The following is a 57671-nucleotide window of genomic DNA, read 5'->3' on the forward strand; positions in this document are numbered from 1 at the left end:
ATATCATTGGTCAGCACACCGCGTTCAAACTCAGCGACCTTCATTTGCCCGTCACGCACCGATTGAATGCGGAAGTGGCTCGAAAGGGCGTTCACAGCCTTCGTACCCACACCATTCAGACCAACCGACTTCTGGAAAGCCTTGCTGTCGTACTTACCACCGGTGTTGATCTTGCTCACGCAATCGATCACCTTACCCAGCGGAATACCGCGGCCATAGTCGCGCACCTGCACCTTGTGGTCTGAAATCTTAATGTCAATGGTCTTGCCGTAACCCATCACGTGTTCGTCGATGGAGTTGTCGATCACCTCTTTCACCAAAATGTAAATACCATCATCGGCCGAAGAACCGTCTCCCAGTTTACCGATGTACATACCGGGACGTAGCCTGATGTGTTCGCGGGGCTCCAGCGAGCGAATGCTGTCTTCGTTGTAATTATGCTCTAACTCTGCCATTCTGTAAGCGTAAGTGTATTTGATTTAGTGGAATCACTCGGAAATATAGAAAAATAAAAGAAATCAGACGCCACAAATAGTTCCGCCGCCTGATCGATTCATCTGTTAAAGAAGGCTATTGCTAATATTTTTAGTCAACAAATATAGCTAATTTTATCTGATTTATCAACTATATCTATACAACCAATCCCTATAGCTTACAGTTCACTAAAACTGCAGAAATACATAGTCGGGAAAAAGCTAATTTTTTTAGCATAAAAATATTTAGATTTAACTATACTTGCGCACTACTTTTGCTTAATTGAATGCGGTCAGAATAACCGTATACCTTATACATATACACCCTATGGAAATTAAATTACCCCAGTATTTTAAGTATGTCATCATCTTACTGGGCCTGTTTCTGGCAATCTGGGTATTGCAGAGCTTTAAAGCTGTTCTGATGCCACTGGTATTCGCTTTGCTATTTGCCCTGCTTCTTTTGCCGCTTACACGTGACCTTGAAAGATTCCGCTTCCCAAGAGCTTTAGCTATACTTATAAGTATTGTATTGGTGATTATTGTACTGGGGCTGGTTATCTGGTTTTTGTCTATGCAAGTTGTGAGCCTCACGTCGGAACTAGACACCATTGGCAAAAACTTTGATGCCCTGCTTATGAAAGTACAGGATTACCTGTACCACAATTTCGGAATACAGCCCGCCAATAAGAGTGAGCTATTCCGTAACATGATAGGCAGCCTGCAGGACCTTTCCACTACCTTTGTCGGCAGTACGATCTCGCTCACTACCGGTGCTCTCACTATGATCACCATCGTGCCCATTTTTGTCTTCTGCTTCCTGTACTACCGCGATCACCTGGAGCAGTTCATGTATAAGTTTGTATCCAAAGAGCGCCGAGGAGGATTCAACCACACGATTGACAACATACAGGTAGTAGCGCAGAGCTACATCTCAGGCTTAATGATCGTGATCGTGATCGTGGCCTTGCTCAACTCTGCAGGCTTGCTTCTGCTGGGCGTCAAGTATGCTATTTTCTTCGGTGTTTTTGCTTCCATTCTAACAGTTATACCTTACATCGGCATTCTGATCGGGGCCATGCTCCCGGCACTGTTCACGCTGGCCACTACGGGGCAGCTGTTCGACGCCGTGCTGGTGGTGCTGGTTTTTATGTTTGTGCAGTTTCTGGAAGGCAACTTCATTACGCCTTATGTCGTTGGTTCCAAGGTAAGTATAAACCCTTTTGCCGCTATCATAGCCTTGCTGATCGGTGGTGAAATATGGGGAGCTGCCGGTATGATCATTTCCATACCTATGATCGCGATCCTGAAAGTACTTTTTGACGCCTACGAACCACTCAGGCCATTTGGCTTTTTGCTGGCTGACATTGATGAAGTGAAGGAGAAGAAATCCGGTCGCTTCCGGAAGATGTTTGACAAGCTGCGTGAAAAAGCAAAAAGGGAGCGCTACGAAGATGATCGTGAGGCGGAGCATTAAGGGGTCTTTGCTAAATCTATTTGCATTAGGTAGGGCACAGGCGCGTTTTGAAACGTATTGCTAAGAATATTGGTTTACAAGATAACCCTTTGGAATAGACCAGGGATTGCTTCCATAAAAGCCTAAAATAGAATCAGCTTGTACGCCATCATAGACATTGAAACGACAGGTAGCCAACCTACACAGGACAGGATCACAGAGATTGCCATCTTCATACACGATGGCAAAGAGATTGTCGACAAGTATAGCACCCTGATCAATCCGCAGCGCCCTATACCTTATTACATATCCCAGCTCACCGGCATTACCGATGACATGGTACAGGACGCTCCCAAATTTTACGAAGTAGCTAAGGAAATCGTGCAGTTCACGGAAGGCATGGTATTCGTGGCCCACAATGTACGCTTCGACTATTCCTTTATCAAAAAAGAGTTCGCCGACCTGGGCTTCACTTTTCAACGCAAAACCCTTTGCACCGTCCGCCTGAGCCGTTCGCTTATACCTGGATTGCCTTCTTACTCATTGGGTAAGCTGTGTAAGAGCATTGACATTCCGCTGCAAATGCGCCATCGTGCCATTGGTGATGCGGAGGCCACGGCCAAACTGTTCGACAAGCTGATCAAGATCAATCGCCCGGTCATAGACGGGACTCACCATGTGGCGGACCCGGCTGAACAGCTTAAGAATGAGATCAAGGCTTCCCTCCTTCCTCCGGCTATCAGCAAAGAACAGGTTGACGCCTTGCCGACCGTTCCGGGCGTGTACTACTTCTATAACGAAGCGGGTGAAGTGATCTATGTAGGCAAGAGCATTAACATCAAGAAGCGCATCATCCAGCACTTCAACATCGACTACAAGAGCCGCAAATCCATCGAGTTCAAAAACCAGATCGCTGACATCACATACGAACTGATGGGCAACGAGCTGGTGGCTTTGCTGTTTGAGTCGGCAGAGATCAAGCGTATGAAGCCGCACTACAACCGGCAGCAACGGCGAAGCGTATTCAACACCGGTATTTTCACCTACGAAGACGAAAAAGGCTATAAACGTCTGACTTTCGGCAGCATTAACAAAGCCGATGATGTAAACATGACACCGATCATTGCGCTTTCTAATCAATTCAAGGCGAAAGGATTTCTATTCCATAAAGTGTCCAAATATAACCTGTGCCAGAAGCTTTGCGACCTGTATAAAACGCCGGGTGCTTGTTTCGATTATCAGGTACACATCTGTAAAGGTGCCTGTATTGGTGCGGAGACACCAGCGGAGTATAATGCACGAGTAGATGCTGCTATTGAGTCGTTCACTTACGAGCACAACAGCTTTGTGATTGTGGGCAAGGGCCGTGAGCTGGGCGAGAAGTCCATTGTCGTGGTGGAGCACGGCACCTACCTTGGCTTTGGCTTTGTCGATGAGTATTTCTCAGCCAACTCGTTGGAAGACTTTAAATCAGAAATACAGCGCTACAAAGACAACAAGGACATTCAGCAGATTATACGTGGCCATATGCGCGGCAAGAATAAAGACAAGGTGCTCGTCTTTGATTAGATTAGCCCGGTATAGACCTGCTTTTCTGAAGCTCCTGCCATCTATTTTCGGTTTAGAAATTTTTTATACTTAATTTCAAATCGAAATAAAACTTAAACATTCATGGAAAAACGTTTCAGATCAGGGGTTTTGTTCGGCGATGAAGTAACAGAGCTGTTCAAGTATGCCAATGAGAATAACTTTGCGCTGCCAGCCGTTAACGTGATTGGCACAAACTCTATCAACGCCGTGCTGGAAACAGCCAAGGCGCTTAACTCACCAGTAATTATTCAATTCTCGCATGGTGGTGCCACTTTCTTTGCTGGCAAAGGCCTTGAGAACGACAATCAGAAAGCTGCCATTGCAGGCGCTGTTTCCGGTGCTCAGCATGTGCACCTGATGGCCGAAGCATACGGCGTACCAGTAGTACTGCACACGGACCACGCCGCCAAGAAATTGCTTCCTTGGATCGACGGTCTTTTAGATGCCGGCGAAAAATACTACGAGCAACATGGCAAGCCGCTTTACAGCTCCCACATGCTCGACCTTTCTGAAGAAGAGATCAAAGAAAACATTGAGACTTGCGCCAGCTACCTGGAGCGCATGAACAAGATCGGCATGACCGTAGAGATCGAGCTGGGTGTAACCGGTGGCGAAGAAGACGGCGTGGACAATACCGGCGTGGACAGCTCTCGTCTGTATACGCAGCCAGATGAAGTAGCTTATGCTTACGAAGAATTGAAAAAGGTAAGTGACCGCTTCACGATTGCAGCAGCTTTCGGTAATGTACACGGCGTATACAAGCCGGGTAACGTAGAACTGCGTCCTGAGATCCTGAAAAACTCACAGGATTTTATCAAAGAGAAATTTGGAACAGGTGACAACCCGGTAAACTTCGTATTCCATGGTGGTTCAGGTTCTGAGAAAGCCAAGATCACGGAAGCGATCGGTTACGGTGCTATCAAAATGAACATCGACACCGACATGCAGTGGGCGTTCTGGGATGGCGTGAAAAACTATTACGAGTCAAAGAAAGAGTACCTGCAAGGCCAGCTTGGAAATCCGGATGGTGCAGACTCTCCGAACAAGAAGTACTACGACCCGCGCGTATGGCTGCGCAAAGGCGAAGAAAACTTCATTGCCAGACTGAAAGAGGCTTTTGAAGATTTGAATTGCGTGAATCGCAATGCTTAAATATCAGACTTGATGATAAAGGAAAGGGTGAGGCGAAAGCTTCACCCTTTTTTGTTTACTACTTATGCTCCATTAACCACTGGTAAATTTCCTCAGTATCCTCTTTGCGGCATAGCTCAGACCCCGGCGTCATGGTAGCGGCCGTGCCGGCAGCCACACCGTAGCGCACGACCTCCTCCAGTGGACAACCCCGTAGCAAACTCAGCACTATACCGGCAACCATGCTATCACCTGCGCCGACGGCGCTCTGTTGTTTTACTGTAGGCGGCACGACATAGTGTATACCTGTTTCTTTAGAGGCGAGCATGGCTCCGCGCGGGCCGAGCGACACAACCAGCACTTTGCATTTGCCTTCGTTTAGCACCTGCATGGCAAACTCCTCTTGTTCGAGCGCAGAGATGTGGTCTCTGCCGGCCAGTTTCGCCAGTTCACCCAGATTCGGTTTGATCAGGTATAGCCCCTCTCCTGCGGCCTTAACCAAAGCCTCACCGGACGTATCCACGATCAGTTTGAAATTGCGTTTGTGTGCAATGACGGCCATTTGGTAGTAAAAATCATCAGGCACGCCTGGGGCAAGGCTGCCACTGGCCACAACGTATTCAGGAACTTGCTCCAGCTTTTGGAGTCTATCGAGCACCTGTTGCCATTCTGATTCTCCAATATGCGGACCCGGCATGCCAAAGCGGAACTGGTCACCAGTACTATCCTCCATCACCATCAGATTTTCCCGGGTCCAGCTCTTGGTTTGGCCTGACCAATACTCAACACCTTCTTCTTTCAGCAGATCACAGAGCTTTTCACCAGCTGGTCCTCCAGAAAGCAACCAGGCACAGGAATTACCACCCAGTTTGCGAATGGCGCGGGAAACATTAACGCCACCGCCACCTGGTTCATATGTAGGTTCGTCGCAGCGGAGTTTCTTCTCGGGCAGCACCCGCTTCACGTGCGTGCTTTTATCTAGGGCAGGATTGATCGTGATGGTTAGTATTTTATGCATGCTTCTTCAGATTTAGTACCGACAGACTCCTGTATAGGTATAGGTATAGGTATAGGTATAGATTAAACTGAAAGTGATTTGATCACGGCTCAGCGGCGGATATCAAACTCTTTTTGGTCTCCCGTTCGGAAGGTATGGATCTCACCCCGCACACCGATTTTAACTTCTTTGGACCAGCCTCTGTCAAAAGTAATCATCATTTTATCAGCGGTGAGGTTTAGTTCTATCCAGTGACCACGATAGCGCAGCTGTAGGTTCAGACAGGGCATGTCTTCCGGGAGAACCGGATTGAGCCATAATACATCATCGCGAATCTCCAGCCCAGTATAGGCGCGCTGCACCAGGTCCACGGTGCCGGCCATCGCGCCCAGGTGTATACCTTCGGCTGTGGTGCCTCCCTGTATATCTTCGAGATCGCTCATCAAGGCCATTTCAAAATTTAACCAGGAACGTTTACGATCGGATCGGGCCAGCACCCAGGCATGTACGATTTTGCTTAAGGTAGATCCGTGCGACGTACGCTGTTCGTAGTAGGCTATGTTTTCAGGTATACTCTCAGGCTTGAAATCATAGTGCAGCTCTTTAAAAATGGAAAGCAGTTCCTCTGATGAAAACAGGTAAAACAACATCAATACGTCCGCCTGTTTGCTGGCTTTATACTTATTCACGTTGTCACCTTCACTCTCCAGAATGCGGTCGAGCCGCATGGCCTCCCCGTACTTGGCTTTGTACTTCTCCCAATCAAACTCCTGCAGTTTATCATAATCATCAAACTGCGCAATAATTTTAGTGTCTTCCAGAAAAGGAACATACATGCGCTTACTAATGTCCTCCCAGCGAGTCAGGTCGTCCGGGGTAATATGCAGTTTGACGAGCAATTCTTCGTAGCGGGAGTCGTCTATGACCTCTTTCAGGCCAAGAGCTCTTTGAATAACCCAAACCGCCAGTACATTGGTATAGGCATTGTTGTTCAAGCCTACTTCATTTGAATCCGGATATTCGGTGTGATACTCGTCCGGCCCCACCACGTGCAGGATTTCGTAGCGCCCTTTTTCCTGATTTAAAGTTGCGATCGTTGACCAAAACTGGGCTATATCCAGCAAAAGCTCCGCTCCATGGTAACTCAGAAAATCCATGTCTTCTGTGGCTTGATAATAATGCCAGACGTTATAAGCTACTGCTGAACTGATGTGCCGTTGCAGGTAAGTATTGTCAGGCAGCCAGCGACCGGACTGCGGGTTGAGGTGAATGACCTGACTTTCTTCACGTCCGTTGCTGCCACTTTGCCACGGGAACATAGCCCCCTTATATCCTGCCTCTTTTGCGGCACTGCGGGCTTCGTTAAGGCGGCGGTAACGGTACATTAGCAACTCGCGCGTGATGGCGGGCAAGTGCATGTTGAGGAAAGGAAAGATAAAAAGTTCATCCCAGAAGATGTGTCCTCTATAGGCTTCTCCGTGCCAGCCACGAGCCGGCACACCTACATCCAGGTCTACGGTATGCCCCGAAACAGTTTGGAGCAAATGAAAGATATGAAGTCGCAAAACGGATTGCACCTTCATGTTACACGCCGTATCAAGGTCGCAGCGATTCCAGAGTCGCTGCCATGCCCGCTTATGTTCTTCCAGGGCTTCTTCAAAAGTGCCCTGCCGGCCGCTGTTTTTGCAGGCATCCTGCAGGGGTTCCGAAGTAGCCCAGTCGCGGGAGGTATAGATCAGTACGCTTTTCTCAAGTCTTAAAGGCTGGCCTTCCGAAGCATGCAGCCTGAACTGGTGCTCCACATAACCTTCTTGTATCTTAGTTTGCGGCTGCATGCCACTTTCATCACCGTTCAGGTATAACTTTGTTCGGGCTACCTGCGCCATGCGGATCTTAGACTGTGTGGTTTGGACTACCAGGTAATTGGTTTCGTCGTCGTGCTGGCCTTGCTCCAGTGTTTCGAGGTGTTCACTGGCCAGATCACGGTAGCGGGCCACTCCGCTGTTGATGATGCGTCCGTCCAGTGCAGCCCGTACTTCAATTTCGCCTGACCAATTGACTGGCGTCAGCTTCCATTCCAATGCAGCCAGATGCGGGTTTGCCATGCTCACGAGGCGGCGGGTGTTCAGCATGGATTCGCGGCCTCTGCTGTCGCGGAAATAGACGTAGCGCAGCAGTAAACCATGTTGCAAGTCCAGTTCCTGCTTGAAGTCGAGCACATCGACACTACTCATGTGAAACCAGTCTTCATCCGGATGTCGGAAAGAGACGGGTAGCCAGTTGGGCCAGTTGACGAGGTCCTCGTTTTCGATCGGTTTTCCGGCTACTTCGGAAGTGAGTCGGTTGTAACCACCCGCCAGGTAGGTCCCTGGGTAATAAATATCTGCCTCCGCACGTGTTTCTTCAAAAGCGCCACGGGTAGCAATATAGCCATTGCCCAGGGTACAAAGTGCTTCACGCAGGGTTTGCTCTTTGGGCACCCATTTGTCGTAAATGATGCTCCATTCAACCATAATTTTGTTTCTTGATGGTTTCAGTCAGATCTTCCAGAAAAGTCCGCACTTCATCCACACTTTCCAAGGTATAGGTAGCAGCGGTTTTATCGTCGTGCTCGCCTACCAGTATACCTATGCCTTTGCCCTGCAGCTCTGCGAACGCATCTTCGTCTGTAATATCATCGCCAATGTAAAGCGGTATGTACTTGCCATTGTTCAAGCCAAGTTCTTCCATCAGCCACATGACCGCTTTGCCTTTGTGCCAATCCAGATTAGGTTTTAATTCATAGATCTTTTTGCCGTGCCCGATCTTTAGTTCAGGCATGGCATCCAGCACCTCATCAACCGCTTTGCGCACGTCCTCAACCTGATCATCGGCCACATTCCGGAAATGCACGGCTATCGCATAACGCTTACGCTCAACTAAACTTCCGTCAATAGACTTGAGTTTTTCCCGAAGTATGCTGTCAGCTTTCTCGAGCGCTGGCAAGGAATCTTTGGCCCCTCCCGGCTCAGAAGCCATGCCACCGGGACCTGTGATATCGAAACCGTGTGATCCGGCAAAGTACAGGTTGTCAAGTTTAACCAGTTGCTCCACATTCTGCCGGTCGCGCCCGCTCACTACGGCTACTTTGGTGACAGCAGCGAGTTCATGCAGGGCTTTCCGCATGTCATCCGAAAGTATAGCCATTTCGGGCTGTTTTACAATGGGTGTCAGGCAACCATCATAATCAAGGAAGATGGCGGGTGTTTTACCTTGAAACTGGGATTTGAGTTCATGGAGTTGGTCGAGGGCCGAAGGCAGATCATGGGCCTCACGTTTCTGTATCATAGTGTTGGTTTTGGGGTGTCGAGGATAGGAAGTTTATACCTTGGGAAATTCTTTGATCACTAGATCGGCGCCTCCTTCTTTGAGTGCTGCTTCATCGTGGGTGCGGTCTATACCTACCACCAGCCCAAAGCCGCCGGCCTTACCGGCCTGCACACCTTTGCGGGCGTCTTCGAAAACGGCGGTCTCCTGTGGCGCTATACCTAAACGGCGGGCAGCTTCCAGAAAAATATCCGGGGCGGGCTTCCCTTTCAGGCCGAGCTCTGAGGATTGCAAGCCATCCACATGATCTTCGAATAGCCGCTCTATACCTGCCGCATGCATCACATCTACACAGTTTTTACTCGCCGATATTACGGCTATGCGCATCCCATTTTTCTTTTGTGCCTTGAGCCAGGAAATAGTATCATCGTATACATCCACTCCCTCTTGCTTGAGTAATTCCTGAAAGTACATATTTTTAAGGTTACCGAGGCCACCAACCGTCTCATCGCTCAATTCATCCTCAGGTGTTCCTTCTGGCAAACTGATACCACGTGACTCCAGAAAATTGCGCACGCCATCATAGCGGGGGATCCCATCAATATGTTCCCGGTAATCGGTTTCAATGTCGAGCGGTTCGTAGCGCTTGCCCTCTTTCTCGCCCCGCTGCTGCAGGTATGCGTCAAACATACGCTTCCAAGCTTGCGCGTGAACCCGTGCGGTTTGCGTCACTACTCCGTCAAGGTCAAAAATAAGTGCTTTAATGTTTTTTTCTTGGAGGTTTTGCTGAAGGGAATTCATGTTTTCCATTTTTTTAAATCAGGATAGGGTCCAGCGCAAAGCCTGGAATAGCTGCCAGGCAAGCAACTGGAAATACCAGAGCTATGGGCCGGCTCAACTCATATTATCTAATATGCTTACGGAATGCCTTCGGTACGCTCATGTGGCGGCACGTCAGGACCTTGCTCCGGTCTGCTGGCAGGGTTTTCTCCTCCTGTAATATAATCGGTATGCGCTGGTGGCGTTCGTTTTCCGTCGTCTTCACGCAGTATACCTGTTTTTGGTTTATCTTTATTTTCTGATTGTTTTTTATCCTCTTTCATATATTGCTCTCTAAATTATGACATACTTGTATACTCAGACATACGCAAATAACTGTGACCATGAATGAAAGTATCCGATTTTAGACCTACGCAGCAGGCTGGTAAATGATACCCTTTGAGCACCCTCCTGAAAATACACTACCTTTACAGTCCGACAGAAGCATTGGCTTGCTTTAAATACCGATAACCCCGAACTTACTTTTTGAGTAATTTCTGCCAAAGACACATTCACAAAATAAAACATGCTACACACCGACAATCCGACCACAACCAACGCCTGGAATAAACTGGAAGATCATTTCTCTCAACTGAAAAACCAGCATCTGCGCGATCTGTTTAAAGCTGACCCGCAGCGCTTCAAAAAATTTTCGTTTGAGGTAGACGGCACGCTGTACGATTTCTCTAAAAATCGCATAACCGAAGAAACGCTGGACCTACTGGCTGCACTCGCCGAGGAGACCAACGTGCCTTCCGCCATCGACAGCATGCTGCGCGGTGAGAAGATCAACGCAACCGAAGGTCGTGCCGTGCTCCATACTGCTCTGCGCAACTTCACGGATCAGGAACTGATCGTAGACGGGGACAATGTGCTGGAAGAGGTACGGGATGTACAGCGCCAGATGAAGCAGTTCTGCGACCGCCTGCACAGTGGCGAGTGGACGGGCTACACCGGCAAAAAAGTGAAGCATGTTGTGAATATAGGTATAGGCGGCTCGCACTTAGGTCCGCAGATGGTAACCGAGGCACTCAAAAAATACCAGAAGCCGGACATCGAGGTACACTTCATATCCAACGTGGACGGCACCGACGCAGCCGAAGTGCTCCGCAAAGTAGATCCGGAGACAACACTCTTTATCATTGCTTCCAAGACTTTCACTACCAAAGAAACCATCACCAACGCCCATACGGCTCGCAGCTGGTTTTTGGAGACAGCCAAGGATGAAGCGCATGTGAGCAAGCACTTTGTAGCCCTTTCTACCAACACCGAGGCAGTTTCTAAGTTCGGTATCGCGCCTGAAAACACCTTCCGCTTCTGGGACTGGGTAGGCGGACGATTCTCACTCTGGTCGGCCATTGGTCTGTCAGTGGCCTGCGCCTTGGGCTACGACAAGTTTGAGGAGTTGCTGCGCGGCGCTGAAGCCATGGACAAACACCTCAAGAACACGCCCATGCGCCAGAACATACCGGTGCTGATGGCATTATTGAGTGTGTGGTATACAAACTTCTTTGAAGCACAATCACATGCCGTGCTGCCATACGATCAGTACCTGCGCCTGTTGCCGGAGTACCTGCAGCAATTGCAAATGGAAAGCAACGGCAAGACGGCCATGCGCAACGGCGAGTATGTCAACTACCAGACTCAACCAGTGATCTGGGGAGCGGCTGGCACGAACGGACAGCACTCTTTCTTCCAGTTGATCCACCAGGGTACTGTCCTTATTCCTTCTGATTTTCTGGCGCCGGTAAACAGCCACAACCCGATCGGCGAGCACCACCCCATGTTGCTTTCCAACTTCTTTGCGCAGACAGAGGCCTTGATGAAAGGCAAAACAGAAGCGGAAGTGCGGGCTGAACTGGAGAAGAAAGGGATGGCAGGCGAAGAGCTCGAGCAACTGGTGCCGCACAAAGTGTTTGAAGGCAACAAACCTTCCACCTCTATCATGTTTGACTTGCTCACACCTTATGCGCTGGGTAGCCTGATAGCGATGTACGAGCATAAAGTATTTGTGCAGGGGGTGATCTGGAACGTGTACAGCTTCGACCAGTGGGGTGTGGAACTCGGCAAGCAACTGGCCGGCACTATTGAAGAAGAATTGCTTAGCAATAAAGACACAGAACACGACAGCTCCACAGCCGGACTGATCAGCTACTACAGACAAAAACGCAAATAACGTAAACCTTGCAGGTTGTCTGCGTTTAAGGAGTGTATTTTCACCTTATGCAGCACCTGTACTACAGAACCGCGCTGCTGTTGGCACTTGTACTAGTGCTGGGCAGTTGCGCTAATGATAACTTTTACCAAAAAGACGCTCAAGTGCAGCCGGGCGAGTATGACCTCCCCCCGGCTGGCACTGACAGCGTGTGGGCCGTAGCCGGCAGGCATTACGAACGAGGCTGGCTGCATCGCTTGTTCTGGGGCCGCCATCACCGCGATAGCTGGAGCACGCCTGTTAAACTGCCTGTCTTTGACCTCTCCCACGTCAACGGAGGTATGGAAGTGGTGAAAAAAGGAGGCGGCTATCAGACCAGTAGTTTCCAACTCAAGGATAGCCTCGGCCGCATTTACGCCTTTCGTTCCATCGACAAAGACCCGGTGCTGGTGCTCGCTAAATTCTGGCGTCCAACCTTTGTAACCAACATACTGCGTGATCAAACTTCCTCGGCCAACCCCTATGGTGCCCTGGTCATACCTGACCTGGCCAAAGCCGCAGGTGTATACCACACCTCTCCCACCTTGTATTACGTGGCTGCCAATGACATGTCATTTGGAGAGCATGCCAAAGCCGTGCAAGGTAAGGTATACATGCTCGAAGAGAAGTTTGAAGGTATAGCCGACTCGCTGAGGATCTTCGGGGACGTGATAGGTTTTGAAGATTCAGAAGATGCCCTCCGCAAACGCTACGAGACCAATACCCACTATTTTAGTCAAAAGGATTTTGCAAGAGCCCGGCTCCTGGATGTGCTGGTAGGTGACTGGGACCGCCACAAAGGACAGTGGGATTGGGCCCAGTATAAAGTGGAGGGAGATATCAGGTATGAACCCATCCCGAAAGACCGGGACCAGGTGTTTTTGAAAATGAACGATGGCATTATACCTTTCATTGCCACCAGCAAACTGCTTGCACGCAAATTCAACTCCTTCGGGCCTAAAATTAAAGATGTAAAAGCACTGATGATCAATGCCCGATTCATTGACGAACGCCTGCTTCACGAATTAAGTCGAGAGGATTGGGTAAAAATTGCCAGGCAATTGCAAAGCAGTCTGACGGACCAGGTCATTGACAAGGCTGTCAGAAATTTGCCGCCTCCTATCTACGCTCTTAATGGAGAAAACATCGCGCAAAACCTGAAAAACCGTCGGGACCAATTGCCGAAAGTGGCTGAAGAGATGTATGAAATTATGGCTAAGGAAGTCACGGTAGCCGGCACTGATCAGGAAGACAAATTCCATGTGAGAAGACTCGATGATGAGCGCACTGAAGTGACACTAAGCCGTCCTGCCCAAAACGGTATACCTGAAAAAGTGCTGTACCAAAGAATATTCTTCAGAGAAGAAACTGAAAAGATCACGTTGCACGGACTCAGTGGAGACGATGAATTCCTGGTTGAAGGCACTGTTGCCAAAGGTATACTGGTAGAGGTATATGGCGGACTTGGAGAGGACGAAATCATTGACAGATCCTCCGTGAAAAGCTGGCGCAAAATGACCCACATCTACGACACCGAACGCGGCAACGAAATAGACTTCGGCTCCGAAGCCAAAGACCTCACCACCAGAGACGTGCGAGTGCATGCCTATGACCGGGAAGGAAACTGATTTAAGTTAGAAAGCTTGGAAGTTAGAAAGTGATTTCTCATTCAAGGATGACACTTTCTAACTTTTTAACTTTCTAAATTTCTAACTCTTAAGGCTTTTCTCGAGCATCTTCAGCACGAACGTTTCCATACTAGTAAGGTGTTTTGTTTTGGACTTGGTGGGGTCGTGCTTTTTGAGAAAGTTCATCAACTTGTCCTCCCGAAAGAGATTGACCACCTCGGGATGAATATAGTATTTGCTACAAACCGTTGGGGTGTTGCCCAGACCTTTAGCCACTTCTTTCACGGCTTCTTTTATACCTTTCTCTTTGTCCAGTTCCGGATCTTCGTCGATCACACGTTCCAGGCACTCCACCATGCGTACGGTGCCGCCCCAGGTCCTGAAATCTTTCGCGGTGAAATCATAGGCTGTCACATCCCGCAGATACTCGTTCACATCGCCTGATTCCAGTGTTTGCCGTTCACCATCTTCGTCATAGTACTGAAACAGGTCATAGCCCGGGATGTCCTTGCACTTCTTGACCAACTGCGCCAGACGTCGGTCTTTCAGGTCGATCTTCTGATCCACCCCCTTCTTGCCTACAAATGAAAACGTAACGGTGCTCCCATTAAAAGTAACGTGCCGGTCGCGCAGCGTAGTCAGTCCATACGATTTATTAGATTTGGCATAGTGCCGGTTTCCGATGCGGATGAGTGCATTATCCATGATCGAGACAACAAGCGCTGTTACTTTTCGCTTATCGAGCTTGCGGGATTGGATATCCTGCTGCACCCGCTCACGCAAAGCAGGGAGTGACTTTCCGAACGTAATCATACGTCCGAACTTGGTTAGATTGCGGGCATTTTGCCACTCCGGATGATAGATATACTGCTTCCGACCTTTCGCGTCGCGGCCAGTCGCCTGCAAATGTCCGCGGGCCGATTTGGAGATCCATACCTCAGTCCAGGCGGGTGGAATCACCATTTTACTGATGCGCTCGAGTGTTTTTTCGTCCGTTACTTTCTCTCCTTTATGGTTGAGGTAGTAAAAGCCTGTCCCCGCTTTCTTGCGGGTGATTCCCGGCTTTTCGTCGGAGGTATAAATCAACCCCGCCCACTCCGCTGAGAGAGCAGGGTCTTTGTATAGATTATGTAGTTCTTTCCTTGTCATTTGTTGAGGCATTAGGCGCCTCCTGCCAATAATACTTTAAACCGATGCAAAAGTTATTCACGCCACGGGCTATGCTCCTGCTTTTGGCTATACCTGCTCAACAATTACCCTTATATTTGTCTCCGAATAAAGACCTCCCCTATGACTATTCATAAACAGATTTCTTACCTCTATGCCTTCTTTGGTGTGTTCATGCTGGGTTGTGGCGCTGTAGCTGTAGACGTGGCTGGTGAGCAAGCCCGCACAGCACTTATTACAGGTATAGCCGGTGGTTTGCTAGCCCTGGTTGCCGGGCACTTTCTGAACCGCCGTCAGCGCTGGGGCTTTTTGCTGGGTACCGCTGAGGCCGGTCTGCTGACAGTCTTACTCGGCTGGCGATCGGGCACCTACTTCATCCGTCTGCTTGAGATGGTACAGGATGCGCCGGAGCCCAACTCGACCCAGACGGCAGGTATGGCGTTCTTGCTGACAACGGCTATGCTCGTCGTGGCACTTCTGACACTGGCAGTGTCCGTTATGTTTGCCAAACAAGTGTTTGCCGAGACAAAATAGGCGTTCGTCTATATTTTTCTATAGCATTAAACCTTTATGTGTTATATTGGTCCTAACACAAGACCAATCGTTCACCTAAAACAAATTAACATGCTACAGAAAATCGGTTTGAGTATCGTGCTCACGGCCAGTGTGGTCAGTGCAGCCGAGGCGCAGACAAAACTCGTGGAGAAAGTAACCAAGAAAAGCGATGAGCTGGTTATACCTTACGAAAAATACAAACTGGCCAATGGCCTCACCCTGATCGTACACGAGGATCACTCCGATCCGGTAGTGCATGTGGACGTGACCTATCACGTGGGCTCTGCCCGCGAAGAAGTAGGCAAGTCTGGTTTTGCGCACTTCTTTGAGCACATGATGTTTCAGGGCTCCGACAACGTAGCCGACGAAGAGCACTTCAAGATCGTGTCTGATGCAGGTGGTACCCTGAACGGTACTACTAACCGCGACCGCACCAACTATTTCGAAACCGTACCAAGTAACCAGTTGGAAACAGCCCTGTGGCTGGAAGCAGACCGCATGGGCTTTTTGCTGGACGCCGTAACCCAGAAGAAGTTTGAGGTACAGCGCGAAACCGTGAAAAACGAACGCGGCCAGAACTATGACAACCGTCCTTACGGGTTGGTGTACGAGAAAACATCACAGCACTTATATCCGCACGGTCACCCTTACTCCTGGACTACGATTGGTTATATCGAGGACCTGAACCGTGTGAACGTAGACGACCTCAAAAACTTTTTCCTGCGCTGGTACGGGCCTAACAACGCGACTGTAACAGTGGGTGGTGACGTTAATCCAGCTGAAGTGGTGAAGCTCGTGGAGAAATACTTCGGCTCTATACCTGTAGGCCCTGCCGTACAGGACATGAAGCCAATGCTGGCAAGGCTTACTTCAGACCGTTATATCTCTTATGAAGACAACATCCGTTTCCCGATGTTGCGCATGACCTATCCGGTGCCTGAAGCTGGTCACAAAGACGAGCACGCACTCGACGTACTGGCTGAAATCTTGGGACAAGGCCGTAACTCTATCTTCTACAAAAACTTTGTAAAAGAGCAGAAAGCCATGCAAGCCTCCGCCTTCAACTCTACTTCTGAGCTGGCCGGCGAATTTGGTATCACCATCATGGCATATCCAAACAGCACACTGGCTCAGATGGAAGAACTGCTTCGCAAATCAATCGCTGAGTTTGAAACCCGTGGTGTAACCGACGAAGACCTGCAGCGCTACAAAGCTTCTGCCGAGTCAAGCCTGATCAACCGCATGGCAAGCGTAAGCGGCAAAGTTTCACAGCTGGCTGCTTATGAAACCTTCCGCAACAACCCGAACTACCTGCAGGAGGAAATTCGCCGCATCAACGCCCTGACCAAGGCTGATGTGATGCGAGTGTACAACCAGTACATCAAAGGCAAGCATGCCGTTATCCTGAGCGTAGTGCCGAAAGGCAAGCCAGAGATGGTGGCCAAGGCTGATAACTATGCTGTTGACACGAATGTGTCGGTAGCACAGCCACAGGATTACAGCGGCCTGAGCTACACCAAGGCAGTTGACTCATTTGACCGCAGCAAGCGCCCGGTAGCGGGTCAGGCTAAAGCGGTAAGTGTACCGAACTTCTATACCGCTAAGTTTAAGAACGGCATGAAGGTGATCGGCACCAAGTCTGATGAGATCCCAACTGTTACCTTGCAACTGACTATACCTGGCGGACACCGTCTGTTAGCAAACAACCCAGGCAAAGCGGGTATCGCTTCCCTTACAGCGTCCCTTTTGAATGAGGACACTGAGAACTACACATCAGAAGCTTTCACCAACGAGCTCGACAAACTGGGTAGCTCTATCCGCATCGGCTCTGGCACAGATGACACGTATGTAACAGTACAATCACTGAAAAAGAACCTGGATAAAACACTTGTACTGCTCGAAGAGCGCCTGTTCCGTCCTAAGTTCGCTGCCGACGACTTTGAGCGCTTGAAGAAGCAGCAGCTGGAAGGTATAGCCAACCAGTCGACACAGCCAACAGCTATTGCCAGCAGCGTGTACAACAAACTGCTTTATGGCGAGAATCACATCATGGCTGTTCCTACATCAGGTACTACGGAGTCGGTTAGCAGCATCACCCTGGATGACGTGAAGCAGTTCTATGCTGCCAACTACACGCCTACCGGAGCTGAGTTGGTAATTGTGGGTGATATCGACGAAAAAGAGGTGATCGGTAAGCTGGGCTTCCTGAAAAACTGGAAAAAGAAAAACGTAACGATGCCTGCTGATGTGAAAGCGCCTGCCATTGCGTCTACTAAAATCTACTTCGTAGACAAGCCGGATGCTGCACAGTCAGAGATCAGAATTGGCTACGTGGCACAGCCATATGACGCAACCGGTGAGTACTACAGAACATCACTGATGAACTTTGTGCTGGGTGGTGCCTTTAACAGCCGCATCAACCTGAACCTGCGTGAAGACAAAGGCTATACTTACGGTGCCCGCTCCGGATTTGGTGGCAGCCGCTTCGCAGGTCCTTATACAGCTTCTGCCGGTGTTCGTGCTGATGCCACAGCTGCTTCGGTGGTTGAGTTCATGAAAGAGATCAACGATTACAGAACCAAAGGTATTACAGAAGAGGAACTGCAGTTCATGAAGAACTCTATCGGTCAGTCAGATGCCCGCCAGTATGAGACGCCTGGTCAAAAGGCGAACTTCCTGGGCCGCATCCTGCGCTACGACCTGAAGAAGGATTATGTAAGCAAGCAGACGCAGATTCTGAACAACATCACGAAGAAGGAGATCGATGCACTGGCAGCCAAGCACCTGCCAGCTGACAAGATGCACATCGTGGTAGTGGGTGACAAGAAAACAGTGTTGCCTGAACTACAGAAACTCAGCTATGACGTTGTGGAGCTGGATACCAACGGCAACCCCGTAGGTACCTCATCCGTAAAATAGACCATACTACACTTAGAAAAAGCCCCTGAATTTCAGGGGCTTTTTTATTTGTACTGTTTTCATCGTTCAGCTCCTAAGCCTGGCTTCCAACCAAGGCTAAAATTAATCCGTAAGCGCATACTAAAATCTAATTGCATAAGTTTTAAGCAAATCGCAGGATGCTGTTCATCAGCCTGGATCCTTGCATCGCTTTAACACATTTTTACCACTTTTAATCAAATGATGAAGCATATCAATAGTACCGCCCCTTGGTTGCTTGTCTTAGTCAGCGTATTTTTCATGAGTAGCTGCAAAGACAACGAAGGTGTGATTTTCTCTACTCAGGATGATATCCGACTGGGAGAACAAGTATCGCAGCAGGTAGACTCAACTTTCCGAGCACAAGGCAAACTGCTGGAGCGCACCTCATCGAATGCCAATGTCAGAAAAGCCTACACGCACCTTGACCGCATCGTGAACCGCGTGCTTAATTCTGGGGAGATCAAGTATAGAAATGAATTTGTCTGGTCAGTGAAAATCATCGATGACCGTGAAACGCTAAATGCCTTCGCAGCACCCGGAGGGCACATTTATGTGTATACCGGCCTGATGAAGTTTCTGGATGACGAAGACCACTTCGCCGGAGTACTGGCCCACGAGATTGCGCACGCCGACAAGCGCCACAGCGTACAACAGTTGCAGCGTGAATATGGCATCGCTATTCTCCTTTCGGTAGCGCTGGGTAACAATGCTGGCACACTGCAGCAGATCGCAGGTCAGCTGGCAGGTACGCTGGCTGGACTGCGCTTTAGCCGGGGAGCTGAAACGGAGGCCGATAACGCTTCGGTAGTCTACCTGGATGGTACTGATTACTATGCCTGCGATGGGGCAGCCGGATTCTTTGTGAAACTGAACGCACAGGCGCAGGGAAGCAACCCTCCGGAATTCCTGAGTACACACCCGAACCCGGATAACCGTGTCGAGAATATACAGCAGCAAGCACAACAGCGCAACTGCTCTACAACTAGTGCTGCTGACACTGACTTTAATGAATTGAAAAAAAGCTTGAACTTATAACCAGTAAAGGCCTGCCTGGTGGCAGGCCTTTCTGTTTAACCGCTATACCTGCAGACTATGAAAAAGATCAAAAACACTGCTGCGAAAGCCGTACTGAAAGTAGAGGAAAAATTTGACACACTGACTTTCAACCTCCGTCGCAAACTCAACATGTTTGGGCCACTGCACATTATGGCTTACCGCAGCTATGGTACTCCTACCCGCCTTTATGTGAAAGGTCGTGTTCTGGTTGACAAGGGCATCACCATGTCTGAAGAAAATGATACGTTGTGGGAGAACATCCTCAATATGTACAAGCGCTTCAACAGCCGGGAAATACCAGGGGCACGTGTAATGCTTTGCCTGGAAGACCAGAAGCATGAGATCACTACGGATGTAGAAGGCTATTTTGTGATGAACCTCGCCCCAGAGAAGCCACTTGTGCTTGATGATATCTGGCATACCATTGACATCACACTCACTTCATCACCCGTAGAGTTTGAAGGGCCGGTCAAAACGCAGGCGCATGTACTGGTCCCGCCTCCTGATGCTGAATACGGCATCATCAGCGACATAGACGACACCATTGTGCGTACCGGCGCTACCAGTATGCTGCAGACCGGACGTAACGTGCTGCTGAACAATGCGCATTCCCGTATACCTTTCCATGGGGTATCATCCTTTTACAAATCCCTGCAACTTGGGCGAAACGGCAAGCGTAATAATCCCTTCTTTTATGTTTCAAGCAGTCCCTGGAACACCTATGACCTGCTCTTCCATTTTCTGGAACTGAATGAAATCCCACAGGGGCCCCTCCTGCTACGCGATTTTGGTTTGGATGAAAGCAAGCTCGGCGCTTCAGATCATATGAGTCACAAGTACAAGGAGATCGAAAACATCCTCATAACCTATCCCGAACTAAAATTCATCCTGATCGGTGATAGTGGCCAACAAGATGCCGAGATCTATGCAGAGGTAGTCAAAAATTATCCGGGCCGTATTTTAGCAATTTACATTCGGGACGTCAACATCGAAAAGCACACCAAAAAAGTAGTCTCGATTTTTGATGACTTCAAAGACAGTAAAGAAGTTGAAATGGTGCTCGTAAAAGAAACCCTTGAAGCCGCTGAACACGCAGCCCAGTGCGGTTACATCTTCAACGAAGAACTGCCGGAAATCGCCAAAGAAACGGAAATGGATGCCGCGGGAGACGAGTAAGTTAACTTGAATGATCCGCTACGATCTTCCAGCCTTCTGGGAATCGCTTAAGGATAATGGAGAAATGGCCCTGCAGGTCGCCTAGTTCGGCTTCGCGCTGCAGGTGCCATTTGCCCACTACCAACATGTGGTCTGTGGCCAGGTGTCGCATTTCTTTCAGATCAAAGGTCAGCTTACCCATAGCAGCCTGATCCGGGTAGCTCTTGCGGTAATTGTCCAGCGTCTTTTGCCAACCATAGGTCAACCCGCTTTTGCCCACAAACAGCAGAGAGTCAGATTTCCAGTAGTCCTGCATAAAGCAGTCTAGGTCGCCCTGGCTCCAACAGGCTGACTGTGAGTCCAGCATATCGCGTACCTGGGCTTCTGCTACTGCTGTATCCTGTGTAACACCGGAATTGGTGGCTAGCTCTACCTGTTTCTCTTCGTTTTGCTGGCAACCAGAAAACCATACACCTATACCTAGTGCCAGGGTGTATATCAGCTTATTTCTTTTCATCTTTCTCGGGAAGTATAGTTTTGATATAAGTAGTACCACCTAATCGACCCATGGCACGTGCTATGCGGTACTGCCTGCCCATCACATAGGCAGATGGCCGCTCAGCAGAGAATCGGATCGGGTTGGGAAGCACTGCCGCCAACCGTGCCGCCTGCTGCCGTCCAACCTGCGACGCCGGCTTCTTAAAATATTTCTGGGAAGCCGCTTCCACACCGAACACGCCATCTCCCATCTCGGCAATGTTCAGGTATACCTCCATAATGCGCTGCTTGCCCCAAAGTAGTTCGATCAGAAACGTAAAATAAGCTTCCACCCCCTTTCGCAGGTAACTTCTACCATGCCAAAGAAAAACATTTTTGGCTACCTGCTGGCTGATCGTACTGCCTCCTCTGATCTTGGTACCCTTCTGATTGCGCTTAAACGCGTCGGCAATGGCATTGAAGTCGAAGCCATGATGCTCCAGGAAAAGTTGGTCTTCTGAGGCCACAACGGCAAGCGGCAATTGGTCCGACATCTCCTCCAACGATACAAACTTATACCTGATGGCAGGCTCAGACTTGCCCGCTGTTCCAGCTTCAGCACGACGTTGAATCATATGCAAAGTAACAGGTGGTGCCACCCAGCGGTACACCAACACCCATAGAACACTCAGGAGCACGAGGCTCAGCAAAAGCTTTGTGATGATGAGCCTGATCTCACGAAAGCCCAGCCGTTTCTTCTTCATTTTAAGAGGTTGAAAATAAGTGCGCAAAGCTAAGCGTTTTGGCTTATAATGCAACAAAAGGAGCCTGACTGAATTGCAATACTTAACACGTGTATAAACATACTCGTATTCCATATACAAAACCTGTACTTGCCTGTTATTTAGCTAAAGAAAAGACTATGCAAAAGTATCTGCCCCTGTTTCCGTTGAATATTGTGGTATTCCCGGGCGAGAAACTGAACCTGCACATCTTTGAGCCTCGCTACAAACAGCTGATCTACGATTGCATCGAAAGTGGAGGCAACTTCGGTATACCTACTTATATCAATAATGGAGTGGGGCTTTATGGCACTGAGATCAAACTGCTGCATATTGAGAAAAAGTACGAAAGCGGTGAAATGGATATCCGTACTCAGGGCGTCAGTATTTTTAAAATACTGGAATTTGACAAGCAGGCACCTGACAGACTTTATGCGGGTGGCACAGTAGAAGAAGTGGAAGATTTAGAAGACGAGGACATTGTGATAAAAATCCAGATACAGGAAAAATTAAAAGAACTATATACTTCTTTGGGTATCAGTAATATTTTAATGGACCTGCCGGAGAACTTCAAATCCTATGATATAGGGCACCACTTAGGTCTCAACACAGAACAGGAGTACACCCTGTTGCAGTGTAACAGCGAAGCCCTGCGACAAGAGATGATTCTACAGCACCTCAACCAGGTGTTGCCTATCGTAGCCGAAACCGAAAAACTGAAAGAGCGTGTCAAGCTTAATGGTCACTTTAAAAACCTTACACCCCCTAATTTCTGATGCTGCTCTATTTCCTGATCATACCTACTGTTTTATTTTTGGTATTTGGGCTCTTTAGCTATTGGCAGGAGCTCAAATACCGCAACAAGCCCTTCTACAAACTATCGGATGTGGGTTGGCGTAAGTGCCTGCCTAAACCCGAAGCAAAACTGGTGCACAGTATCGCATTTATGGGGGACGTGGGCTATGTGGCCACTGACGGCACTGATCCCGTGATGAAGTTATTAGAAGAGTGGCAACACAGTACAGGGCCGGACGGTAGCGTTCTGTTTCTGGGTGACAACCTATACCCGGTAGGCCTGCCTGCTGAAACACACCGCCACTACCCTGCCGCTAAACAGCGCCTGGACTTCCTACTACAGCAAGTGGGTGCTTATGCAGGGCGCAAGATCTTACTGAGCGGTAACCACGATTGGAACAAAGGCCGCAAAAAAGGATTGGAGTACGTGCTGCGTCAGGAAAAATATGTAGTTGACACCTTGCAGGATGATAGCACTTACCTGCCGCGCCACGGTTGTCCTGGCCCGGATGTCATACAACTGGCTGATGGCTTGCTGCTGGTGATCATTAACACACAGTGGTGGGTACAACGTGGCGAAAAGCCCATGGGCCGCAAACAGGGCTGTCCTTATGACGATATTGAGGATTTCTTTTTGCGCCTGAACAAGATCTTAAGAAGGAATAAGCACCAGCGCATTGTGGTAGCGGCGCATCATCCGCTCTACAGTAATGCGCTACATGGTGGCAAGTTCACGATCAAGCAGCATATATTCCCGTTGACTGCGGCACATAAGCGTTTTTACATTCCTCTGCCTATTTTCGGATCTATATACCCCTTTTATCGCAAACTATTTGGAGCTTATGAGGATATGTCGCACCGGAAATACCGAAAAATGCGCAAGCGACTACTTCGCATCTTCCATCAGTACAGCAATATCGTGTACGTGGCGGGGCATGACCACAACCTGCAGCACTTTGAGGTGCGGGACAATCATTACATCGTCAGTGGCTCAGGGAGCAAAACATCCTTTGTGAAAAAAGGGGGTAAAGCCACTTTTACTTTGGAACAGCGAGGGTTCTTTGTGCTAAATTATTACGATACAGGTGAGGTATGGGTGGAAGCACTGGCGACAACAGAAGACGAGAGTATTTCAAAACCAGGCGCCGTGGTGTTCCGGAAAGAGCTGAGTCCTGTTTTGCAGCAAAAGGAGCAAACCCAAGAGGTATAGCTGGCCTCTTATGCCTCCCCTTCAGGTATAGGCAGGATGACTTTCAAACTTTTGGGGTGCATGGTTACTTTTATCTCCTCTCCTAACTCAGTCGGTTCCCCATCAATGTGTACTACTTCATGGTCGACGTTGTAAACAGTGGCGCGGTGGCAGCTGATACGGCGTGTATACACAGAGCCATCAATGTTATCGGTATACATGCGAAATAGCAATGCTGGAGCAGCGGCCTTCGGGAAGGGTTCAATCAGGCATATTTCGAACCGCCCGTCGTTCAGAATTCCGCTTGGGTTAATGGCTGCATTACTTCCGAAAGCATTGGCATTGGCGATGGTTACCATAAATGCCTCCCCTTCAAAATTCTCCGTATCCGTTTCAATGCGATAGAATTTCGGTTCATAGTTAATGTACTCCTGCAAAGCGATCCAGGCGTAGGCACCCGGACCACGTTTATCACCTTCACAAAAACGCTTTACCACCAGCGCATTGAATCCCAGATCACTCAGGTGAATCGATGGTTGCCCATTCAAATCAATGGTGTCAATATTGCGCACGACATGCTCATGGATTAGCTGCAACGCCTCTTCCGTGTCCTGGGGTATACCTAAGTCCTTGGACAGTCCATTGCCAGAGCCAAGCGGAATAATCCCCAAAGGAATTTTAGCCTCTATCAGCAAGGCCCCGACTAAACTCACTGTCCCATCCCCTCCTACCGCGAATACAGCATCAAAGCCATTCTGCTCGATGCGTTGCTTTATTTCTTCAGAATCCTTGTTGCCGGTCGTGCGGTATATCACACAATTGAGCTGGTGCTCTTCGCAAGTCGCTTTTATTTCCTCCTCAAGCTCTTGTTTGTCTATGTCGCCTGCTATGGGATTGATTACAAACAGCAAATTTTTAATTTTATTATCTTTTTGCATGCGTATGTCGTGGTGTCAGTTTGTTGTTATAGGCTCGCTTTTATTCTACCAGACCAGCCGGCAATCCATTTGGATACTCCTGCTGGATAGCACGTTCTATTTCTGCGATTCGGTTGCCCGGATTTGGATGTGTCTGCGTGAACTCAGGACCATTAGCGCCCCCACCGGCTTCCTCCAGTATGCGCATTACTTCTATCATGGCCCTAGGGTCGTAACCTGACTCACCCGTAAGGCGCACGGCCAGTCTATCCGACTCCAGTTCATCCTCCCGACCATAGCGCATGTTCATCAGCTTACCGATCATGGCGGCAGCTATAGCACCGCTCTGGGAGGCTGGATTATTCGGATCATACGTGGCGATGGCAGCCGCACCGGTAAGGCCTTGTGTCAGCTTTGCTTTGGCTAACTGTTGCGCGGAATGCCGCCCAACGACATGCCCTATTTCATGGCCCAGTACCCCTGCCAGCTGTGCTTCAGAATTCAGCCTGCGCAACAAACCCGCAGTGATAAAGATCTGGCCACCCGGCAAAGCAAACGCATTTACAGTTTCTTCATCTGCCAGCAAATGAAAATCAAACTTGTACGGTGTTTCGCTCACGCGGGTGTTCTGGACAAGCCGCTGCCCGATGGCATTAACCTCGGCTCTTGCCTGTTCGTCCGGATGCAGACCACCGTATTGTGAAGCCATTTTAGGGGCGGTCTGTAACCCGAGGGCGATCTCTTGCTCTACGGTCATATCAACGTGCTGCATCTGGCCTGTAAACTCGTTTTCCTGCCTGTTGCACCAGTAAGTGACCAATGATACCGCCGCAATCAGAATGGCGACGATAAACTTCATGACTGCTCTCATCTCACTCGATATCTAAGTTATTTTATGCTCTTGCAATCCTGCTTTTCAAAATCACCTGCTGCAATTCAGGCAGAGAGACGCTGTTGCCTCATCATATACTTTTATTGCACTAAAAAGTATACGCAAGCGCCTTGAAAAAAAAGAGGGAAATTGAATAGGCTGGACTTAAAGCTACTTAAATAGCTACCCTATTTTATATGAATTTCGTAATACACTAAAATCGCTGCAAAAGCAGCTTAAATTAAAACTGAGAACTATGAATATGAAACGAACATTCGGTGCCATCCTGACCATACTCGGTATTATTGGCATCATCTGGGGGGCATATGCTTTTGTGATGGGAGGAGACGGTGCGGCTATCAGTCAGTACACGGCCGCTGTCCCCTTTGTGGTAGGCCTGATCTTTTTCTTTGCAGGCATCAACCTGGTTAAAACAACAAAGGATCAGACCTAAGTAAATGAACCTATAATACAAAGAGGCCACACTGGAAATCCGGTGTGGCCTCTTTGTATTATGTTGATCTTCCTATGCCGACCTATGCACTTATTGGCATAGCATCTTGCTGAGCGGCAAAGCCTTCAATGGCTCGTTCAGCGTTTAAATAGTCAGAGGTATAAGCTTTGTCAGCACTATGTATGTAAAGCACTGTGTTCTCTTTGATGAGTTCGATCACGTCACCTGAAATAGCACGGGGCACTGAAGGACAGCCGAGGCTGCGTCCCAACCGACCATACTGCTTCACAAAATCTTCACTCACATAATCAGCGCCATGCAACACAATCGCACGCTCCATGGCTTTGGAGTTAAACTTCTCGTCCATACCTGATAGACGCAGTGAAAGGCCATGCTTGCCATAATAGGTCTTGTCGGTCAGGTAAAAGCCCATGCTGCTCATGTTGGAGTTCGGCTCGTTTGAGAATTTTTCAGCCTTTACATTGCCTGTATTGCGGCCATGCGCCACCAGGTTGTTAAAGAGCACTTTGCTGGCATTCAGATCAATGATCCACATACGCTTCAGGTTGCTGGGCTTAGTAAAATCTACAACCGTCAGAATGTGCTTATCTGTTGACGTCATACCTTTATGCTTAAAATTCTGATAACCAGTAAAGGCACGCTCAAATACACTGTAGGATAAGCCAGTTGATTTTAACCCTGCTCTGTTATAAACATCCTGCACATGTGCATCGAATGCGATTTTTTTCTCAGTGAGAGACAATCGGGCAAGCGAAGTGGAGGTCAGTGATGTTTCTGCTGTACGCACGATTGGATCGGACTCATCGTGCCGTGCTCCACCAGGAGTGGCAACCAGCATGAAACTAAGGGCAAAAGAGGTAACAATAGCTCTTATCATAGGGTCATTATTCTAGTCAGGTTTTACGCAATTACAGTACTAACAGGGAAAAACACAACAATTGTTCCCCTTTACAAGGTTTATATCCAATTAGCCCGGGTATCCTGTAGCTATTATACTCATATATATGCTAAACGATTGTTTTCCTGAAACTTAGTATAGAATGCTGATATATTTTTTATTCAACGCTGCAATTCTGGTTTATAAATTACGGCTTTTACTTGTATGCCAAAGCCGGATGCTGCAATTTTGAGCTAAGAGAATAGCACATGAGAACGTACTCCATATATACCTTCCTTTTGATGATGCTGCTGGGCTGCAGTGAGCCTGCCCGTATTGAAGGATTCGACAGCAAAAAATGGCAAAAAGATAAAAAAGGTTGCCAGGGGCAGCGAAACACCATGGTAGGCAGTTTTGATAGCATTCGTCGGGACTTGTATGGCCTTCCTGAGGAGGAAGTTAAGGATATACTGGGCAAGCCGGATGCTGAGCAACTTATGCGCCGTGGGCAGCGTGTCTTCATATATTACTTTGAACCGGGCTCACATTGCAATGAGCGAAATAAACTTTCAGAGGCCAACAGGGCTGAAGTGCGTTTTAATGCGTTGAGTAAAGTGAGCGAAATCACTTATCTGCGTCCGCTGCCACAATCCAACTAGAATTCTTATACCTTACCAAAACAAAAAACCCGCTTAACAGCGGGCTTTTTGTTTTTTAAATTGTCTTTATTCCTCTTCCTCTTTACCTGTTAGCAGGTTGACGTACTGTCGTCCTTCCAGTTCCAGAAAATGTTTTAGTTGTTTTTCGTTTAAGATCCCAGCCATTACTTTATCCAACTGGATTTGTATCTCTCGATAGGCACGCTGTAATTCTAAGGGATCTTCCGCCTTCATTTCCGCTTCGGTCATGCGCTGGAAACGTTCTTCATGTAGCAGTTCTACCTGCATCATTTGCTCTTCGGTCAGGTTTAATTCGCGTTTCATTTCCAGAATCGCCATTTGAGGACCACTCAGACTGATAGATAATACTCTCCTGTCCAGCTCATCATCTGTCTCCCGAAGACGCTGCGCTTGTGTTGAGCTGATTGCTAGTCCTAATATGATTAATAAAGGTATAATTCTTTTCATGGTATTCGGCATTTCACCAATAAATGGCTGCAATGTGTTATTTAATGTTATGAACGGAATTATATTACATTGGTTCTGTTTGAAAAGGCATAAATTTTAGATTTTTCTAATAGCATAGTTAAAGCTACATATTTCAATTATAGAAACATTTCAAAATCATTTTAAACTATAAAAACAAGTTGTATTCAAAACCTTCTATATCGTAACTAAGCCTCCTCAGAAGAGTATAAAAGGAAAAACCCTCGAAATAGTATTTTTAACAGTGGCTCCCGGCTCCGCAATTGCGGCTCCCTCCATACAAAGTGAAATAACCATGAAAACTAAGTATTATAATCCCAGTTCGCTAGAGGTTAATTTTGCAAAAGCATTTCAGGACCTGACACAACAACTCGAAGACAGGTTAGATGCTGGCAAAGTCGTCAATATCACACCTATACACGATGCAGATAACCCAATGGTCATTTATAAATTAAAAGATGAAGAAGGCGATTTACATGAAATAGTTGTACAAATCATTCAGCGACCAGATAATTTGGTAAGCTAAGCAAAGAATAAATTATAAAAAGAGAGGCGGCCCGGAATATTCCGGGCCGCCTCTCTTTTTATAATTTATAGTTAAGGCCTATTAAACTCAAGGGCTCCCGGGCACTTTGTGATCACGACGTTTAAACCACTGCATGGCAATGAAAGACACCATAAAGCCAGATATCACACCCTCCAGCATTAGTACCATAAAGATCACAATACCCGGGGTAATCGCCATACGCTCACCAAAGAACTGTTCCCCGGCCAGCACTTCCAGCAAGGAGTCATCAAATGCTTTGATATAAACCACCATAAATATGGCAAATGTTACAGTGGCGAGAGCTGACGTGATGATCCCTGTGCCAAGCCCCTGAAAGTAACCAATGTTACCCTGACGACTAATCTTAAATGCTCGTATGGCCATGGTTACACCAATTGCCATAATTACGCCGTTTAAAAATCGCAACTCAATGATCTGTTCCAGACCAATAAGCTTCATGAGCAGGAAATAAACTATTAGTGCGAGTGCCGTGAAAAGGCCGTACTTAAGGCCAACTTTTTCCATAATGGGTGCTTCAGGTATGCTTTGACTTGATAGGTAATAAGATAGACTTTGGACTTAGATTCGCTCCGGAACAGCATGGTCCGCACGTTTGAACCACTGCATGGCTACAAAGGCGATGATAAAGCCCGGAATGGTACCATAGATGATCGTGAGTACAAAAAGTGACAACACTGACAGGCTTACCGGGAAGAGCGAACTAGTCTGAAGGTTGGCCAGATAGGCTGTATCAAGACCGGTTACATAAAGCACCAGGAACAGCGCCAGTATAGTAGAAGAAACCACACCCGTAGTGGCGCCAATAGCCAGTCCTTGAAAATAGTTGATGTTACCTCCCTTTGCCTTCTTGAATTGAGAAATAGCTACCGCTATACCAATGATCAGGAAGATCGAACTCAGAAAAGAAATCTCTACTCTGTCTTGCAGGTTAAGCAGGCGCATGATCAGGAAAAAGAGCACGTGCGCTATACCTACGAAAATGCCATATTTAAGTGATACCTTTTGATATGTGATTTTTGAAAGTGCCATATGAATACTTTTTGATATAAATCGTTAGTTTTTAAAAATGAACAGATTACTTGCACGATTGGTTATTAAAAAGAGCTTGCATTGCGCAATGCTCTTCAAAGCAGGTGCAATCTGCCGTATATAATTAAAACAATATACTAGAGAAAGTGGCGTGGCGTTGTGATTTAAGCCATAAATTTTTCGGAATATAGCCCGAAGCGCTTCATTTAAAAGCAATTACCAAACCCTCTGCAAAGCCTTAGCCTATTGGTTTACAGCAATTTGAAAAAAAGACGGTTTTTATTTCGTAATTTTGCACCGCAATCGTTTCATATACTCATTTTAAGCTATCTATGATCAGCACTAACAATGTAAGCCTGTCGTACGGCAAGCGTACCCTGTTTGAAGACGTTACCATTAAATTTATGCCTGGCAACTGCTATGGCCTTATCGGGGCTAACGGCGCAGGCAAGTCCACATTCCTGAAAATCCTTTCGGGTGAGATTGACCCAAATACCGGCACAGTAGAGATCCCTGCCAATGCTCGCCTGGCCGTGTTGAAGCAGAACCACTTCGAGTACGATGAATTCCCGGTATTGCAGACTGTCATCATGGGCCACAAGCGCCTGTTTGATATCATGCAGGAAAAGGATGCCATCTATGCCAGGCCTGATTTCACAGAGGCTGACGGCGTGCGTGCCGCCGAGTTGGAAGGTGAGTTTGCTGACCTTGAAGGCTGGAATGCAGAGTATGAAGCGGCTGAACTCCTGAGCGGACTTGGCATTGGCGAAGACCTGCACTACTCGCTAATGAAAGATTTGAGCGGTAGCGAAAAGGTTCGTGTGCTTTTGTCCCAAGCCCTCTTCGGTAACCCGGACATCCTACTACTGGACGAACCTACCAACCACTTGGATGCTGAGTCGATCATGTGGCTGGAGAACTTCCTGGACAATTTTCAAAACACCGTGATCGTCGTATCGCACGACCGTCACTTCCTCGACGCTGTGTGTACGCACGTGGCCGACATCGACTTTGGCAAGATCAAGATGTTTGCGGGTAACTACGGTTTCTGGTACCAGTCAAGCCAATTGGCATTGAAGCAGCGCTCTGATGCCAATAAGAAGACAGAGGACAAACGAAAAGAACTTGAAGAATTCATTCGCCGTTTCAGTGCCAATGCCTCTAAATCGAAGCAGGCAACCTCTCGTGCCAAGCTGCTCGAGAAGCTGACGGTTGAAGATATTCAACCATCCTCCCGTAAGTACCCTTACATCGCTTTCAAACCAGAGCGTGAAGCCGGTAACCAGATCCTGCACGTAGAGAATCTGAGCAAGTCAGTAGACGGCCAGCCTCTCTTTACAGACATCTCTTTTATGATAGACAAAGGAGATAAGATCGCTGTGATTGGTCGTAATGATATCGCCGCTTCCACATTCTTTAAGATTCTTTTTGAAGAAGAACAGCCTGATTCCGGAGAGTTTAAGTGGGGCACCACCATCACCGCTTCTTTCTTCCCGAAAGACAATGCTGAATTCTTTGCCACAGACCTGAACCTGGTGGACTGGCTTCGTCAATACTCCACTGAGAAAGACGAAAGCTTCATCCGAGGTTTCCTGGGTCGTATGCTGTTCTCTGGTGAAGAGTCACTTAAGAAAGCCAATGTACTGTCAGGTGGTGAGAAAGTGCGCTGCATGTTCTCACGCATGATGCTTCAGTCGGGTAACGTCCTCGTGTTCGACGAGCCAACCAATCACCTGGACCTGGAGTCGATCACAGCCCTCAACAACTCCCTACGAGAATTCGATGGCACCATCCTGTTCTCTTCCCATGACTTACAGTTCGTAGATACAATCGCTAACCGCATCATTGAGTTGACGCCGGGAGGTATCATCGACAAACGCATGGGCTATGAGGAGTATCTGTCAGATGAAACGATCAAGGAGCTTCGCAAAAAAATGTACGCCACTGCCAAAGTATAGCGTATATACCTGCGACAACCTGTAACCAATCAAGATATGCCGCTACGCTATAGCTTACAAGTACTGCTATCCCTGTGCTGCCTGTTGGGCAGCACAGCGGCCATGGCTCAAGTCGAACCAGACACTGTGCGTCGCAAACGCGAACTGCCTACAGGACCAACTGTGGAGCCGCAACAGCGACAACAACAGCCCCGGGTAGTGCAACCTCAGCCTGAGGTTATAAAACCGCAGGTGGTGCGTCCTGGCGAACAAGCCCCACAGGCGCTGCTTGACCGCATGTTCTGGGGCGGCAGTTTTGGTTTGCAGTTCGGCACTTTTACCAACGTGTCCTTACTGCCGGTGCTTGGTTATCGGGCTACCGAAACGTTTTGGCTAGGGATAGGAGGTGTTTACCACTACCGAAGATTCAGAGGGGACAGTATGCACAACTACGGAGGCCGCGTCTTTGCCCAACAGCAGATTTTTGAAAATTTTCTGATCCATGGCGAATTCGAGCAACTGAGTGTCGAACTCCCTTTGATGAACTATAATACCGGGGTGTATGAATTTAGCAGGCGCTTTATCGGTATACCGATGGCCGGACTAGGCTACCGACAGAAGATTGGCGAACGGGGTGCTGCAGATATTCTGCTCCTCTATAACTTCAATGATTCTTATGCCTCCCCCTACTCCAACCCTGTCATCAGGGCAGGCTTTAGCTTCCCATTCAGACGCTAGGCGGGCGAACAAAAAATATAAACGCAAAAAAGGCTGCAAATCTCTTTGCAGCCTTTTTTGTTTATTGAAGTAGTATTATCAACCCCGTATGAGTCGTAGTAGTACCACGATCACGGCGATCACCAATAAGATGTGAATCAATCCACCTACAGCATCAGGGAATCCTAAGAATCCGATCAGCCAAAAGATTACTAGCACAACGGCTATGATATACAATAAATTTCCCATAGTTTTAAATATTTTAATTTCGAAAATATAGTCTGTTACCCTATCTAACGTAGTTCCGCTATATAGGTTAAGCGCCTCTTATTAATCGCAGCAGAACCGCGATAACAGCCAGCACTAATAATACGTGGATAATTCCACCAACGGCATCAGGAAACCCAAGGAATCCAACCAGCCAAAAGATAACTAGCACAACGGCTATGATATACAGTAAATTTCCCATAGTTGTTTTATTTTAATTTCTCCTTTTCAATGCTTTGAAAGCAAAACCGTCTGCTTTGTTTTCAAGACTGACCAGATTGGGCAGCTTTGCATTTTTTTGTTTTAAGCTTTTTACGAGCCCTATACTTTAAAGGATGTATATAATCGCATTTTTTTGTATACTTTATATCAATTATGCTTTACCAAGCATATACCTCATCTTCAAAATACAGCCTTATCACTCTGATTTACAGCTTAATCAACCCTTATTATAGAAATAAAATTGCCTGACATAATTTTGTATAGAATATTAACTATACCCACTACCTATAGGGTAGCCACCACTAGATCCACCCTCCCATAAATTGAAGTCTTCCAAGAGAAATGTTTTTAAAACCTATGTTTGACTGATTTCTGTTAGCTTTGTAATTGATTTTTAACTACACGCATATATTCCTATGAAAAAAATAGCAGTTATCGGTTCGGGCACGATGGGCAATGGTATAGCACACGTTTTTGCCCAGAATGGTTTTTCTGTGTCACTGGTTGATATTTCGCAAGAGGCACTCAACAAAGCACTTGCCACCATTACCAAAAACCTGGACCGCATCATCGCCAAAGGCAACCTGACAGAAGCTCAAAAAGAATCAACGCTTGAGCGCATCAGCACACATACCGACTTGCAGCAAGGCGTGCAGGAAGCCGACCTCATCGTGGAAGCTGCAACAGAAAATGTAGACTTGAAACTTAAAATTTTCAGAGACCTGGACAGCTTTGCCAAGCCAGAAGCGATTCTAGCCAGCAATACCTCTTCTATCTCTATCACCAAGATCGCTTCCGTTACCAACCGTCCGGACAAAGTGATTGGTATGCACTTCATGAACCCGGTGCCGGTTATGAAACTGGTTGAAATCATCAGAGGCTACTCTACATCTGATGAAGTGACCAGCCAGGTCATGGATATGTCGCTGCAACTAGGCAAAGTGCCGACCGAATGCAACGACTATCCGGGCTTTGTAGCCAATCGTATTCTGATGCCCATGATCAACGAAGCCATCTACTCATTATATGAGGGTGTGGCAGGCGTGGAAGAGATCGACACGATCATGAAACTGGGGATGGCGCACCCGATGGGTCCTTTGCAACTGGCTGACTTTATCGGCCTTGATGTTTGCCTTTCTATCCTGAACGTACTGCACGATGGCTTTGGCAATCCAAAATACGCTCCATGCCCACTGCTTGTGAATATGGTGCAGGCCGGTCATAAGGGCGTAAAAACCGGCCAGGGCTTCTATTCCTGGACGCATGGTTCTAAGGAGCTGATTGTGGCAGACCGATTCAAAAAGAAACACTTTGCGCAATAACCATGGCACAGACCTTTAATGTAGTAGGCTGGTTCGAGATACCGGTTACGGATATGCCACGGGCTATTCGTTTTTATGAAAGTGTATTTGGCTATACCTTACATCACCAGCCCATGGGCGAACTGGAAATGGCTTGGTTTCCCTGGTCAGATGAAGGGCAGGGCGCACCTGGTTCGTTGGTCAGGAACGAAGCTGAATACCAGCCATCGAAACAGGGAACACTGGTCTACTTCTCCTCCCCCTCCGGAGACCTGGCCAATGAATTGGCAAAGGTGGAGCAAGCAGGCGGTGAAGTAGTTCAGGACAAAACCCTGATTACTGAAGAGTTGGGCTTTATGGCGCTTATTCACGATACAGAGGGTAATCGTGTTGCGCTCCATTCCAGAGGCTAGGCTATACCTATATATCGGTTTAAGAAATACCTAAAAACAGAAAGTCCCCTGCCACATCGGCTGGGGACTTTCTGTTAAATAAAGGGAAGTATAAAAATTAAACGGCTACTGCGTTATCACGGAGTGCATCGTTAAGTGAAGTTTTAAGGTCGGTACTCTCCTTACGCTGACCGATGATCAGGGCACATGGCACCTGGAACTCACCTGCAGGGAATTTTTTGGTATACGAACCAGGTATAACCACAGCACGTGGCGGTACATAGCCTCTGTATTCTTTTGGTTCGCTACCGGTCACGTCAATGATTTTGGAGCTGCCCGTGATGGTCACACCAGCACCAATCACCGCTTCCTTACCAATGCGGCATCCCTCTACCAGGATGCTGCGCGAACCGATAAAGGCTCCGTCTTCTATAATAGTAGGAGCAGCCTGCACAGGTTCCAGCACACCGCCCAATCCAACACCGCCACTCAGGTGCACGTGTTTGCCCACCTGTGCGCAGCTTCCTACAGTCGCCCAAGTGTCTACCATGGTCCCTTCGTCCACGTAAGCGCCAATGTTCACGTAAGATGGCATCATGATCACACCTTTTGCCAGATAAGCACCGTAACGGGCTACTGCATGAGGCACAACACGCACTCCTAACTGAGCATAATTCGTTTTAAGGGCAATCTTATCATGAAACTCAAATGGTCCCACCTCGATTGTTTTCATGGCCTGGATCGGGAAGTACATCAGTACCGCCTTTTTCACCCACTGGTTTACCTTCCAGTCATCGCCTGCAGGCTCTGCCACACGCAAGCGGCCCTTATCAAGCTCTTCTATCACGGCGCGAACCGCTTCTATCGTATTTTGTTCTTTAAGCAACTCACGGTTTTCCCAGGCCTGCTCTATTATCTGCTGTAATGCCATGCTATTTTTCGTTTTTAGAGAATCAAAGCGTAAAAGTATTAAATTTAGGCGATGTCTGAAAAGAGAATCCTGCTGGCTTCGCTGCTAAAACCCATAAATGACACCCGGCTTTTCGAAAAACTGGGACTGTCACTTAGCAAACTACCCGATACGAGCATTCACATAAGCGGCTATGAAGCGCCTATACCTGCGGGTGCGCCTGCCAATATCCACTTTCATCCTATCTTCCGGTTTGGGCGGCTCAGTGTTGGTCGCCTGGCGGCACAGCTTGCCTATTTCAGATTGCTGGTACGCATCAGGCCCCAGCTTATTATCGTCAGCACGCACGAATTGCTGCTCCCCACATTACTGTATAAAGCCAGGCATGGTGTCCGGATTGTATATGACATTCAGGAAAACTACTACCTTAATCTGCGCGCGCAGCATAACTACAACTGGCCTCTGAAGCACCTGCTCGCCCTGGGTGTGCGCAGCGTTGAAAAAATAGCAGCCACCAGTATTGATTACTTTCTGTTAGCGGAGCGCAGTTACGCTAACGAACTTCCTTTTCTGAGCAACCGCTATACCTTTATAGAGAACAAATACAAAGCGAGTAGCGATCTATCACCGCTTACCACTCCGGTTAGCTTACCCGCTACAGGTGAATTGCGCCTGATCTACAGTGGCACCATTGCGGAGGAATACGGTATCTGGGAGGCAATCGAACTGGCAAAGCTGCTACAGGCTTTCCGGCCTGCGGTTAAACTGACCATCATCGGGTATTGCGCCAATAGCCATACCTTGGCGCAACTTCGTAAAGCCAGCGAAGCCTATCCTTTTGTAAAACTGGAAGGAGGTGATAAGCTGGTGCCGCATGTACAAATACTTGAGCAGTTACAGCAGAGTCATATCGGATTGCTGCCGTATAGGCCTAATGCTAGTACGTTCAGCTGCATACCCACTAAACTATATGAATACATGGCGCATGGGCTTCCTATTCTGATCCAGGAAAACCCTTTGTGGCGTGGTATAGTAGAGGGAAACGATGCAGGTCGGGTCGTTGATTTCAGTCGGTTGAACGTAGAAGAGCTTTACCGCGACTTGGCTTCCACCAACTTCTACAAACAGGGTATACCTAATACTATCTACTGGGAAAGTGAAGAAGAAAAACTATTCCAAGTGATCTCTCCGCTGCTTAACCAGGAACAGGTCAAATAAAAAATTATTTTTAGACGAATCTAAATTTAAACAGAATCAGTATATTTGTAAAGCTAAACCTTATATTATGCGAAACTCAAAGATAGCTGGCGTTGGCCATTATGTGCCTGAAAAGGTAGTTACCAATTTTGACCTGGAGAAGGTCATGGAAACTTCAGATGAATGGATCCGTGAGCGAACAGGTATACAGGAGCGTCGCTACTTCCAGGAAGGCGTTGACACGACTTCTAACATGGGCGCCAAAGCTTCTATGAAAGCGCTGGAAATGGCTGGTCTAAAGCCAGAGGATGTGGACATGATCGTGTTTGCAACGCTCAGCCCGGACTATGTATTCCCCGGCTCAGGCGTGCTCATGCAGCGTGAAATGGGTTTGAAAGAAATTCCGGCGCTTGACGTACGCAACCAGTGCTCTGGCTTTGTATATGCGCTTTCGGTGGCAGACCAGTTTATCAAGACGGGTATGTACAACAACATCCTGGTGGTGGGCTCTGAGATCCACTCCAATGGCCTGGATTTCTCTACCCGTGGCCGAAACGTATCGGTGATTTTTGGAGACGGCGCGGGTGCTGTGGTGCTCACTCCTTCTGAAAGCACAGAGCGTGGCATCCTGTCTACACACTTACACGCCGATGGCGAGTTTGCAGAAGAGCTGGCCGTTATTGACCCAGGCAGTACTAAAAAAGATCGCCTGACCCACGAGATGATCGAAGAGGGCACTGTTTATCCTTACATGAACGGTAACCAGGTGTTCAAGCACGCTGTAACCCGCTTCCCGGAAGTGATTGAAGAAGCACTTAACAAAAACGGCTATAAAGCAGCTGATGTTGACATGCTTATACCGCATCAGGCTAATCTACGCATCACGTCTTATATCCAACAGAAAATGGGATTACCCGCCGAGAAGGTAATGAGCAACATCCATAAATATGGTAACACGACCGCTGCGTCTGTGCCGATTGCCTTGAGCGAAGCTGTGCAGGAAGGACGCATCAAAGAAGGTGACCTGGTGTGTATGGCAGCCTTCGGCTCTGGTTTTACCTGGGCTTCTGCGTTGATTCGTTGGTAGTAACAATTATGAATGAGTGATTACGTGAATGAGTGACTTATTTTAGTCTCAAAATTTATTCACGCAATCACTCATTCACTCATTCAAAACTTAAATCCGTGCACAGCTTTACCGAAGAAAACTACATCAAGGCCATTTACAAACTGTCTGACGGTGGCAACCGTGAGGTGAATACCAATGCCATAGCCGATGTGCTGGAGACTAAGGCAGCCTCTGTGACGGATATGTTGCGTAAGCTGAGTGCCAAAGGTATAGCTGACTACGTGAAGTACCGCGGGGTTACTTTAACAGAGAAAGGTGAGCGGGTGGCATTGCAGATCATTCGCAAACACAGGTTGTGGGAGGTTTTCCTGGTGGAGAAGCTGAAGTTTAACTGGGACGAGGTGCACGACGTGGCTGAAGAGCTCGAGCACATCAACTCGGATCTACTGATCAGAAGACTTGACGAGTTTCTGGGCTATCCGAAGTTTGACCCGCACGGTGATCCGATTCCCAGTGAAGATGGCGAGATGAATACCAAACAGCAGCGTCTGCTGGCAGAACTGGAAGTCAATAGCGCAGGTACAGTGGTAGGTGTAAATGACTCCCAACCGCTCTTCCTGCAGTACCTTGATAAAATGGGGATATTCCTGGGAGCCAAAATTAAAGTAATAGATAAGATACCTTACGACAACTCTCTGGAGATTAATCTGGAAAACAAAAAAAACCTGGTCGTATCCAGCGAGGTAGCCCGTAATATTTTCCTGTCTGCCTAGTATGAAAGCAACAGCTTTTTTCCTTTGCGTACTCTTCGCGACGCTGCTCGGTACCGCTTGCAAGCAGGTAGATTCCCGGGGCGAAGTGCCAGCCGGTAAGCGCATGCGCATTGTAACCACGACAGGTATACTGAAAGATGCAGTCGTGAACATAGTGGGTGACGTGGCCGATGTAGAAGCCATCATGGGAAGCGGTGTAGACCCACACTTGTACAAAGCGACGCAGGGCGACCTGAACAAGTTGACCGAGGCCGATGTCATCATTTACAACGGCCTGCACCTGGAGGGTAAGATGGGTGAGGTACTGGAAAAACTGAGCCGTTACAAAACCGTGTTGGCCGCCACGGCAGGTATACCGGAAACGAATTTGCTAAACTCCGCCGAATATGCGGACAGTCATGATCCACACATTTGGTTTGATGTATCACTGTGGATGCAGGTAGTGGTGCACTTAAGCAACGAACTTCAAAAAAAGGACCCGCAGCATGCAGCTGTCTATCAGGAGCAGACAGCCACTTACCTGCGAGTACTCGCAGCGTTACACAACGAAACCAAAGCCGCTATTGCTTCCATACCTGAACAGCAGCGCATCCTGATCACTGCGCACGACGCCTTTGGTTACTATGGTAACGCATATGGAATCGAGGTGCGCGGCTTGCAGGGGATCTCTACCCTCTCCGAGTTTGGCTTGCAGGACGTTTCTTCACTGGTCAAGTATATTGTGGCCAACAAGATAAAAGCGGTATTCGTGGAGTCCTCTGTCTCGCCAAAGGCTATCGAGGCGGTAGTACAGGGCTGTAGCAAACGAGGCCATCAAGTGCTAATTGGAGGTACGCTTTTCTCTGACGCCATGGGGGAAGAAGGCACCCCGGAAGGCACATATACAGGTATGGTGCGCCACAACACAAACACGATTGTAACTTCTTTAAAATAAGAAGGCTAACATATGATACTTCAAGTAGAAAATCCAGTAGTAGAAGTACATGACTTAACGGTCAGCTATGATCGCAAGCCGGTGCTGTGGGGCATTGACCTTACCCTGCCGGCCGGTGCGCTTGTCGGCGTGATTGGTCCGAACGGAGCAGGCAAATCAACTTTGATTAAAGCGATGATGAACCTGCTGCCAGTAAGCAGTGGTTATGTGCGCATCTTTGATCAGCCCCTCAAGCAGGTATACAGCCGCATCTCTTATGTGCCGCAGCGGGAATCCGTGGACTGGGATTTTCCGGCTTCGGTATTTGATGTGGTGCTCATGGGCAGGTATGGACAGTTGGGTTTGTTCAAGCGACCACGCAAAGCAGACAAAGATGCTGCTATGGAGGCGCTTGAAAAAGTAGGTATGCAAAACTTTGCTGACCGGCAAATCTCCCAGCTTTCAGGCGGGCAGCAGCAGCGGGTCTTTTTGGCAAGGGCATTGGCCCAGAATGCTGATGTCTATTTCATGGACGAGCCCTTCGCCGGCGTTGACATCGCCACTGAAACGGCCATCATCCAGCTGCTACGCCTGATGCGCGACCAGGGCAAGACGGTCATCGTAGTGCATCATGATCTGCAGTCCGCATCAGAATATTTTGACTGGGTGGTGCTGCTCAATATGCGCCTGGTAGCCTCTGGCCCTACCGAACAGGTGCTAAACCAGGAACTGCTGGAGCAAACGTACGGTGGTAAACTCACCCTGCTCAGCAAGGTTGGCGACCTCCTCCGCAAACAGGAATTCCCGGCAAGAGAGAAGAGTTAAATGGTTAAATTAAAAATCAGGAATTGACACACCAAAAATGCAGGACTTTATAGAGTTTTTCTCGTTTACGGATGCCAACATACGGTACGTGACGTTGGGCTCGGTGCTGCTGGCTGCCAGTTCGGCGGTGGTAGGCTGTTTTACACTGCTGCGCAAACGTGCGCTGGTTGGTGATGCAGTGGCACATGCTGTATTGCCGGGCGTGTGTTTAGCCTTTCTCCTTTCAGGCACTAAAAACCCTTTCATTCTCCTGATCGGTGCATTTGTCACAGGCTGGCTTTCGCTGGTAGTGATTGATTACATTACTTCCCGCTCCCGCATCAAAGAAGACACAGCCATTGGATTGGTGCTTTCTGTGTTTTTTGGCATCGGCATTTTGTTACTTACCGCCATCCAACATACAGGCAATGCCGCGCAAAGCGGACTCGACAAGTTCTTGTTTGGCAGTGCGGCCTCCCTGATCGGTGAGGACCTGATTGCTTTTGGGGTGGTCGCCGTGTTGCTTTTGGTTGCCGTGGTAATGTTTTTCAAAGAACTTACCCTCCTTTGTTTCGATCAGGCTTACGCCCGCACCATTGGTTTTCCGGTGCGCGGTCTGGAATTGCTGCTTACGACCCTCACGGTGTTTGCAGTGGTAGTAGGTATACAAGCTGTGGGCGTCGTGCTGATGGCTGCCATGCTCATCACACCCGCTGCTGCCGCACGTTTCTGGACCGAAAATCTCAAAGTAATGTTGGTACTTGCCGCCCTGATCGGTGCTTTTTCAGGTATAGCGGGCGCTTTCGTTTCCTACACCGCCCCTTCCATGCCAACCGGCCCCTGGATCGTGTTGATCGTCTCCATGATTGCGATCTTGTCTTTTGCGTTGGCACCTGGTCGCGGCTGGATAGCCCGTATTTTGCGGCAGCGGCGCAATAAGACACGTATTCTGGAGGAGAACCTGCTCAAACTGCTTTATCAGTTAGGCGAACTTCGGCAAGACTATAGCAGCGCCAGAAGTTTGGAAGAGTTACTCGAGCGACGCAACATACCTAAAAAGGAGGCCTTAAGCGGATTGCAAAAGCTAAAGCGACAGGGCTATCTGCGAAAAGAGGACAAGCGCTGGTTGCTGACCACGGAGGGTGAGAAACGAGGCCGTAGGGTGGTGCGACTCCACCGTCTCTGGGAGCTATACCTGACCCAGTACCTGAACCTGGCTTCCGACCACGTGCACGAAGACGCTGAAACCATCGAGCACATCATCACACCGGAACTGGAGCAGCGCCTGATTGAAGAACTCAACTACCCTGACCTGGACCCGCATAGTGCGAGGATTCCTTAGGATTTAATGAATTAATGAAGGAGCGATTGGTGATTTGAAAATTTAATACCAGAAAGAACAGATTGTGAATTGACCGAATCATACACAATATTAGTAGGGGAATTTTTCAAAAGGACCCTCGCGTACAAGTATGAAAATATTAAAAATTAAAAATAATCGCTCATTCACTCCATTACCCATTCGCTAACTGTAAAAATACATGAACGCATTCTGGATCATATTGACGGGGAGTTTGGTGGCAACGTGCTGTAGCTTGTTGGGTTGTTTCCTGATACTGAGACGCATGGCCATGGTGGGCGATGCGATCTCACATGCCGTACTGCCAGGTATTGTGATCGCGTTTATGTTTACTGGCTCCCGTGACACGATACCGATGCTGATCGGAGCCGGACTGCTGGGTGTCCTTACCACTTTCCTGATTGAATTCTTTCACCGCTTTGCACGGGTGCAGGCCGACGCTGCTATAGGGGTCACCTTTACCTGGCTGTTCGCTATTGGCATTATCCTGATCTCCGTTTTTGCAGGTCAGGTAGACCTGGACCAGGACTGTGTTCTTTATGGCGAAATTGCCTATGTCCCACTCGACTTGATCATTACTGAAGGAGGTTTGAGCATGGGACCGCGCACTGTCTGGATGCTGGCAGTGGTTACGCTGCTGATCGGAGCTTTCATTGTGTTAGGGTATAAAGAGCTATTTCTGACCACTTTCGACCCTGCCTTCGCAGCGGCTATCGGCATCTCTACTACACTCTGGTATTACTTACTCATGGGCGCAGTCTCGCTGACAACCGTCGCTTCTTTCGAGTCCGTGGGGGCTATCCTGGTAGTGGCTTTCCTGGTGGCACCTCCTGCCACGGCGTACCTGCTGACCGACGACTTTAAGACCATGTTGGGCATCGCTGTGCTATTGGGAATTGTTGCCTCTTTTGCCGGTTACTACCTGGCCGTGTGGCTGGACGGTTCCATTGCCGGAGCTATTGCGACAGTTACAGGTATAGAGTTCCTGCTGGCCTTCCTGTTCTCACCAAGCTATGGCAAACTGCGAAGACAAAAGCGAGTACAGACAGTTGGACACTAACCCGGCAGACAAGCTTTTACAGGAAGTGAATTGAAAGTATACCTTTAAGTGTTCTGGTTCAAAGAAAACACGCTATGCTACAGAGAACTCTCCTTTTGCCTTTGTTTTCGCTTATGCTTTTACTGTCAGGCTATACCTGGCACAGGGCAGTACCTGCTGAACCTGTCAGTCAGAAAGGCGCTAAAATCAACTGGATCAGCATGGAAGAAGCCGCTGAAAAGATCAAAAAGCAGCCTCGTAAAGTTGTGATCGACGTCTATACCGATTGGTGTGGCTGGTGCAAGAAGATGGATAAGTCCACATTCACCGATCCCAATGTAGTGGCCTACATTAACAAAAACTATTATGCCGTGAAGCTGAACGCAGAGGGCAAAACACCGATCACCCTCAACGGCCATACCTATACTTTTAAAGAGCAATATCGTGCACACGAGTTGGCAGTTGCACTCCTTCAGGGGCAGATGAGCTATCCTACCACCGTATACCTGGACGAAAAGTTCAATATGCTTACGCCCGTTCCAGGCTACCTCGATGCATCCACTTTTCACCAGATTCTAACCTATTTTGGCGATAATCATCATAAGTCGAAAACCTGGGAAGAGTATACTAAGAAATAGGATTGAAGATTGTTTCGTGAAGAATGCCTGATTAATCCTTAATTTTAGGTTTTAAAATATCTGCTACACCTTGATTCATCAGTTTATACATACCGACACAATTGCCGCCGTGGCCACAGCACCTGGTACAGGGGCCATCGCTGTCATTCGTCTCTCAGGCCCCGAGGCCATTTCGATCACCAACGCTGTTTTCAAAGGAAAGGACCTGACAAAACAGGCCAGCCATACCATCCATTTCGGTACGCTCCGCGATGGCGAAAAGATCGTCGATGAAGTGCTGGTTTCGCTGTTTGTTGCACCTCACTCCTATACCAAAGAGAATGTGGTGGAGATATCCTGCCATGGCTCCGACTTCATCGTGCAGCAGATCATGCAGCTGCTCCTAAAAAAAGGAGCTCGTCTGGCAAACGCCGGAGAATTCACAAAACGTGCTTTCCTGAACGGGCAATTTGACCTGGCCCAGGCCGAGGCAGTGGCCGACCTGATCGCCTCTGACTCTGCTCTTTCCCATGAAGTGGCCATGAAGCAAATGCGGGGTGGCTTTTCGCAAGAGATCAAACGCCTGCGTTCAGAGTTGGTACACTTTGCCTCTATGATTGAGCTGGAGCTGGACTTCGGTGAGGAGGATGTGGAGTTTGCTGATCGTGACCAGTTGCGCACGCTGATCCTAAACATACAGCAGATCATTCGCGAGCTGCTCAAGTCATTTGAATTGGGCAATGTGATCAAAAACGGCGTACCAACCGTAATCGTGGGCAAGCCCAATGCCGGCAAATCCACTCTACTCAACAAACTGCTAAACGAAGAAAAAGCCATCGTTTCAGATGTGCCGGGTACAACCCGCGATTTCATAGAAGATGAGATTAACATCGGAGGTGTCACTTTTCGCTTTATCGATACAGCTGGTTTGCGCGAAACCACAGACAAAGTAGAAGCCATTGGTGTGGAGCGCACCATGCAGAAGCTAAGTCAGTCCTCGCTTATCATCTACCTCTTCGACATCACCGATACCACACCTGAAGCACTGCAGTCGGAGCTGGAAGTGCTTAACCCCAAGAAACTTCCTTTTCTGCCTGTGGCCAACAAAATTGATCAGGCTACCCCAGAGAAACTGGCAGCTTTTGCAGGTATAGAGGGTCTCGTACAAATCTCTGCAGCTGAAGGTGCTCACTTGGAAGACCTGAAACTAGCACTCGTTAACAAAGTTAACCTGGGCAAACTGAATACACAGCAGCAAACCATTGTAACCAACCTGCGCCACGTCGATAGTTTGAACAAAACCTACGAAGCGCTGGATGATGTGCTTAACGGGCTGGGATTAGGTATGAGCGGTGATTTAGTGGCTGCTGATATCCGCAGATCACTTTACAGTCTAGGTGAAATTACTGGTGAGATCACGACAGATGACTTGTTGGACAACATCTTCACAAAATTCTGCATCGGCAAGTAAGCAACTCTCTGACGATGCTTATTTATAGATCTGCATTTACAAGCATCTCAACACTTAAATATCAATCCAAGCTAATCTGACCTATGGACCGAAATGCTGACCATTGATTCAAAAAAGTACTGGGATATGAGAGAAATCTTCTGGTTTACTGTTAATTAGATTTAGTTAATAGACAGTAAACCAGAAGATTTCTTGTAAACAGTCATCCTTCAAACATAGTTTATAGATAGCTCCCACCCTGTCAGGACAGGAACTTAGCGCAGAAACTCCACTTTGATCTGCACATTTTCAGCGTCTATAGGTGTGAGTTGCATAATGTCTACCATATCACCCTCGTCGAAGTATTTGGCGATGCCCCGGATAATGCCTACTGCTACGCCGGCCATTCTGCGTTTGGAATGATAATCGATAATCAGTTGATTCTCTCCCTTTCTGGTGACCACCAGCTTAGGCGGGTTAGCCCTGCTATCTATTCTTCTCACCGCCCCATGCATGGTCTCCTCTGTATTTAAGAGCATTTCGTAAGTACGCCATTCAGGCTGCATGTACTTGCTGTAAATCAGCATCAGGTCAGGCACGATAAACTCACCGAACTGCTCCAGTATGTCAAACACTGGCTGTTCTTCTTTCTCTGCAAGCGTACCGGCGATAGCAAAAATTTCATGAGTGGGGTACATTTCATGCATTTGGTAAGCAGAATGATCCACACCCGCCTCCTCCAGCACCTTAACCCACATACTGTGGTCATGGGTACTTTCCACAAAGCGCTTTAGCAGCACGAAAATAGAGCCGTGCATTAGGTCTTCGTTATTTGGTGCTTGATCCATTCAGAAATATAAAAAATAATCCGGGAAACATAACAGCGCACAAACCTGGCAGGTATAATCGTCTTTTAAAGAACTCAGACTGTGATTAATCACTTTCAGCGAGTATCTGTGCAGAGAGATACGTAACCTTCATGATATAGGTGTTGAGCTTGTATGCTGATTAGGCTGTCGTCCTAAATAGTCGATCAATTAAGATGACTATAACTCTTAATCACTCCAATTTCACATAGCCTCTCCTATACAGACTCCTGTCAATATAGCTAGTTAACAAAAGTCCAGCGCCATGGTGTCATGTAGTCACTTAATTCACATTTAATACTTTATTCCGAGATTTTAGTATATTCGATGTTTCTGTCACCTCCAGGCAGCAAGGTATAACGTCAAGGATTCAGATTACATCAGCTAAACTGCCAAACAAGCATCGCATTCGTATGAAAAAACGATTACTTTCAGTTGTTCTTGCTACCCTGCTATTGGGACCTGCCACTTTGCTGGCACAAAAACAAAAGCCAGCGTTTGAGCCTGAAGAATTGGCTAACCCCCTGATGGGTACTGATTCTAAAGTTAGTCTGTCAAATGGCAACACCTACCCTGCCGTTGCTGTGCCCTGGGGCATGAACCTGTGGACACCACAAACAGGCAAGATGGGAAATGGCTGGGCCTATACCTATGCATCAGATAAAATCAGGGGGTTCAAACAGACGCACCAGCCTTCGCCCTGGATGAACGACTACGGCCAGTTTGTAATCATGCCGGTAACAGGCAAACTGCGCTTCGATCAGGATGCCAGAGCCAGTTGGTTCTCCCATAAGTCAGAGATAGCCAAGCCATATTATTACAGCGTATACCTGGCCGACCATGATGTAACGACCGAGTTCACACCTACCGAGCGTGCCGCCCAGTTCCGCATCACTTATCCTAAATCAGACAGTTCATTTATCGTGATCGATGCGCTTGATAAAGGCTCTTTTGTAAAAGTCATACCGGGTGAAAATAAGATAGTAGGCTATACCACCAAAAATGCCCGCAGCAACCCCAAGGATTTCAAAAATCACTTTGTCATCTATGCTGACAAGCCCTTTACCATAGCCTATACCTGGCACGATTCGACATTGGTAAAAGACAAACTGGAGATGAACGCCAATCATGCGGGCGCTATTGTCGGATTCAAAACGGTGAAAGGCGAGCAGGTAACGCTGCGGGTGGCTTCTTCTTTTATCAGTCTGGAGCAGGCGGAATTAAACCTGAAACGAGAGCTCGCAAACGATAATTTTGAGGCGACTAAACGGAAAGCCAAATCACTTTGGAATGAAGCCATGAGTCGTATCACTGTAGAGGGTGGCACAGACGAGCAGATGCGCACTTTTTACAGCTGTCTTTATCGTACCCTGTTCTTCCCGCACAAAATGTACGAGCTTGATGCCAGCGGCAACCCGGTGCACTACAGTCCATACGACGGCAAGGTATACCCGGGATACCGCTTTGCTGGCACAGGTTTCTGGGATACCTTCCGGGCCCTCTACCCATTCCTGAACCTGGCCTATCCGAGCATCAACAAAGAAATGCAGGCTGGCTTGGTGAACGACTATAAAGAAGGCGGCTGGCTGCCGGAGTGGTCCAGTCCGGGTTATGCTAATATCATGATCGGCAACAACTCCGCTTCTGTCGTGGCGGATGCTTACGTGAAAGGCCTGCGTGACTACGACATCAACACCCTGTACGAAGCGCTGCTGCACGGGGCCAATAACGAGGGGCCGATCACGGCCATCGGTCGTGCCGGTGCGGACTATTACAAAAAGCTGGGCTATGTGCCCTATGATGTCAAGATAAACGAAAATGCAGCCCGTACCCTGGAGTATGCCTACGACGATTTTGCCATCTATCAACTCGCTAAAGCGCTCAACAGACCGCAGGAAGAAATCAACCTCTATGCGAAACGCAGCCAGAACTACCGGAATCTGTTTGATCCCGCCACTGGCCTTATGCGCGGTAAAAATCAGGACGGCACATTTCAGTCACCTTTCAACCCCTTTAAGTGGGGCGATGCCTTCACGGAGGGCAACAGCTGGCACTACAGCTGGTCTGTGTTCCATGATGTGCAGGGCCTGATCGACCTGATGGGTGGCAGACAAAACTTTGTCGCCAAACTGGACTCGGTGTTCACGCTGCCGCCTGTCTATGACGAGAGTTACTACGGCAGTGTGATCCATGAAATACGCGAGATGCAGATTGCGAACATGGGACAGTATGCCCATGGCAATCAGCCCATTCAGCACATGATATACCTTTACAACTATGCCGGAGCGCCCTGGAAAGCGCAATATTGGGTACGGGAAACCATGGACCGCATGTACCAACCTACCCCCGACGGTTACTGTGGTGATGAAGACAATGGGCAGACTTCCGCCTGGTATGTATTCTCGGCCCTGGGCTTCTATCCGGTTACCCCGGCTGTGAATCAGTATGTGCTTGGCGCCCCTTTGTTCAAAAAAACAACGATAAAACTTGAAAATGGGAAAACGTTCGTGATCGAAGCGCCGTCTAACAGCAAGGAAAATCTGTATGTGCAGCAAGCAAGCCTCAACGGAAAGAAACTTGGCCAGAACTGGATCTCCCACGAAGCTATTATGAAAGGCGGCAAGTTAAAGTTTGAAATGGGAGCTAATCCTAACAAGAGTCGTGGCACACAGGAAAGTGCCGCACCTTATTCTCTCACAAACGACAGGACCGCAGCACAGCACCTAAAATAAAACCTTATAAACACTAAACTATACCCCGATGCCATCCATCACGCCTATCGCGACTGAAGAAGTAACTTCGCAGTCCAAAGAATCTCAGCGAGACTATAAAAACTATACTTCGCCGCTGATCGTCGTTACACTCCTATTTTTCATGTGGGGTTTCATCACCTGCATGAACGACATCCTGATCCCAAAACTACAGGAGGTGTTTACACTCCAACTGTGGCAGGCCATGCTGATTCAGACAGCTTTCTTTGGAGCCTATTTCATTGTATCATTTCTGTATTTTTTGCTCTCTATTACCAAAGGAGACCCTATTCAGCAGATTGGGTACAAAAATGGTATTATCATCGGATTGATCGTGGCAGCGCTGGGCTGTACCTTGTTTTACCCGGCGGCTGTGTTTCACAGCTACGGTTTCTTCCTGATGGCCTTGTTCGTGCTGGCATCCGGCATTACGGTGCTGCAAATCACCGCTAACCCCTATGTTGCCATCTTGGGTCCGCCGGAGACTTCCTCCAGCCGCATGAACCTGTCGCAGGCCCTCAACTCCTTTGGCACCACGATCGCACCTATCATTGGTGGTTACCTTATTTTCGATCAGGTGGCATCTGCTGAGATAGACACTGCAGACTCTGTGAAGCTTCCTTACCTGGGACTTGCTGGTCTACTGTTGCTCCTGGCCGTGCTGATCAAAGTGGCAAAGCTACCGCGTTTGGAAGGAGGCGGTAAAATTGAAAGAGGAGCAGCGGCCACAAAGTACCCGCACCTGGTAATGGGCATCATCTGCATTTTTATGTATGTGGGTGGCGAAGTGAGTATTGGTAGTGCGCTTATCAATTACATCAAGCTTCCACAGATTACTGGCTTGTCTGAGTCTGAGGCGAAGCATTACCTGGCTTTCTACTGGGGTGGTGCGATGATCGGTCGCTTTTTTGGAGCTGTAGCGCTGAGTACTTTAAAACGCACAGGCAAGTTTGCTGTAATAGCACTTATCGCGCTGGTTACTTTCCTAACAGTTTATGTGCTTTATGACCTCAACCAGGCACTGATCATCCTAGGTCTGATCGCGTTGAATGTTCTTGTTCTGCTCTTGGCCCGCTTTATACCCAACCGCACGGTGGGCTTGTTTGCAATGGCGGTGATTGGGCTTCTACTGATCGGTATATTAGCGGAGGGATCTCTTGCCATGTGGTCGATCATTGCCATTGGCCTGTTCAACTCCATCATGTTCCCCACCATCTTTGACCTGGCCATCAAGGGCCTCGGCCGCAATACCAGCCAGGGCTCATCGCTATTGGTAATGGCTATTGTAGGTGGTGCGATCGTGCCACCGCTACAAGGCTTGTTTGCCGACCTGACAGGCGATCTGCAACTATCGTTTATCATCCCGATGATCTGCTATGCCTACATCGTTTACTATGGCTTTGTAGGATATAGAGTAAGGGAGGCCCAGGTATAGTCGCCGGACTGACATATATTGAAAAAAAGACCGTAGGCTAACCTACGGTCTTTTTTTGTATGCATCTTTTTATATGGGGCCTTCCCCAAGGATTTTCAGGATTAAAGGATTAAAGGATTAAAAGGATTTTCGTGCACGATTAACCCACCCCTGCCCCTCCCTTTAAAGTGGGCCCCTACCCCCAGAGGGGAATTAGGAACGATTGTCATCCCCCTGCCCCCTTCTTTGTCGAGGGCCCCTACCCCCAAGGGGGACTTTCAGCTACTACCCCACATTAGGTCTAAGCCTTATAGTTTATGTTGCATATACTGGGTCCAACCACCCCTAACCCCTCAGAGCTACGTTCGCAATCTTCGAACTCGCGTTCTGGATTGTCCAAGTCGGAGAACTTGGAGCTGCCATTTGACAGGTATAGGCATCATCCCTTATGTTACAATCCAGACATACCACTGGCAGGTATAACAAAACTAACTTGACCCTTCAACTATGAAACAAATCACACTCACCAAGTGCACAAAATGACACTCCACTGTCTGAGCGTTCAGCGAGTTTGGAGGGTCTTGCTTTTTTGCTTACTGGGGGTAGGGGCCCTCGATTTTTTCATCAAGGAAAAAAGTGAGTGCTCGCCGCACAGGCGAGGGAATGAAACAAATCAGGTTGCTATACCTGCAAAAGCTGCAACAATAGCACTACATGCCCGTCACACAGGCGAAGCTATGAAACTACTCAAGTAGTTATACCTGTAGCAGATACAACTTTGCCGCATGCAAATCTATACCTGGATTACGGCGCCATTGCAAAAAGCTTCTTATTCGGCTTGCTCCCCATGTGAAAGATTATTTTCCCACCGTTCATAATCTCACTATGCGTGAGGAAAGTGCGATTTAACGGTTTCCCATTCAACTCCATTTTCTGTATAAACACGTTCTTGTCGCTCTGGGCTTTCACGTCAATCATAAAGGTCTTCCCGTTCTCCAGATTAATCGTAGCTGACTTGATGGCCGGGCTGGTGATGGCATAATGATCAGAGCCAGGCGCAACAGGGTAAAAGCCCAGGGCACTGAAAATATACCAGGCACTCATCTGTCCGAAATCGTCGTTTCCGCCTAATCCGTCTACCGTCGGTTTGTACATGGCTTTGAGTACCATGCGGGTACGCTCCTGGGTTTTCCAGGGCTGGTCGGTCCAGTTATAGAGGAAAGGGACGTGGTGCGAGGGCTCGTTGCCGTGCACATAGTTGCCGATGATACCCTCTCTGGAAATGTCTTCGGTGTTCTCAAAGTATTTGTCCGGCAGGTCCATGGTGAAGAGTGAATCCAGGTGCTGGGCAAAGCGGGTCTTCCCCCCCATCATGGCGATCATCTGGGCCGGATCATGGGGAACGTAAAGGCTGTAATTCCAGGAGTTGCCTTCTATGAAGCCCTGTCCGTGCGTGTCGAGTGGGTCAAACTCTTTCTTCCAGTTACCGTCGCTCAACTTAGGGCGCATAAAGCCCGATTTGGCATCGTACACGTTCTTGTAGTTCTGGGCACGCTTGCTGAATTCCTCGTAGATGTCCTGCCTGTTTAGCTTTTTGGCCATTTGCGCGATGCACCAGTCGTCGTAAGCATACTCCAGAGTTTTTGAAACCGAAGAGCCGTTCTTATCCTCCGGCACATAGCCCATGTCCATGTAGTACTCCAGGCCATCATAATAGCGGGTGCGGGCAGTCTGTACGCAGGCATCCAGGGCACGATTCGCATCAAAGTTTCCGTTTCCCTTCAGCACGGCATCAGCAATCACCGGCACGGAATGGTAGCCGATCATGCACCAGTTTTCGTTGGCATAATGCGACCACACCGGCAGCATCTTGTGCACGCTCTGATCGTAGTGCGCCAGCATCGATTTGATCATGTCATTGTTGCGGGCGGGCTGCAGGATGTTAAACAGCGGGTGCAGTGCCCGGTAAGTATCCCAAAGCGAAAAGCTAGTATAGTTCGTAAAGCCATCGGCCTGGTGCACATTCATGTCCAGCCCTCTATACCTGCCGTCTACGTCCATATAGGTAGTCGGTCCTAAAAAAGCATGGTACATGGCGGTATAGAAATTCACCAGATCATCTTTCCCAGCGTCGACTACTACTTTGCCCAGTTCTTTGTTCCAGGCGACTTGTCCTTCGCGCTTTACCCGCTCAAAGTCCCAGTGCGGAATCTCGGCCCGCATGTTAGCCAGAGCGCCTTCGGTACTAACCGGCGAGAGCGCAAATTTTATCTTGATCTTCTCCCCTTCTTCTGTTTTAAAATCGAAATAGGCCCGGATCTTTTTGCCGGCGAACTCCGGGAAGTTTTTGGTCTGGTCGAACTTGCGCCAGAAGCCTTTGTATGCCTGTGCCTCGGAGTATTCCTGATTGCCATACTGGTGGAAAGGCTTGCTAAAGGACATGGCAAAGTAAACCGTGCGGGTGCGGGCCCAGCCGTTGGTCTGGCGGTAACCGGTGATCAGCGTGTCATTCTCCACCCGCACAAAGGTCCAGGTAGTTTTGCCGTCGTAGTTGTAAATCCCCGACATCAGATCCAGGATAATATGCGCCTCGTCTGACTTCGGGAAGGTATACTGGTGCATGCCCACGCGGTTGCTGGCTGTGAGTTCTGCCAGAATATTGTGGTCGTCGAGTTTTACTTTATAATAAGCTGGCTCCGCTACTTCGTTCTGGTGCGAAAAAGCAGAGCGGTAGCCGCTTTCAGGCTTGTCAGCCGTGCCAGGGTTCAATTGCAGTTTGCCAGTGGTCGGTGCGATCAGGAAGTCTCCCAGATCGGAGTGGCCGGTGCCGCTGAAGTGGGTTTGGCTGAAGCCGACGATCGTTTTGTCGTCGTGCTGGTAGCCGGCGCAGTACTTGTACACGTCCTTGTTATACTTGCCGTTCACTTCGTACGGAATAGTGTCGGTATCCGGACTGAGTTGCACCATTCCGAAAGGCACGGTGGCACCCGGGTAGGTATGGCCCATTTTGGCAGTACCGATCATCGGGTTGACGTACTTCACCAGGTCAGGCGCAGGCTTCTTTTGCGCAAAGACCAGCAAAGGAATAAACAGGAGAACGGATAGGGTGATGCTTCTCATAAGGCGAGCTGTTGGTTCAGGGTAACAGTATAGCGGTGATAGCTTAAAGTTAATTTTATTTTTAAATTAAAGCTAAAGGGATAGCACCGTTTAGCAGCTGTCCTCAGACTGTTCCTATATTTGGGATGATAAAAGAGGCTAAAGGCCTAAAGTAGAAGTACAGGCAAATTGACTAAATTGCACCCTTCACTTTTACCAATACTACTTTTAACTTAGCCTGCCTTATGGATTTTATTGCGCTTGATTTCGAAACGGCCACGCCGCAGCGTGACAGTGCCTGTGAAATAGGTATAACAGTCGTGCGGGACAGGCGAATTGTAGAAACACGCTCCTGGCTGATCAAGCCTTTGTATTACCCCCATTTCAATTCATTTAACATCGCCGTGCATGGCATCCGGCCGGCAGATGTCAGAGACCAGCCGGATTTCAGGGAGCTCTGGCCTGTGCTCAAGCCCTACCTGGAAGGACAACTGCTCATCGCGCACAATGCTAGTTTTGATATGAGTGTACTACGCAAAACGCTGGCAACCTACAGCATCCCATTGCCGGATGCCCGCTATACCTGCAGCCTGAAGTTTTCGAAGAATATCTGGAAGGGAATGCACAAGTATGATCTCAAAACGCTTTGCAACATGCACCGCATCGACTTCCTGCACCACCGCGCCGCTTCCGACGCGGATGCCTGCGCCCGTCTTTCGTTGAAGGCACTTGAGCTCACCGGCACGAGTTCAGAGGCTGAATTTGATACAAGAATGGGATGTAAGATCGCCCGCGTTTAAGAGCTAACCGGGCAAACCATACCTTAAGTCATGGTTTGCCAGGTTAAGCTACAAGACAGGTAATGCACTATCAAGGCAAAACCTACCTGCAAACTATACCTTTTATCAGGGTCGAAGGGGTATCAGAAGCGAACTGATGTGGAACTGACTTGCCTTACTTAAGCCAGCATTTCCTCCTCCTCCAACAGCTCTTCTGTAGGTATAGCAACAGGCATTTCGACGATGAACGTGCTGCCTATACCTTCAGCGCTTTCTACCCGGATGCTGCCTCCAAAACTCTCCAGTAATTCTTTGCAAAGCATCAGGCCAAGACCAGTACCCTTTTCACCGGCAGTACCCAGGGTCGTAAACCGCTTCTCGGTGAAGAGCTTAGAGTTATTGGTAGCAGAAATGCCTTTCCCGCTGTCTTTCACCAGCAAGGCTATCCTGTCATTTGCTACAGCAGTTTCCACCACTACCTGGCCTCCCGGACTGGAGAACTTAATGGCATTCATGAGCAGATTGCGCAGCACAAAGCTGCATCGTTCTTTGTCCGTCAAGCCAAATGCCGAAAGGTCTGCCTGATTGATCAGTGTAATCTCCTTCTTGGCAGCATGGGCGTTTACCTGCTCCATGGTTTCATCAGTCAAGCCATAAAGACTCAGTGGCTGCAGCTTCACATTTGCATCGTCCAACTGCGCTTTTGCCCAGATCAAGATGTTGTCCAGCATGTTGTTGGCTACGTCTATATCGCGGTTGAGCAGGCCGAATATGCGGGCTGTGTCGGCTTCTGTCATACTCTTGCGCATCGCCAGTGCCAGTACACTTTTCACCGACGAAAAAGGTCCGCGCAGGTCATGGGAGATAATGGAAAACACCTTATGCTGAAAATCGCTCTGTCTGCCAAGACGTTCGTTCTGTACACGGAGCTGCTCAGACTGCAGCGCGATCTCTGCCTGCTGCGATCGTGCCAACAGGTGCGCCTCCTCCAGTCTGTTAAAGGCTGCTTTCTGACGGGACCGGCTTTTAAACAGTTCTACCACCAGTACCAGCAAGATCAGCATCACGGCCACACCAACTGCCATAAACCATCGCTGCGACTTCAGTTCTGCCTCCTGACGCTCCTGCGCCGCTTTCAGCAGATAATTTTCTGCTTCCACTTGCTCGGTTTCATACTGTACCGTCAACTCTGTTTCCATTCGCTCACGGCTTTCTTCGTGCAGTACCTCCTTGTGCTTATTGTAAAGAAGCATGTACTCGTAAGCACGACTATAGTCATGTAGGGCTGCATAGGCCGTATGCAGGCTCCAGCTAGCCTCTGCCATTTTCTTGCTGGAGCCAGTTCTGGAGGCCATCGCATAGCTTTCGTTAGCAAACCGTAAGGCCTGATCCGGTTTACCAATTGCCAGGTATAGCTCCGAAACACGGCCTAAGGTCGACATCATGATCATCGTGTTGCCTATCTCCTGGCTCAACTCAATTGATTGAAACATATAAGTCAAACCATCCGCGGGCTTGCCGAGGTGCAGGTGGAGATAGCCCAGGTTATGCAACCCGATGGCCAACCCTTTCTTATTACCAATCTCCTCCTGTAGTTTGATTGCTTTCTGGTAATACTGCAGTGCTGCTTTAAAGTCCTTGCGGGACTCGGCTATATCGCCCAGGTTGTTATAGGCGCTGCCAAGGCGTTGCATGTCATGCGCCAGCTCCGCCAGTTCCGCTGCCTGGCTGTAGTGCTGTACAGCACGGGTATAATCACGTGTTTTGTTGTATACATTGCCCAGGTTGTTGTAGGAGGCAATTATATAGGTTGTATCCTGGGAGACTTCACTGAGCCGGAGGGATTTAATGTAGTAACGGAGTGCTTCATCGTACTCTCCCATCATCAGGTGCGAGTTTCCGATCAGGAGCTGCGCATTGATTTGTCCTTGATTGAAGCCGATGGTTTTTGCCAGCTGCTCAGCAAGCAGCCCGTATTTGCGCGATGTCAGCGCATCCGATAACCCATAGTGCTTGCTTAAGTTGCCATGCAGCACTACCCTGGCTGAATCGCTCTGGGCATTGGCCAACTCGACCTTCAGGCTGTCGGCGATCCTGTCCTGCGCTACCAGCATAAATGGAAAGCAAAACAGAAGAAGTAAAAGTATTCTCATATAAACTGTGCAATTCATATCGGATCATCAGCACCTAGATTCCCGCCCTCATCCTGATCTGAATTGACAATTCAGCTATGAAAACAAAATACTAACCGACACTTAGAACACCAAATTTATACAAAAGTCAATATCTGAAACAAGCCTTTTACAAAATAATTTATAAACTTGATTAACAGCCGGTTAAAACTAAATACGCATTAAACACAGGTTGTACTTACTCCCAAATCGAATGACTGCTGCGTAGGATATTTCAATGCGCCACCCACCGGCGGGCTGCCTCTTTTTCTTCAAATGAAAAAGAACGCTGCTCAATAGAGGGTACCATGGTAAACACACCGGACATCAGGTGTTGGAGCCAGCTTTTGTCGGTGACGAGTGCAATCTTTTTTACCTTATCCAGCACCTCGCTGAAGTTGGACAGAATAAAACGCACCCGCTCCTGAATGGCGGCAGGTTCCACTCCTTCTGTAGCGGCCATCTCCAGGTATAAATTAAAGGGAGCCGCAGATTCGAGTTCAGGTTTGATAATCTTTTGGGAGGCTTTCATATCCTGCACATCCAGTTCATCTTCTACCCTGAAGGCCAGCACCTGGTCTTGACCAATATCTATTTTCCTGATCATCTTGCTTCATTTATTAAGTTAAAAGATTGATCACATGCCCCGCGAAGCAAACAGCATAGCTGCCAACAGCAGGACGAGTCCTACCAGTTCGCCAAGCCGACCAATGATCTTGTATAGTAGTTTCCTGTATTTTTCTTGCATGGGCTATCAGTTAATTATACAATTTCAAAGCGCTCTGAATAGATGCGACGCCAGTCAACTCCCAGGTTGTGCAGCCCGATCTCGACCACATCCATCAAAGGCCCCGGACCACAGATAAAATACATGAACTGGTCAGGATTGTCGGGCAGGTATTTGGCCAGCATCTCTTCATCAATACGACCACCTTCCCCGTCAATGTCTTCCGGCAGGTCTTCTTCGTCGGGCACATCCTCTATCACATGGATGATGCGCAGGTCGATCACTTTGCTGAGTTCGGTGAGTTCTTCCCGAAAGGTCACGTCCTTCCACTTCTTGCTGGCATAGAGCAGAATGGCTTTACGGGGATCTTTATCGTCGCGCATGGTACGCAGCATGCTCATGCCAGGAGTGATACCGATGCCACCCATCACCAGAAAAAGGTGGCTGTCCGGCTCAGGCGTGAAGGATCCGAATGGCCCTTCCAGGTATACCTGAGCACCTTTCGGGATTTCTTTGAAAGTAGAAGTGAAATCGCCGGACTCCTTGGCCGTGAAGCTGATCGTGCTGGCACGGGCGCTGGAGGCAAATGAAAATGGATGCTGCTGTAAAGTAAAGGGACTGTCGTTGACCGTGATCCAGGCAAACTGTCCGGGTTTGAAGCGCATCTTCTGACCCGACGCGGGCTGCAGGCTGAGTGTCCAGCATTCGTCGCGTTCGTCTTGCACGTCGGTCACCCGGTAGGGCTTTTTGCGGTTGAGCCAGGGCCTGACAATACGGGTATGCAGCACCAGGTACATGCAGGCTCCCAGCAGCAGCGCGAGTAGGATCTTTTTCCAGAGTGGGTCCAGGTAATGCGAGACCTGTATGGAATGCACCACGCCCACAAACACGATCGAAAGCGCCAGAAAACCATGGAGCAGGCGCCACTTTTCATAGCTCAGCTTGAAAGCCAGTCGCCAAACGCTGGTGACGGTAATGGCGACCAGGGCTACTGACACATACGAGAGCGCAATGGCCCGCATCAGGTTAACGCTCGGATCAAAGTAGGAAAGGAATTCCGAATTGTTCAGGATCAGGATGACAGGATGTGCCAGGATGAAAAAGAAGGCAACCAGCCCCATCTTGCGGTGAAAATGGACGATGTTGTCCATCCCGAAAGTAGGCGCGACCCAGTGAAAGCGGCCGGAAAAAAGGAACTGCAAGCCAAAAATGGCGAGTGCTATAAATCCCAGAGCTACCCCTAATTCTGTCCAGAAATCACGGGCGGCAGGTATAGGGCCCACCAGGGCGATGCCCAGCGGTACA

53 protein-coding genes (2 of these 53 cut by a window edge) are annotated in these 57671 nt (G+C 48.5%); 30 read left to right on the plus strand and 23 right to left on the minus strand.

Annotated features, from left to right (window positions below; translation table 11 throughout):
• Window positions 1-455, minus strand: partial view of a DNA topoisomerase IV subunit B gene (locus tag AC5FX6_RS05000; RefSeq protein WP_493595919.1) — the beginning only. 1408 nt of this gene lie to the left of the window's left edge; only the first 455 of its 1863 coding nucleotides appear in the window; its start codon is at window positions 453-455; the stop codon falls past the left edge of the window.
• Window positions 456-801: 346 nt separating this feature from the next.
• On the opposite strand from AC5FX6_RS05000, the gene AC5FX6_RS05005 reads away from it, so the two are divergent.
• From AC5FX6_RS05005 to fbaA, 3 genes are all read left to right on the plus strand, one after another.
• The gene (locus tag AC5FX6_RS05005; RefSeq protein ID WP_493595920.1) at window positions 802-1950 is read left to right on the plus strand and encodes an AI-2E family transporter; all 1149 of its coding nucleotides are present in this window, start codon (window positions 802-804) and stop codon (window positions 1948-1950) included.
• Window positions 1951-2088: 138 nt separating this feature from the next.
• Window positions 2089-3498: an exonuclease domain-containing protein gene (locus AC5FX6_RS05010; RefSeq protein WP_493595921.1), complete on the plus strand. Its 1410-nt coding sequence runs from the start codon at window positions 2089-2091 to the stop codon at window positions 3496-3498.
• A 102-nt stretch (window positions 3499-3600) separates the two neighbouring features.
• Complete coding sequence (fbaA, locus tag AC5FX6_RS05015; protein WP_493595922.1) at window positions 3601-4671, plus strand: class II fructose-bisphosphate aldolase; 1071 nt, start codon at window positions 3601-3603, stop codon at window positions 4669-4671.
• A 58-nt stretch (window positions 4672-4729) separates the two neighbouring features.
• Here fbaA and AC5FX6_RS05020 read toward each other — a convergent pair whose 3' ends face one another.
• The 5 genes from AC5FX6_RS05020 to AC5FX6_RS05040 all read right to left on the minus strand — a co-directional run bounded on the left by AC5FX6_RS05020 (window position 4730) and on the right by AC5FX6_RS05040 (window position 10056).
• Window positions 4730-5668: a 1-phosphofructokinase family hexose kinase gene (locus AC5FX6_RS05020; RefSeq protein ID WP_493595923.1), complete on the minus strand. Its 939-nt coding sequence runs from the start codon at window positions 5666-5668 to the stop codon at window positions 4730-4732.
• A gap of 89 nt (window positions 5669-5757) precedes the next feature.
• Window positions 5758-8160 carry a glycoside hydrolase family 65 protein gene (locus AC5FX6_RS05025; RefSeq protein ID WP_493595924.1) on the minus strand — a complete coding sequence of 801 codons (2403 nt, stop codon included), beginning with the start codon at window positions 8158-8160 and terminating at the stop codon, window positions 5758-5760.
• Window positions 8153-8974 carry a trehalose-phosphatase gene (gene otsB / locus AC5FX6_RS05030; RefSeq protein ID WP_493595925.1) on the minus strand — a complete coding sequence of 274 codons (822 nt, stop codon included), beginning with the start codon at window positions 8972-8974 and terminating at the stop codon, window positions 8153-8155. The genes AC5FX6_RS05025 and otsB overlap by 8 nt, the downstream gene beginning before the upstream one ends.
• A 33-nt stretch (window positions 8975-9007) precedes the next feature.
• On the minus strand, window positions 9008-9763 hold the full coding sequence (locus AC5FX6_RS05035; RefSeq protein WP_493595926.1) for a beta-phosphoglucomutase family hydrolase: 756 nt from the start codon (window positions 9761-9763) through the stop codon (window positions 9008-9010).
• A gap of 107 nt (window positions 9764-9870) precedes the next feature.
• Entirely contained in the window at window positions 9871-10056 is a 186-nt protein-coding gene (locus AC5FX6_RS05040) for a hypothetical protein (RefSeq protein ID WP_493595927.1), read from the minus strand.
• Between the two features lie 242 nt (window positions 10057-10298).
• Here AC5FX6_RS05040 and pgi point away from each other — a divergent pair, with 242 nt between their 5' ends.
• Both pgi and AC5FX6_RS05050 read left to right on the plus strand, forming a co-directional pair.
• Window positions 10299-11948, plus strand: a complete 1650-nt coding sequence (gene pgi / locus AC5FX6_RS05045) for a glucose-6-phosphate isomerase (RefSeq protein ID WP_493595928.1) — start codon at window positions 10299-10301, stop codon at window positions 11946-11948.
• Between the two features lie 47 nt (window positions 11949-11995).
• Window positions 11996-13594 (plus strand): hypothetical protein, encoded by a 1599-nt coding sequence (locus tag AC5FX6_RS05050; protein WP_493595929.1) that lies wholly within the window; start codon window positions 11996-11998, stop codon window positions 13592-13594.
• Between the two features lie 81 nt (window positions 13595-13675).
• On the opposite strand, the gene AC5FX6_RS05055 is transcribed toward AC5FX6_RS05050, so the two are convergent.
• On the minus strand, window positions 13676-14743 hold the full coding sequence (locus AC5FX6_RS05055) for a DNA topoisomerase IB (protein ID WP_493595930.1): 1068 nt from the start codon (window positions 14741-14743) through the stop codon (window positions 13676-13678).
• 141 nt (window positions 14744-14884) lie between these two features.
• Between AC5FX6_RS05055 and AC5FX6_RS05060 the strand changes: the two genes are divergently transcribed.
• From AC5FX6_RS05060 to AC5FX6_RS05075, 4 genes are all read left to right on the plus strand, one after another.
• The gene (locus AC5FX6_RS05060) at window positions 14885-15295 is read left to right on the plus strand and encodes a hypothetical protein (protein WP_493595931.1); all 411 of its coding nucleotides are present in this window, start codon (window positions 14885-14887) and stop codon (window positions 15293-15295) included.
• Between the two features lie 90 nt (window positions 15296-15385).
• The gene (locus AC5FX6_RS05065) at window positions 15386-18235 is read left to right on the plus strand and encodes a M16 family metallopeptidase (RefSeq protein ID WP_493595932.1); all 2850 of its coding nucleotides are present in this window, start codon (window positions 15386-15388) and stop codon (window positions 18233-18235) included.
• A 219-nt stretch (window positions 18236-18454) separates the two neighbouring features.
• Window positions 18455-19291 (plus strand): M48 family metalloprotease, encoded by an 837-nt coding sequence (locus AC5FX6_RS05070; RefSeq protein WP_493595933.1) that lies wholly within the window; start codon window positions 18455-18457, stop codon window positions 19289-19291.
• 57 nt (window positions 19292-19348) lie between these two features.
• Window positions 19349-20488: an App1 family protein phosphatidate phosphatase gene (locus AC5FX6_RS05075; RefSeq protein ID WP_493595934.1), complete on the plus strand. Its 1140-nt coding sequence runs from the start codon at window positions 19349-19351 to the stop codon at window positions 20486-20488.
• A gap of 1 nt (window position 20489) precedes the next feature.
• On the opposite strand, the gene AC5FX6_RS05080 is transcribed toward AC5FX6_RS05075, so the two are convergent.
• Entirely contained in the window at window positions 20490-20984 is a 495-nt protein-coding gene (locus AC5FX6_RS05080; RefSeq protein WP_493595935.1) for a YybH family protein, read from the minus strand.
• Window positions 20971-21708, minus strand: a complete 738-nt coding sequence (gene mtgA / locus AC5FX6_RS05085; RefSeq protein ID WP_493595936.1) for a monofunctional biosynthetic peptidoglycan transglycosylase — start codon at window positions 21706-21708, stop codon at window positions 20971-20973. The genes AC5FX6_RS05080 and mtgA overlap by 14 nt, the downstream gene beginning before the upstream one ends.
• 158 nt (window positions 21709-21866) lie before the next feature.
• Here mtgA and AC5FX6_RS05090 point away from each other — a divergent pair, with 158 nt between their 5' ends.
• Together AC5FX6_RS05090 and AC5FX6_RS05095 are read left to right on the plus strand one after the other, a co-directional pair.
• Complete coding sequence (locus tag AC5FX6_RS05090; protein ID WP_493595937.1) at window positions 21867-22502, plus strand: LON peptidase substrate-binding domain-containing protein; 636 nt, start codon at window positions 21867-21869, stop codon at window positions 22500-22502.
• The gene (locus AC5FX6_RS05095) at window positions 22502-23731 is read left to right on the plus strand and encodes a metallophosphoesterase (RefSeq protein WP_493595938.1); all 1230 of its coding nucleotides are present in this window, start codon (window positions 22502-22504) and stop codon (window positions 23729-23731) included. The genes AC5FX6_RS05090 and AC5FX6_RS05095 overlap by 1 nt, the downstream gene beginning before the upstream one ends.
• An 8-nt stretch (window positions 23732-23739) precedes the next feature.
• Here AC5FX6_RS05095 and AC5FX6_RS05100 read toward each other — a convergent pair whose 3' ends face one another.
• The gene (locus AC5FX6_RS05100; RefSeq protein ID WP_493595939.1) at window positions 23740-24648 is read right to left on the minus strand and encodes a diacylglycerol/lipid kinase family protein; all 909 of its coding nucleotides are present in this window, start codon (window positions 24646-24648) and stop codon (window positions 23740-23742) included.
• Window positions 24649-24688: 40 nt separating this feature from the next.
• Complete coding sequence (locus tag AC5FX6_RS05105; protein ID WP_493595940.1) at window positions 24689-25486, minus strand: M48 family metalloprotease; 798 nt, start codon at window positions 25484-25486, stop codon at window positions 24689-24691.
• A 274-nt stretch (window positions 25487-25760) separates the two neighbouring features.
• Here AC5FX6_RS05105 and AC5FX6_RS05110 point away from each other — a divergent pair, with 274 nt between their 5' ends.
• A complete protein-coding gene (locus tag AC5FX6_RS05110; protein WP_493595941.1) occupies window positions 25761-25952 on the plus strand; it encodes a hypothetical protein in 192 nt (63 codons plus the stop codon).
• An 82-nt stretch (window positions 25953-26034) separates the two neighbouring features.
• Here AC5FX6_RS05110 and AC5FX6_RS05115 read toward each other — a convergent pair whose 3' ends face one another.
• On the minus strand, window positions 26035-26850 hold the full coding sequence (locus AC5FX6_RS05115) for a murein L,D-transpeptidase catalytic domain family protein (protein WP_493595942.1): 816 nt from the start codon (window positions 26848-26850) through the stop codon (window positions 26035-26037).
• 269 nt (window positions 26851-27119) lie between these two features.
• Here AC5FX6_RS05115 and AC5FX6_RS05120 point away from each other — a divergent pair, with 269 nt between their 5' ends.
• Window positions 27120-27509: a hypothetical protein gene (locus AC5FX6_RS05120; protein ID WP_493595943.1), complete on the plus strand. Its 390-nt coding sequence runs from the start codon at window positions 27120-27122 to the stop codon at window positions 27507-27509.
• 66 nt (window positions 27510-27575) lie between these two features.
• Here AC5FX6_RS05120 and AC5FX6_RS05125 read toward each other — a convergent pair whose 3' ends face one another.
• Window positions 27576-27977: a hypothetical protein gene (locus AC5FX6_RS05125; RefSeq protein ID WP_493595944.1), complete on the minus strand. Its 402-nt coding sequence runs from the start codon at window positions 27975-27977 to the stop codon at window positions 27576-27578.
• Window positions 27978-28290: 313 nt separating this feature from the next.
• On the opposite strand from AC5FX6_RS05125, the gene AC5FX6_RS05130 reads away from it, so the two are divergent.
• Window positions 28291-28521: an SH3 domain-containing protein gene (locus AC5FX6_RS05130; protein WP_493595945.1), complete on the plus strand. Its 231-nt coding sequence runs from the start codon at window positions 28291-28293 to the stop codon at window positions 28519-28521.
• Between the two features lie 87 nt (window positions 28522-28608).
• On the opposite strand, the gene AC5FX6_RS05135 is transcribed toward AC5FX6_RS05130, so the two are convergent.
• Complete coding sequence (locus AC5FX6_RS05135; RefSeq protein WP_493595946.1) at window positions 28609-29067, minus strand: DUF4199 domain-containing protein; 459 nt, start codon at window positions 29065-29067, stop codon at window positions 28609-28611.
• Window positions 29068-29121: 54 nt separating this feature from the next.
• Window positions 29122-29592, minus strand: coding sequence for a DUF4199 domain-containing protein (locus tag AC5FX6_RS05140; protein WP_493595947.1), 471 nt, complete (start codon window positions 29590-29592; stop codon window positions 29122-29124).
• A 332-nt stretch (window positions 29593-29924) separates the two neighbouring features.
• On the opposite strand from AC5FX6_RS05140, the gene AC5FX6_RS05145 reads away from it, so the two are divergent.
• Window positions 29925-31550 (plus strand): ABC-F family ATP-binding cassette domain-containing protein, encoded by a 1626-nt coding sequence (locus AC5FX6_RS05145; protein ID WP_493595948.1) that lies wholly within the window; start codon window positions 29925-29927, stop codon window positions 31548-31550.
• Window positions 31551-31586: 36 nt separating this feature from the next.
• The gene (locus AC5FX6_RS05150; RefSeq protein WP_493595949.1) at window positions 31587-32267 is read left to right on the plus strand and encodes a hypothetical protein; all 681 of its coding nucleotides are present in this window, start codon (window positions 31587-31589) and stop codon (window positions 32265-32267) included.
• Between the two features lie 78 nt (window positions 32268-32345).
• Here AC5FX6_RS05150 and AC5FX6_RS05155 read toward each other — a convergent pair whose 3' ends face one another.
• On the minus strand, window positions 32346-32495 hold the full coding sequence (locus tag AC5FX6_RS05155; protein ID WP_007660460.1) for a lmo0937 family membrane protein: 150 nt from the start codon (window positions 32493-32495) through the stop codon (window positions 32346-32348).
• Window positions 32496-32562: 67 nt separating this feature from the next.
• Complete coding sequence (locus AC5FX6_RS05160) at window positions 32563-32715, minus strand: lmo0937 family membrane protein (protein WP_493595950.1); 153 nt, start codon at window positions 32713-32715, stop codon at window positions 32563-32565.
• Between the two features lie 436 nt (window positions 32716-33151).
• Here AC5FX6_RS05160 and AC5FX6_RS05165 point away from each other — a divergent pair, with 436 nt between their 5' ends.
• Entirely contained in the window at window positions 33152-34057 is a 906-nt protein-coding gene (locus AC5FX6_RS05165; protein WP_493595951.1) for a 3-hydroxybutyryl-CoA dehydrogenase, read from the plus strand.
• 2 nt (window positions 34058-34059) lie between these two features.
• Complete coding sequence (locus AC5FX6_RS05170; protein ID WP_493595952.1) at window positions 34060-34449, plus strand: VOC family protein; 390 nt, start codon at window positions 34060-34062, stop codon at window positions 34447-34449.
• A 97-nt stretch (window positions 34450-34546) separates the two neighbouring features.
• Here AC5FX6_RS05170 and AC5FX6_RS05175 read toward each other — a convergent pair whose 3' ends face one another.
• Window positions 34547-35359: a 2,3,4,5-tetrahydropyridine-2,6-dicarboxylate N-succinyltransferase gene (locus AC5FX6_RS05175; RefSeq protein WP_493595953.1), complete on the minus strand. Its 813-nt coding sequence runs from the start codon at window positions 35357-35359 to the stop codon at window positions 34547-34549.
• Window positions 35360-35410: 51 nt separating this feature from the next.
• Between AC5FX6_RS05175 and AC5FX6_RS05180 the strand changes: the two genes are divergently transcribed.
• The 9 genes from AC5FX6_RS05180 to mnmE all read left to right on the plus strand — a co-directional run bounded on the left by AC5FX6_RS05180 (window position 35411) and on the right by mnmE (window position 44581).
• On the plus strand, window positions 35411-36556 hold the full coding sequence (locus AC5FX6_RS05180; RefSeq protein ID WP_493595954.1) for a glycosyltransferase: 1146 nt from the start codon (window positions 35411-35413) through the stop codon (window positions 36554-36556).
• A gap of 67 nt (window positions 36557-36623) precedes the next feature.
• Window positions 36624-37622: a 3-oxoacyl-ACP synthase III family protein gene (locus tag AC5FX6_RS05185; protein ID WP_493595955.1), complete on the plus strand. Its 999-nt coding sequence runs from the start codon at window positions 36624-36626 to the stop codon at window positions 37620-37622.
• Between the two features lie 98 nt (window positions 37623-37720).
• Complete coding sequence (locus AC5FX6_RS05190) at window positions 37721-38377, plus strand: metal-dependent transcriptional regulator (RefSeq protein WP_493595956.1); 657 nt, start codon at window positions 37721-37723, stop codon at window positions 38375-38377.
• 1 nt (window position 38378) lies between these two features.
• Window positions 38379-39311 carry a metal ABC transporter solute-binding protein, Zn/Mn family gene (locus AC5FX6_RS05195; protein ID WP_493595957.1) on the plus strand — a complete coding sequence of 311 codons (933 nt, stop codon included), beginning with the start codon at window positions 38379-38381 and terminating at the stop codon, window positions 39309-39311.
• A 12-nt stretch (window positions 39312-39323) separates the two neighbouring features.
• Window positions 39324-40115 carry a metal ABC transporter ATP-binding protein gene (locus AC5FX6_RS05200; RefSeq protein ID WP_493595958.1) on the plus strand — a complete coding sequence of 264 codons (792 nt, stop codon included), beginning with the start codon at window positions 39324-39326 and terminating at the stop codon, window positions 40113-40115.
• Between the two features lie 37 nt (window positions 40116-40152).
• Window positions 40153-41436: a metal ABC transporter permease gene (locus AC5FX6_RS05205; protein WP_493595959.1), complete on the plus strand. Its 1284-nt coding sequence runs from the start codon at window positions 40153-40155 to the stop codon at window positions 41434-41436.
• A gap of 199 nt (window positions 41437-41635) precedes the next feature.
• Entirely contained in the window at window positions 41636-42514 is an 879-nt protein-coding gene (locus AC5FX6_RS05210; RefSeq protein ID WP_493595960.1) for a metal ABC transporter permease, read from the plus strand.
• Window positions 42515-42588: 74 nt separating this feature from the next.
• Window positions 42589-43131: a thioredoxin family protein gene (locus tag AC5FX6_RS05215; protein ID WP_493595961.1), complete on the plus strand. Its 543-nt coding sequence runs from the start codon at window positions 42589-42591 to the stop codon at window positions 43129-43131.
• A gap of 70 nt (window positions 43132-43201) precedes the next feature.
• Window positions 43202-44581 carry a tRNA uridine-5-carboxymethylaminomethyl(34) synthesis GTPase MnmE gene (gene mnmE / locus AC5FX6_RS05220; RefSeq protein ID WP_493595962.1) on the plus strand — a complete coding sequence of 460 codons (1380 nt, stop codon included), beginning with the start codon at window positions 43202-43204 and terminating at the stop codon, window positions 44579-44581.
• Between the two features lie 254 nt (window positions 44582-44835).
• Here the strand turns inward: mnmE and AC5FX6_RS05225 are convergent, their stop codons facing one another.
• On the minus strand, window positions 44836-45408 hold the full coding sequence (locus AC5FX6_RS05225; protein ID WP_493595963.1) for a heme NO-binding domain-containing protein: 573 nt from the start codon (window positions 45406-45408) through the stop codon (window positions 44836-44838).
• A 431-nt stretch (window positions 45409-45839) separates the two neighbouring features.
• Here AC5FX6_RS05225 and AC5FX6_RS05230 point away from each other — a divergent pair, with 431 nt between their 5' ends.
• Together AC5FX6_RS05230 and AC5FX6_RS05235 are read left to right on the plus strand one after the other, a co-directional pair.
• On the plus strand, window positions 45840-48158 hold the full coding sequence (locus AC5FX6_RS05230) for a GH92 family glycosyl hydrolase (protein WP_493595964.1): 2319 nt from the start codon (window positions 45840-45842) through the stop codon (window positions 48156-48158).
• 28 nt (window positions 48159-48186) lie between these two features.
• Complete coding sequence (locus AC5FX6_RS05235) at window positions 48187-49611, plus strand: sugar MFS transporter (protein WP_493595965.1); 1425 nt, start codon at window positions 48187-48189, stop codon at window positions 49609-49611.
• Window positions 49612-50394: 783 nt separating this feature from the next.
• On the opposite strand, the gene AC5FX6_RS05240 is transcribed toward AC5FX6_RS05235, so the two are convergent.
• Complete coding sequence (locus AC5FX6_RS05240; protein ID WP_493596646.1) at window positions 50395-52764, minus strand: GH92 family glycosyl hydrolase; 2370 nt, start codon at window positions 52762-52764, stop codon at window positions 50395-50397.
• A gap of 170 nt (window positions 52765-52934) precedes the next feature.
• On the opposite strand from AC5FX6_RS05240, the gene AC5FX6_RS05245 reads away from it, so the two are divergent.
• The gene (locus AC5FX6_RS05245) at window positions 52935-53489 is read left to right on the plus strand and encodes a 3'-5' exonuclease (RefSeq protein ID WP_493595966.1); all 555 of its coding nucleotides are present in this window, start codon (window positions 52935-52937) and stop codon (window positions 53487-53489) included.
• Between the two features lie 158 nt (window positions 53490-53647).
• On the opposite strand, the gene AC5FX6_RS05250 is transcribed toward AC5FX6_RS05245, so the two are convergent.
• The 3 genes from AC5FX6_RS05250 to AC5FX6_RS05260 form a co-directional block, all read right to left on the minus strand.
• On the minus strand, window positions 53648-55582 hold the full coding sequence (locus AC5FX6_RS05250) for a tetratricopeptide repeat-containing sensor histidine kinase (RefSeq protein WP_493595967.1): 1935 nt from the start codon (window positions 55580-55582) through the stop codon (window positions 53648-53650).
• A gap of 292 nt (window positions 55583-55874) precedes the next feature.
• Window positions 55875-56246 carry a SpoIIAA family protein gene (locus AC5FX6_RS05255; RefSeq protein ID WP_493595968.1) on the minus strand — a complete coding sequence of 124 codons (372 nt, stop codon included), beginning with the start codon at window positions 56244-56246 and terminating at the stop codon, window positions 55875-55877.
• Window positions 56247-56401: 155 nt separating this feature from the next.
• A protein-coding gene (locus tag AC5FX6_RS05260) for a ferredoxin reductase family protein (protein ID WP_493595969.1) crosses the window boundary here: on the minus strand, window positions 56402-57671 show its 3' portion. 65 nt of this gene lie beyond the right edge of the window; 1270 of the gene's 1335 nt are visible here — the last part of the coding sequence; its start codon lies off the right edge, out of view; it ends in the stop codon at window positions 56402-56404.

This window comes from Pontibacter sp. LHS2 (genome assembly GCF_058932845.1).

What these genes read in the sequence shown, in the direction of transcription:
- AC5FX6_RS05135 (WP_493595946.1), bottom strand. Translation starts at nt 29,067, where the DNA reads ATGGAAAAAGTTGGCCTTAAGTACGGCCTTTTCACGGCACTCGCACTA.
- AC5FX6_RS05055 (WP_493595930.1), bottom strand. Translation starts at nt 14,743, where the DNA reads ATGACAAGGAAAGAACTACATAATCTATACAAAGACCCTGCTCTCTCA.
- AC5FX6_RS05115 (WP_493595942.1), bottom strand. Translation starts at nt 26,850, where the DNA reads ATGATAAGAGCTATTGTTACCTCTTTTGCCCTTAGTTTCATGCTGGTT.
- AC5FX6_RS05205 (WP_493595959.1), top strand. Translation starts at nt 40,153, where the DNA reads ATGCAGGACTTTATAGAGTTTTTCTCGTTTACGGATGCCAACATACGG.
- AC5FX6_RS05105 (WP_493595940.1), bottom strand. Translation starts at nt 25,486, where the DNA reads ATGAAGTTTATCGTCGCCATTCTGATTGCGGCGGTATCATTGGTCACT.
- AC5FX6_RS05155 (WP_007660460.1), bottom strand. Translation starts at nt 32,495, where the DNA reads ATGGGAAATTTATTGTATATCATAGCCGTTGTGCTAGTAATCTTTTGG.
- AC5FX6_RS05075 (WP_493595934.1), top strand. Translation starts at nt 19,349, where the DNA reads ATGAAAAAGATCAAAAACACTGCTGCGAAAGCCGTACTGAAAGTAGAG.
- pgi (WP_493595928.1), top strand. Translation starts at nt 10,299, where the DNA reads ATGCTACACACCGACAATCCGACCACAACCAACGCCTGGAATAAACTG.
- AC5FX6_RS05230 (WP_493595964.1), top strand. Translation starts at nt 45,840, where the DNA reads ATGAAAAAACGATTACTTTCAGTTGTTCTTGCTACCCTGCTATTGGGA.
- AC5FX6_RS05245 (WP_493595966.1), top strand. Translation starts at nt 52,935, where the DNA reads ATGGATTTTATTGCGCTTGATTTCGAAACGGCCACGCCGCAGCGTGAC.
- AC5FX6_RS05090 (WP_493595937.1), top strand. Translation starts at nt 21,867, where the DNA reads ATGCAAAAGTATCTGCCCCTGTTTCCGTTGAATATTGTGGTATTCCCG.
- AC5FX6_RS05120 (WP_493595943.1), top strand. Translation starts at nt 27,120, where the DNA reads ATGAGAACGTACTCCATATATACCTTCCTTTTGATGATGCTGCTGGGC.
- AC5FX6_RS05210 (WP_493595960.1), top strand. Translation starts at nt 41,636, where the DNA reads ATGAACGCATTCTGGATCATATTGACGGGGAGTTTGGTGGCAACGTGC.
- AC5FX6_RS05100 (WP_493595939.1), bottom strand. Translation starts at nt 24,648, where the DNA reads ATGCAAAAAGATAATAAAATTAAAAATTTGCTGTTTGTAATCAATCCC.
- AC5FX6_RS05160 (WP_493595950.1), bottom strand. Translation starts at nt 32,715, where the DNA reads ATGGGAAATTTACTGTATATCATAGCCGTTGTGCTAGTTATCTTTTGG.
- AC5FX6_RS05235 (WP_493595965.1), top strand. Translation starts at nt 48,187, where the DNA reads ATGCCATCCATCACGCCTATCGCGACTGAAGAAGTAACTTCGCAGTCC.
- AC5FX6_RS05145 (WP_493595948.1), top strand. Translation starts at nt 29,925, where the DNA reads ATGATCAGCACTAACAATGTAAGCCTGTCGTACGGCAAGCGTACCCTG.
- fbaA (WP_493595922.1), top strand. Translation starts at nt 3,601, where the DNA reads ATGGAAAAACGTTTCAGATCAGGGGTTTTGTTCGGCGATGAAGTAACA.
- AC5FX6_RS05225 (WP_493595963.1), bottom strand. Translation starts at nt 45,408, where the DNA reads ATGGATCAAGCACCAAATAACGAAGACCTAATGCACGGCTCTATTTTC.
- AC5FX6_RS05180 (WP_493595954.1), top strand. Translation starts at nt 35,411, where the DNA reads ATGTCTGAAAAGAGAATCCTGCTGGCTTCGCTGCTAAAACCCATAAAT.
- AC5FX6_RS05185 (WP_493595955.1), top strand. Translation starts at nt 36,624, where the DNA reads ATGCGAAACTCAAAGATAGCTGGCGTTGGCCATTATGTGCCTGAAAAG.
- AC5FX6_RS05200 (WP_493595958.1), top strand. Translation starts at nt 39,324, where the DNA reads ATGATACTTCAAGTAGAAAATCCAGTAGTAGAAGTACATGACTTAACG.
- AC5FX6_RS05130 (WP_493595945.1), top strand. Translation starts at nt 28,291, where the DNA reads ATGAAAACTAAGTATTATAATCCCAGTTCGCTAGAGGTTAATTTTGCA.
- mtgA (WP_493595936.1), bottom strand. Translation starts at nt 21,708, where the DNA reads ATGAAGAAGAAACGGCTGGGCTTTCGTGAGATCAGGCTCATCATCACA.
- AC5FX6_RS05165 (WP_493595951.1), top strand. Translation starts at nt 33,152, where the DNA reads ATGAAAAAAATAGCAGTTATCGGTTCGGGCACGATGGGCAATGGTATA.
- AC5FX6_RS05065 (WP_493595932.1), top strand. Translation starts at nt 15,386, where the DNA reads ATGCTACAGAAAATCGGTTTGAGTATCGTGCTCACGGCCAGTGTGGTC.
- AC5FX6_RS05255 (WP_493595968.1), bottom strand. Translation starts at nt 56,246, where the DNA reads ATGATCAGGAAAATAGATATTGGTCAAGACCAGGTGCTGGCCTTCAGG.
- AC5FX6_RS05035 (WP_493595926.1), bottom strand. Translation starts at nt 9,763, where the DNA reads ATGGAAAACATGAATTCCCTTCAGCAAAACCTCCAAGAAAAAAACATT.
- AC5FX6_RS05020 (WP_493595923.1), bottom strand. Translation starts at nt 5,668, where the DNA reads ATGCATAAAATACTAACCATCACGATCAATCCTGCCCTAGATAAAAGC.
- AC5FX6_RS05070 (WP_493595933.1), top strand. Translation starts at nt 18,455, where the DNA reads ATGATGAAGCATATCAATAGTACCGCCCCTTGGTTGCTTGTCTTAGTC.
- AC5FX6_RS05195 (WP_493595957.1), top strand. Translation starts at nt 38,379, where the DNA reads ATGAAAGCAACAGCTTTTTTCCTTTGCGTACTCTTCGCGACGCTGCTC.
- AC5FX6_RS05140 (WP_493595947.1), bottom strand. Translation starts at nt 29,592, where the DNA reads ATGGCACTTTCAAAAATCACATATCAAAAGGTATCACTTAAATATGGC.
- AC5FX6_RS05170 (WP_493595952.1), top strand. Translation starts at nt 34,060, where the DNA reads ATGGCACAGACCTTTAATGTAGTAGGCTGGTTCGAGATACCGGTTACG.
- AC5FX6_RS05175 (WP_493595953.1), bottom strand. Translation starts at nt 35,359, where the DNA reads ATGGCATTACAGCAGATAATAGAGCAGGCCTGGGAAAACCGTGAGTTG.
- AC5FX6_RS05080 (WP_493595935.1), bottom strand. Translation starts at nt 20,984, where the DNA reads ATGAAAAGAAATAAGCTGATATACACCCTGGCACTAGGTATAGGTGTA.
- AC5FX6_RS05125 (WP_493595944.1), bottom strand. Translation starts at nt 27,977, where the DNA reads ATGAAAAGAATTATACCTTTATTAATCATATTAGGACTAGCAATCAGC.
- AC5FX6_RS05215 (WP_493595961.1), top strand. Translation starts at nt 42,589, where the DNA reads ATGCTACAGAGAACTCTCCTTTTGCCTTTGTTTTCGCTTATGCTTTTA.
- AC5FX6_RS05050 (WP_493595929.1), top strand. Translation starts at nt 11,996, where the DNA reads ATGCAGCACCTGTACTACAGAACCGCGCTGCTGTTGGCACTTGTACTA.
- otsB (WP_493595925.1), bottom strand. Translation starts at nt 8,974, where the DNA reads ATGATACAGAAACGTGAGGCCCATGATCTGCCTTCGGCCCTCGACCAA.
- AC5FX6_RS05060 (WP_493595931.1), top strand. Translation starts at nt 14,885, where the DNA reads ATGACTATTCATAAACAGATTTCTTACCTCTATGCCTTCTTTGGTGTG.
- AC5FX6_RS05250 (WP_493595967.1), bottom strand. Translation starts at nt 55,582, where the DNA reads ATGCTGGTAGCGCAGGACAGGATCGCCGACAGCCTGAAGGTCGAGTTG.
- AC5FX6_RS05040 (WP_493595927.1), bottom strand. Translation starts at nt 10,056, where the DNA reads ATGAAAGAGGATAAAAAACAATCAGAAAATAAAGATAAACCAAAAACA.
- AC5FX6_RS05025 (WP_493595924.1), bottom strand. Translation starts at nt 8,160, where the DNA reads ATGGTTGAATGGAGCATCATTTACGACAAATGGGTGCCCAAAGAGCAA.
- AC5FX6_RS05005 (WP_493595920.1), top strand. Translation starts at nt 802, where the DNA reads ATGGAAATTAAATTACCCCAGTATTTTAAGTATGTCATCATCTTACTG.
- AC5FX6_RS05095 (WP_493595938.1), top strand. Translation starts at nt 22,502, where the DNA reads ATGCTGCTCTATTTCCTGATCATACCTACTGTTTTATTTTTGGTATTT.
- AC5FX6_RS05110 (WP_493595941.1), top strand. Translation starts at nt 25,761, where the DNA reads ATGAAACGAACATTCGGTGCCATCCTGACCATACTCGGTATTATTGGC.
- AC5FX6_RS05150 (WP_493595949.1), top strand. Translation starts at nt 31,587, where the DNA reads ATGCCGCTACGCTATAGCTTACAAGTACTGCTATCCCTGTGCTGCCTG.